The sequence below is a fragment of the Vreelandella nigrificans genome, from assembly GCF_002374315.1.
Classification (GTDB): Bacteria; Pseudomonadota; Gammaproteobacteria; order Pseudomonadales; family Halomonadaceae; genus Vreelandella; species Vreelandella nigrificans.
In genome coordinates this window covers 57,672-113,556 of sequence record NZ_NWUX01000015.1, presented here as the reverse complement: position 1 = coordinate 113,556, position 55,885 = coordinate 57,672, and the positions used below count along the sequence as shown (strand labels likewise).

The window sequence follows — 55,885 nt, the reverse complement described above, 5'->3', positions numbered from 1 at the left end:
GATATCCGTCGTTTACTGCTGTAAGCATTGTTGGAGCAAGCCACAAGCGGCGCCCTTTTAGGGCGCCGCTTGTGTTTATGGCAGGCATAAATTGCCAAAATAAGGGTGACCAAAGTACAAGGAGTCGTCACTTTGCTGTTTTCACTCAAAAAAACGCTAAAAAATCGTGTTCTCAGGCTTTTGGGGAGTTGTGTCGCCTGAACGGCACGGTTATTGTCAATTCATCGACTTAGCTTGTTGCTAGCATTCAGATACTTTCATTCAAAAACGATTATTCAAGGAGCAATGCCATGCGTTTAATCCTGTTGGGTGCCCCCGGCGCGGGGAAGGGGACTCAAGCTCAGTTTATTTGTGAGCAGTTTAAGATTCCCCAGATTTCCACCGGGGATATGCTGCGCGCGGCAATTAAGGATGGCACTGAGCTTGGCCTCAAAGTAAAAGAGATTATGAATAGTGGCGGATTAGTGTCGGATGAGATCATTATTGATCTGGTAAAAGAGCGGATTGGCCAGCCTGACTGCGCGAACGGCTTTCTATTCGATGGCTTTCCCCGCACCATTCCCCAAGCGGATGCAATGAAAGAGGGGGGCGTGAAACTTGATCACGTGCTGGAGATCGCCGTGCCTGACGAGGAGATTGTTAGCCGCTTGGCTGGTCGGCGTGTGCATCCAGCATCGGGCCGGGTGTATCACGTCGAGCACAACCCACCTAAAGAGCCTGGTATTGATGATGTGACGGGCGAAACGCTGATTCAGCGTGAGGACGATCAAGAGTCCACCGTGCGTAATCGACTGTCGGTGTACCACGACCAGACCGCCCCGTTAGTTGAGTACTATCAGCAGTGGGCCAAGGAGGATCCTCAAGCCGCTCCTGAATACCACCGAGTGGAAGGTGTGGGTAGTGTTGCCGACATTACCCGCCAAGTAAAAGAAGCGCTTAACTAAGCGGCTTCTTGCTCAGGAATAATCACTCGATGGCCCGCCTTGTGCGGGTCATCGCGGTTTGGGTGGTGCACGGGGTATAAGATGCATGGGTGCAAGATGCACAGGTATAATAAATGTCTATTTCTACTGGGTGCGAAACGGCTATGTCATCACTCCTTCTTGCGCTGGACGCTTCATCTAGCGCCTGCTCAGCAGCGCTGCTACGCCAACAGGGAACGCAGCGTGAGTGCCTAGCGCGCTTTGAATTAACGCCGCGGGCTCATACTCGTCGACTGATGCCCATGGTGGATGAAGTTTTAGCGGAAGCGCAGGTTTCTCCCCAACAGCTTGATGCGATAGCGTTTGGACGCGGCCCCGGATCGTTCACCGGCCTACGTATTGCCGCCGGGGCTGCTCAGGGCTTGGCATTTGGCTTGGGTTGCCCCCTTATCGGCGTTTCGACGCTGGAAGCGCTGGCATTACAGGCCCATCGCCGCTACCACTTTCGCCACCTTGTTACAGCACTTGATGCACGCATGGGTGAAATCTACGTAGCTACTTGGCACTGCTTAAACGATGGCGTAAGCCGACAGAGTGATGAGGCGGTATTGGCACCTGCTGGACTGCGTTTACCACCAGAAGAGCTCGATTGGGTAGGCGTTGGGTCAGGTTTTAGCCTTTGGGAACAGTTCAGTGCTGATGTCCAGGCAAGTATGTCCCAACACCTTGTCGACCTTGAGCCAAGAGCAGAAGAGATGGCTTGGCTGGCAATGCGCGATCTAGAAGCAGGGCTGGGGCAGGCAGCCCATGAGGCGCAGCCAGTTTATCTACGCAATGACGTGGCTTGGAAAAAGCCCGCATGAGCCAGATAGTGCCCCCTGATATGCTGCCGCCAGGTTTGACCCTTGGCTATGTGAATGGCCAGCTAGCACTTGTTGGCGATGAGCGTCAGTATGGCAAGCCGCTAAGTGTGGACTTTGCCGCGGGCAAAGCTGCCCATCGCCGCCAGTTTGGCGGTGGCCGGGGCCAGCTAGTTGCTAAAGCCTGTGGGTTGACCAAAGGGGTAACGCCTAGCGTCGTGGATGCTACCGCAGGGCTAGGGCGTGATGCCTTTGTACTGGCAAGCTTAGGCGCATCTGTGCTGCTTATTGAACGGGTGGCAGCCATTGCGGCACTGCTTCAAGATGGGCTCGTTAGAGCCGCGCAATCGGAAGACATCGCACATATTGCTGCGCGTATGGCGCTTTGCCACGGTGATGCTGCTGATCAGTTAGCAGTGCTAGTGGCGGGAGCGGCCTTCGACCCACAGGTCATCCACCTTGACCCAATGTTCCCTCATCGCGAAAAATCAGCGCTGGTGAAAAAAGAGATGCGCTTGTTTCGTGAGTTGGCCGGTGACGATAATGATGCTCCACGGCTGCTTGAAGCAGCGCTTGATGTGGCTACGCATCGCGTTGTTGTTAAAAGGCCTCGCAAGGCGCCGCCCATTGAAGGGCCTGCCCCACAGCATACCCTTGAGGGTAAAACGAGCCGCTATGACCTCTACGTCCATCGGTCATTGACCCGCTGAGCGTTATTAATTACCTCGAGGATTAACCCCTCGGGAATTAAGCACTCTGGAAATAAGGAACCTCTATGCAGCATGAGTGGCGAGAAGGGAATCGCGTTACCCTGTTGCCGGAAGCATCCCGTTTTCTACCTGCCATGTTTGATGCGGTACAACATGCTCAACACTATGTGCTGGTTGAACTCTATCTTATGGAGTCGGGCAGGCTCGCTGATAAAGTGTGTGAGGTGCTTATTGACGCTGCCAAGCGAGGGGTAAAGGTTTATCTATTGCTGGATGGCTATGGTGCCATGGGCTTGGGGCGCGAGGAGCGTTCCCGTTTGCAGCGAGCTGGCATTCAGTTACGTTTTTTCAACCCTATTGGCTTTCATTCACTGGCGCGTAACTTAAGTCGTGACCACCGTAAAATTGTCGTAGTAGACGGCGATGTTGCCTTTACCGGTGGTTTTGGTGCGGTAGATGATTTCTTGAGCGCTTGGTATGAAATTGCGGTGCGCATGGAAGGCCCGGTAGTGGCTGATTGGGAAAAGCTATTTCGTCGCCTATGGCGCTCACGCTTAACCCGCGCGGAAAAGGAGCATTCAACACAGCGTCACGATAATAAGGAAATGCTGGTTGACCAACGGTTTCCTAAGCGCTATCCAGACGGCGTGCCAGGGCGCGTAATGTCGGCTAGGGGGTATCGCTACCAGGCGATACGGCACTCGCTGTATGGGCGCGTCAGCCAGGCCAGCGAACGGCTGTGGCTCTGTACCCCTTATTTTGTACCTACCTTTTCGTTGCGCCGTAGGCTTGCCCGTGCTGCTCGCCGAGGGATTGATGTGCGCCTGTTGCTGCCAGGTAGCGAGCATGACCACCCAGGCGTTCGCTACGCCGGGCAGCGTTACTATCAAGGTCTGCTTAAAGCCGGGGTGCGTATCTATGAGTTTCAGCCAACGTTTATTCATGCCAAGTTTGTGTTGGTAGATAACTGGGTCAGCATTGGGTCATGCAACTTTGACCATTGGAACCTGCACTGGAACCTCGAAGCTAATCAGGAGATCGAGTCTAGTGTGGTGGCGGATGATATCCGGGCGCTATTTGAGCGTAATTTTGCTGTCAGCCAAGAGGTGGATGCCGCTGCATGGGCCGCGCGCCCCTGGGGGCAGCGCGCTAAGGAGTGGGTGTACGGCATGCTGAATGCCATTGTTACTCGCCTTAAATAGCTTACTTTTTAAATGGCTTACTATTTTGGAATAGCTTACTTTTTAGAATCGCTTCTTACTTGCGCTTTTTACCTTTAGCCGGGGTTTTCTTGCGTGGCTTTGGTTTAGGAGTTTCTGGCGGCACACGGTAGTGTAGGTAAAGGTCAAGTACCAGCTCGGGCAGTTGGGCGACTAGCATCTCCTGGTTAGCTTGATCTTTAGCCATTTCTGCCATGTCAGGCTCATCATCGAATAGCCCTGAGAGCAGCATGAAAGGTAGCAGAAGGGTGGCAGCGGCTTCTTCATCATCCTGGAACCAAGCGCTCTCATCACTGAAGACGCCCTCCATGAAGCCTGCGCACCAGTCGCCAATAGGGGTCTCTTCTGAGGGCAGCCCATCAAGTGTTAATTCAAAAGGTAGCTCTGGCAGGCCACCCTGTTCCAACACCGCCACAGCGTTATCTCTCAGCAGTGTCAATAAGTGGGTAATTTCGTCGCGCTCAGCGTCATCTTGATAAGCTGGCTCGCCTTGAAACAGCTCTGTGAGCCACTGAGTGGACGGCAACTCACTTGGCGCAACGGCCAAGGCGACTAAGAAACCATGGGCAGAAATGAGATCGAGCGCATCTTCACCCACCTGTTCAGAATCTAAAAAGTCATCTAGCCTGTCCAGTTGCTCATCCTCAAGCAGTGGCTGAGGCGGGGTATTGTCGGGCGAAGTTGCTGTGGGCATGTTATTGCGCTCTGCCATGATGAGCCTCGTATTAAAAAGTCATCTTTGAGGAACCGATGCTGATCGGTAACAATCGTTAGTAACACCATTAACGGCTAGTTTATCACTAATGAAGACTTCACCACTGCCTCCGTGGCCTCTAGAACAGCTGGCGGCTTTATCTGTCGCTGCCCTGCAGTGTGCCGCGCAAACACGCGTGACGGAAGCGCTTGAGCGGTGCCGAGAAGTGTACCCTGAGCTGCCGACACCAAAGGTGTGGTTTGACTTGAAAGGGGCTTCTGCGGGGCAAGCCCACTTGGGGCGCGGCGGTCTGCGGTTCAATCCAGTGCTATTAGAGGCGAATCGCAGTGCCTTTTTTGACGAAGTCATCCCCCATGAAATGGCGCATTGGCTAGTGTTTCATTTAAAGAATGGCCCGCGCTTGAAACCCCATGGGCGTGAATGGCAATCGGTAATGCGGGATCTATTTGGTTTACAGCCAAGCGTGACTCACCGTTTTGATATTCAACAGTCTCAGTCTCGACCTTATCATTATAAGTGCCATTGCCAATCTCACTATTTTACCGCTAGACGTCACTCTTTAGTGGTAAAGGGGCGCCGTTATCGCTGCCGTTATTGTGATCAGACCTTGGTCTACACTGCTTTGGTTAAACCTTAAAACAAAAATAAGATATTGTTTTTTATAAAAAAAATCTTAATACCAATGTCTAAGAGGAAGCCGGCTCGGGTAGGTTTATGCTAGGTAAATATTAAACAGGTCGGTGCACCTAATAATAATGCCGGCGCCATTTTCCAGAGAGAGCATTTTCACGGACAGAGGCAATTTCATGAGCGAACATAAAAACGTCTATCCAGTACGCGATAGCATCGCCGCCAGTGCGTGGGCAGATAAAGATAAATATAGCGCTATGTATCAACAGTCGCTGGAAGATCCAGACAGCTTTTGGGCTGAACAGGCCAAACGGCTCGACTGGATTAAAGCACCCACCAAGATAAAAAACACCTCTTTCGCACGTGATAATGTTGATATCCGCTGGTTTGAAGATGGCCAGCTTAATGTCAGTGCTAACTGCCTTGACCGCCATTTAGAAAAGCGTGGTGATCAAACGGCAATTATTTGGGAAGGCGATAATCCCGAAGATTCGAAGCATATTAGCTACCGTGAGCTATACGAGCGCACTAACCAGTTGGCGAACGGACTTAAATCGCTCGGTATTAAAAAAGGCGATACCGTTACACTATATATGCCGATGATCCCTGAGGCAGCGATGGCGATGCTGGCTTGTGCCCGCATCGGTGCCGTTCACTCTGTTGTATTTGGTGGTTTCTCGCCGGATGCCGTTGCTCAGAGGGTAATTGGTGCTGACTCCAAGTTGGTTATTACCGCCGATGAATCGGTACGTGGTGGTAAGCATGTGCCACTGAAAGAGAACGTTGATTCTGCACTGACGCGTAACGGCACTGATGTGTGCAAGAATGTGCTGGTAGTGAAGCGTACTGGCGGTGATATTGAGTGGCAGGAAGGTCGCGATATCTGGTTTGACGAATTAGTCGACAAGCAGTCAACCGAGTGCCCTGCAGAAGCCATGGGTGCTGAAGATCCACTGTTTATTCTGTATACCTCCGGTTCTACCGGTGCGCCGAAAGGTTTGAAGCATACAACCGGTGGCTACCTTACCTACGCGGCCATGACGCATCAATATATCTTTGACTACCAAGAAGGTGAGATCTATTGGTGCACGGCGGATGTTGGTTGGGTAACCGGGCATAGCTATATTGTCTATGGTCCGCTTGCCAATGGTGCCACTACGCTGATGTTTGAAGGGGTGCCAAGCTATCCGACCCATGGTCGTATGGGTGAAATTGTCGATAAACATCAGGTTAATATCCTTTACACTGCTCCTACTGCCGTACGTGCCTTGATGGCCCATGGCGATAATGTGATGGATTCTAGCAAGCGTGATTCGTTGCGTTTACTAGGCTCGGTAGGTGAGCCAATCAACCCGGAAGCCTGGGAGTGGTTCTATCGAGTTATTGGTAACGAGAACTGCCCCATCGTGGATACGTGGTGGCAAACCGAAACCGGTGGCATCATGATTGCGCCGTTGCCTGGTGCTACTGATCTCAAACCAGGCTCGGCCACCGTGCCCTTTTTTGGGGTGAAGCCAGCGCTGGTGGATAACGAAGGCCATGAAATGGAAGGTGCCACCGAAGGTAACCTGGTGATCCTTGAGTCCTGGCCAGGCCAAGCGCGCTCGATCTGGGGCGATCACGAACGTTTTGTGCAAACCTATTTCTCTACCTATGATGGGATGTACTTTACCGGTGATGGCTGCCGTCGTGATGAAGATGGCTACTACTGGATTACTGGCCGCGTAGATGATGTGCTCAATGTCTCCGGCCACCGTATGGGTACCGCTGAAATTGAGTCGTCTTTAGTGGCGCACCCGTCAGTGGCAGAAGCGGCGGTAGTGGGCTTCCCGCATGATATAAAAGGACAGGGTATCTACATTTATGTGACGCTGAGCGATGGTATCGACCCCACCGATGAACTGAAGAAAGAACTTACTCAGTGGGTACGTAAGGATATAGGTCCTATTGCCTCGCCAGATGTCATTCAGTGGGCACCAGGCCTGCCTAAGACACGTTCAGGTAAAATTATGCGCCGTATCTTGCGCAAGATTGCAGCCAATGAGTGTGACGGTTTAGGGGATACCAGTACCTTGGCAGACCCGTCTGTAGTTGATGAGTTGATTGAGCATCGCGCTAATCAGTAGTTCAGCACACCCCTTGCGGCTAGCCGCGGGGGGATATTTTTTAAATGGTGAGACGAAGCGTTTGCTATGCTGTATCAGTCGCATCGCGCTAATTTATTGGAGTGCCGGCCGTGGAGCCGGCACTGCCGTTTTTGCTCAACTGACAGTTAGATGACAAATTGTGCATGTGATGCTTGGGCATGATGAAGCCCATGGGGTACCATGCTTCAACCGTAAGAGCCTAGCGTCGCGGCGGCAGACAACCCCGCTGCTCGAGGAACCGGAGGAATATCCATGGCAGTAGCCCATAAGTTTATCGTCGCTGACGACCATCCGCTGTTTCGTGCAGCACTCACCCAGGCGTTGCGCCAGCTGGCCCCCCAGGCTGAGATTGTCGAAGCCGACACCATGGAGGCCACTAATGAAGTCGTTAACCGCCATCCTGATGCAGATTTAATTCTGCTGGATTTACACATGCCGGGTGCCCATGGCTTCTCAGGCTTGATCCAGTTGCGCGGACAGATGCCTGATATTCCGGTCGCTGTTGTATCGGGAAGTGATGAGCCCTACGTGGTGCGTCGTGCCATTGACTACGGCGCATCAGGATTTATCCCTAAATCTTCCTCTCTACAGCTGATTGCAGAGGCCGTGGGAGAAATTTTGCAGGGTGAAGTATGGCTACCTGAAGCACTCGCCAATGTGTTGGAGGAGACGAGCGAAGAAGAGTCGCGTTTTGCCGAAGCGATTGCTTCACTAACGCCTCAACAGTTTCGCGTACTCAATATGTTGACCGAAGGCTTGTTGAATAAACAAATCGCCTATGAACTGAGCGTATCTGAAGCGACAATTAAGGCCCACGTCACTGCTATTTTGCGCAAGCTGGGCGTGCATTCCCGCACCCAGGCGGTCATTGCTGCGCAAAAACTGGAAGTGGACCCTCCTAAAGTCGAGTCATAAGCTCGATAAGACAAGCCGCTCAGCGCCGCGTTTATAGCAATATAAGCGCGGCGCTGTCGTTTAAAGGCCCTTGTGCTTACCCAGCAGCACGGCTAGCTTGGAGTGTACGTGTTAATAGGGCGCGTAGCGCTGCGGGCTTCACCGGCTTCAAAAGCAATTGATAGCCCGCTCGTTTTATCTCTTCTGCTACGGCCTCGGTGCGGTCGGCGGTAATCACAATACCCGGCACCGCCGTTGTCAGCCGTTCACTAAGTGCCTCAAGCGCCATCAGGCCCGTCACTTCGTTATCTAGATGATAATCCGCTAATATCGCATCAGGGTCACCGTCCATATTACGCAGGATCGATTTGGCACCGCCAATGCTGGTTGCGGTGAATACTTCGCATCCCCAGCCACTGAGCATAGCGGTCATACCTTCAAGAATTAGCGTTTCGTTATCGATACATACAATCCGAGTGCCTGCTAGCTTATTGCCGCCACGGCGACCCTGAGGCTCTTGGTCGGTTGGAGTAATCTCACGTGCCGCTACAATAGGCACGCTAACGGCAAAAACTGTGCCTACTCCTACCCAAGAGCGTACTTTGATAGGGTGGTCAAGCACGCGACTCATACGGTCGGCAATGGAAAGCCCTAGGCCTAACCCTTTTTCGCTCTCTTTATGGCGTGAGACCTGATCCAGTCGACGAAACTCTTGGAAGATTTCTGTCAATTTAGACTCTGGAATGCCAGGGCCGCTGTCCCATACCTCTATCGAGAGATGGTCTCCGCGGCGGCGGCAGCCCATCAATACGCGACCTTCCTGGGTATAGCGAATGGCGTTAGAGAGGAAGTTTTGCACAATTCGACGCAGCATTTGTGGGTCAGAGTCGACCCACTGCTGGGTCGGAACGACATTGAGATCCAAGCCGCGATCATCCGCCATCACTTCAAACTCAGCACGCAGCGGGCGGAAAATATCTGCTAGGGCAAAGTGACTGCGTCGGGGGGTTAGGGCGCCGGCATCCAGCTTTGAAATGTCCAGTAGGGTGCCAAGCAGCTCTTCAGCGGCCTGTAAGGAGTTGTCGATATGTCCAATGGTGCGCTGAGTGTCGCTGGTAGTGACATTTTGCATCAAGGCCGAGGTAAACAAGCGTGCGGCATTCAGCGGCTGCAGTAGGTCGTGGCTGGCTGCGGCCAAAAAGCGTGTTTTTGAAGCGTTGGCATCTTCGGCTAGCTGTTTAGCCTGACGTAATGCTTGCTCGGCTTCAGCGCGTACACGGTTTTCCTGACGTAGTGCCGCATTCGCTTCAGACAGCGCTTGGGTGCGTTCGCGCACTCGCTCTTCAAGGGTTTCGTTGGTCTCTTTCAGCGCAATCTCAGCCTGTCGGCGTTCAGTAATATCCTGATAAAGCGCAAAAAAGCCAAGGATTGACTGGCTATCGCCAAAATGGGGCGTGTAGGTGACCAACATATAGCGCATTGCAGCGTTAACGCGCATCGAGACCTCAAAACTAACCCGCTCTCCTGCCAGTGCCCGCTTCATCCAAGGTAGGCGCTCTTCGGCCTGCTTAACGGGTAAAACATCTTCGTAGCGTCGTCCAATCACCGCATTACGGTCGATGCTAAATGCCTGTTCATAGGCGCGGTTGGTAAATAGGTAGCGGCACTCTTTGTCAAAGTAGGCGATGAGTGCTGGTACGTTATCGGTGTAAATACGGATATTGTTTTCAGAACGTATTAGCGCCTCTTCAATGCGCTTTTGTTGTGTGATGTCCTGATAGGTGTATACAAAGCCGCCACCAGGCATCGGGTTGCCCTGGACCTCAAGTACGCTACCATCCTGGCGATAGCGTACGTAGCGGTGGGGGTGACCGTCGCGAATATTATCCAGCAGTAGCTGAACGTGTTCTTCGGGGTCTCCTGGGCCGTACTCGCCGTTATGAGCGTTATAGCGGAAGATGCGATCCATTGGCGCGCCCACGCGAATCAAATGGTCAGGGAAGCGGAATAGCTCCAAATAGCGTTGGTTCCACACCACTAACCTGAGGTTCTGATCAACAACGCTGATACCTTGATTGATATTCTCAATAGTGGCCTGCAGCAGTGCGCGGTTAAACTCCAGCACTTGGGAGGCTTCGTCAACGATTGAGATGACATCGGAAATGCCAATTCCGCGCCCTTGCAGCGCTGAGTTCACCACGATGCGTGCCGAGGAGGCGCCTAGTACCGAGGCTAAAAAGCGCTCAGTAAACTGGATGACGTCAATAGATGCTCGAGTGCCGTTCTCCATGGGCTTGCCGGTTCGAAGAGCATAATCTTCAAAGGCGCGATCGACTTGGTTAGCGCCGAGAAAGCGCTCACAGAGCACCTTTAAGTCGCCCACTGTCGTAGCGCCTGTCCAGGGCCGGTTAACTGAGGTTTGGCGAGTTTCGACGCTATCGACAAACAGTGAGGCTTGAATACGCTCGACTACGCGCTGAGAGGTGATTTGCGAAACAAAAATGTAGCAGAATAAATTGATGCCTAGTGAGAGCATAACCCCATGGGTAAAAGTGTCGCCGAGGTTTAGGCCAAAGAGTGTCGTGGGCGATAGCCAGGCAAGCCCTAAGGGACCGCCTGTTAGCCATTCGTGGGGTAGCACGCCAGCGTTGATCATGGCTGGCATGAGCAGGCTGTAGGCCCAAATGGCAAAGCCTGCGTTCATCCCAACAATCACGCCTAAGCGGTTACCGCGTTTCCAGTACAGCCCACCAATCAGTGCCGGTGCAAACTGAGCAGCGGCTGCAAAAGAGAGCATGCCGATAGAGGCCAGTGAGGTGAACTCGCCTATTAGCTGATAAAAGCCGTATGCCATGGCCAGCACGGCCACAATGGTAAGGCGTCGTGCGCGTAGTACTAGGCGGCCATAGTCGCGGGCTTTGGTATCAAACCAGCGCAACCTGAACAGGGCGGGGATGACAATCTCATTGGAGATCATGATGGAAACAGCTACCGCAGCAACGATCACCATGCCCGTGGCGGCGGAAAATCCACCAATAAACGTCAGTAGTGTTAGCCACTCATGCCCTGATGCCATGGAAAGCGCAAGCACGTAAGTATCAGGCTCCACCCCACTATCTGAGAAAAGCAGCAGGCCAGCAGCGGCCAGTGGTATCACGAAAAACGCAATGGCGAGCAAATAGAGTGGAAACAGCCAGCGTGCTTTGGAGGCATCATCAGGGTGGATATTCTCCACAACCGCTACATGAAACTGCCGCGGTAAACAGAGAATTGCCAGCATAGCGAGTAGGGTTTGGGCCCAAAAGCTTTGACCAAAATCCTGGTTGGCTAGCTGACGCTGAAGCTCTAGCTGGCTTTCGGCATGGGCCATCAGCTCACTTAATCCACCAAACATGCCCCATGTTACAAATGCGCCTAGTACAAGAAATGCCGCGAGTTTTACCAACGACTCAAAAGCTACCGCATGAATAAGCCCCTCATGGTGTTCCGTCGCATCGGTATGGCGTGTGCCAAACAGAATAGCGAAAATCGCCATCACGATGGCCACGTAAAAAGCAGTATCGCCAAAGAGTGGCGTGTGGGTCATGTCCTGTGCGTCAGTCAGCACGCTAAAAGAGGTGGAAACGGCTTTAAGCTGCAACGCGATGTAGGGCAGGGTGCCAATGAGTGCGACTAAGCTGGCGAAAGCAGCCAGTGACTGGGTTTTACCGTAGCGAGAGGCAATAAAGTCGGCAATCGAAGTAACGTTTTGATGTTTGGCAACACGAATCATCTTGGCCAGCACTGGCCAAAACAGTAGAAATGTTAGAATTGGGCCGACAAAAATGCTGGCAAATGACCAGCCAGCCGTCGCCGCTTGGCCCACTGCACCGTAAAACGTCCAGGAGGTGCAATAAATGGCCAGCGCTAGACTGTAGATAATGGGTCGACGACGACTAGCGCCATGGGTGCGGGCACGACGGTCCCCGTACCACGCAATCCCAAACAGAATCGCAATATACAGTAGTGATACTGCGACCAGCAGCCCGCCATGAAACATAGTGTCTCCCCATGTTGAGTGCTTCGCCTAGCCTACGACGTAGATAAAGAGAGCTATTCTAGGCGAAGGAGGGGGTTACGTCTGCTGTTCAGCGGCGAGTTGGCAAACAGTTGTTAAAAGTGGTGAGGTTTCGCGCAGCCTGCGCAGCTGGTTTAGCTCCGCTGCACCGGTATCAGGGTGCAAGGGGACTAGCTCTCGGCTTGTGCAGTTCAGCACGTAAGGCTGTGTGGTCACAATATCGATATGGTGCCGCTCAAATTGATAGAGAATAAATTCAGCAATCACTGCGCCCTCGCTAGTCGTTGCACGCACATTATCGCTGTCGATGACACTAAACTTGGTTGTCATGGGAAAAGCGAATGTCCAGGGGCGCCAAACGGCACTAGAGGTGTCACTGGAAATAACGGTCGCGGTCTCAGGTAACTGTTCCTGCTTGTGTTCAAACCAAGAGTACTCCACCTGAACTTGGTAGCCTAGCATGCCCAAGCCGCCGCATACGGGCACAATCCATTTAGGAAGCCGCTTACGGCTAAGTGTTCTAAGTAGTAAGCCAATACCTGCGGCGGCAAGCCCTGCAAATATGGCGGCAACGAGATGCCAGATCATAAAATATCCCTTCTAAAAGCCATCGGGCTTCCCTGAGGAAGCCCGATGGTAAGCTATCATTCCACGTGTCTATTGGCAGTATGCATATAGAGGGAATGATTATGGCTTAGTGATCAACTGCTACACCAGCACCTTTCGGGTAGCGGACGCTTTCCACCAAGTCTTGAATCTCTTGGGGAGGCTCTTCCGTTACGCTAGAGACAGCAAACGCAACCGCGAAGTTGATCATCGCACCTACAGCACCGAAGGAGAGTGGCGAGATGCCCAAGATCCAGTTGTCAGGCGTGTTAGCCAGCATATTGGTGCCTGGAATAAACAGCCAACCCAGGTAGGTGAAGATGTACAGCAGTGTGGACACCAAGCCTGCCAGCATACCAGCGATGGCACCTTTACTATTCATGCGCTTAGAGAAGATACCCATCATCAGCGCTGGGAACAGCGAGGCACCTGCGATACCGAAGGCCAGTGCTACGGTTTGTGCTGCAAACCCTGGTGGGTTAAGCCCCAGGTAGGTTGCTAGTAGAATAGCGCCACCCATGGAAATACGCGCCGCGAGCATTTCTCCTTTCTCGGAGATCTTCGGATTGATCATGGTTTTGATCAAGTCATGGCTAATCGCTGACGAAATCGCAAGCAGTAGACCGGCTGCTGTTGATAGAGCCGCAGCGATACCGCCTGCTGCAATTAGGCCGATTACCCAGCCAGGAAGATTGGCAATTTCGGGGTTGGCGAGTACCAGGATGTCGTTGTTAACTTCAAGTTCGTTACCCTCCCAACCAAGATCTGAGAAATCAGCAGCATTGTTGTAGAACTGAATGCGGCCATCGTTGTTCAGATCATTATGGGTGATTAAGCCGGTGTCTTCCCAGGTGCGGAACCACTCAGGACGGTCCTCATAGAAAATCGGGTTGCTTAAGGCTTCTTCATAATTCTCGACTTGACCAGACATCTCCGGATAAATCGTAGTGATCAGATTAAGGCGAGCCATAGAGCCAACCGCCGGTGCAGTTAGGTATAGCAGCGCAATGAATACCAGTGCCCAACCAGCAGACCAGCGTGCGTCAGCAACTTTTGGTACGGTAAAGAAGCGGATAATAACGTGAGGCAGACCCGCAGTACCGACCATCAGAGACAGGGTGAACAGCACCATGTTGAGTTTGTTATCCACATCGGCTGTGTAGTCCTGGAACCCTAATGCGTTAACGACTTCATCTAGCTTGGCCAAAAGAGGGACGCCAGACTCCGTATGTGTACTAAACATGCCGAACATCGGAATCGGGTTGCCAGTTAGCTGCATCGCAATGAAAACTGCCGGAATGGTATAGGCAATAATCAGTACTACGTACTGTGCAACCTGGGTATAGGTGATGCCTTTCATACCACCAAAAACGGCATACAGGAATACGATTAGCGCCGCAATCCAGATACCCCAGGTGTTGCTGACTTCCAAGAAGCGAGAGAATGCAACACCAGCACCGGTCATTTGGCCGATAACGTACGTCACCGAGGCCACGATTAAGCAGACAATCGCCACAAAGCGGGCGGTGTTGCTGTAGAAGCGGTCACCAATGAAGTCAGGCACGGTGAACTTGCCGAACTTACGTAGGTAAGGGGCAAGCAACATTGCCAGAATAACGTAACCGCCTGTCCAGCCCATCAAGAAGCTAGAGTTTGCATAACCGCCAGAGGCCAGTAGACCCGCCATGGAAATAAACGATGCTGCTGACATCCAGTCGGCGGCTGTCGCCATGCCATTCGTAATTGGATGAACACCACCACCGGCGACGTAGAAGTCTTTTGTGGAGCCCGCACGCGCCCATATCGCAATGCCGATATAGAGCGCAAAGGAAGCGCCGACAAATAGTAAATTGATTGCAAATTGGCTCATGCTGGCTTACTCCCCAAGGCCAAATTTTTCATCAAGCTTGTTCATTCTCCAGGCATAGAAGAAGATCAGCACGATAAAGGTGAGGATGGAGCCCTGTTGGGCAAACCAGAAGCCCAGGTCAGTCCCTCCAACCAGTATGCCCGCCAGCAATGGGCGAAAAAGAATAGCGCATCCGTAAGATACAAACGCCCATACAGCTAGGCATCCGAATATCAAGCGAACGTTGGCTTTCCAGTATGCAGCAGCATTGGTTTTGTCGTCTGCCATTGTGTTGCTCTCCACTTGTGATTTTTAGGGTTGGAAAGTGAACTCAAAGTAGCGTGTGATTCATCAGGGCAACCTTACGTGGAACTTGCTCTGTGTTTCCTAGTATTCGAGCTTCAAAGCGACATGTTGGCCAGCCAGGCACATCAGCACGTTATTTTTGTAGCGTTAATCTTCTTTTAAGCGCTTACCAGAAGTCGCCATGTTGGGAAACGTTAAGCAAGCTTTTGGGGCCCCTGGTAACGCATTGAGTTAGTCAACGGGTTAGCCAGTTTGATTACCCCTCCAGATTCACTATTAATACTGGTCAATAAATCAAAAAAATAAATCCCAGACTTTGGTATCAGATTACTTTGACAAGATTATTGTAAACAGTTTTATACGCGGAAATGCTTATTTTTTCTAGTTTTTTTTATTTTTTTTGTCGATAATGAAAGAGTGATAGGACGATAGTCTATAGCTCGCTTAAAAGTAATGTTTGCTACGTTTAACAAAGGTCCTTTTAGTGTCTTGTTAGTAAGCGTAGGCAATACTTTGGTCGTTAATAAAACGTCGATTCGACGTTAGCTTTATAGCGAAAAGTATAATAAGTAGCATTGGTAAGTTTTATTCGGTCGGCTTGTATAGGCAGCCTATTTATATAGCCGTAAAGTGAGGTCGCGCATGGTAGAGGTTGAACTGTCCCAGCTGCCATTTACGCTGCTGGATGAAGAGGGGCGTGATCATGTGCGCCGCGGGGTAGACTTGGCTTACTTTGACCGAGATGAAATTATTTTAGAAACCGGTCAGGCCGGTGAGTGCGTATTCCTGATTCATAAAGGCGAAGTGGCAGAGCTTGATACTACTTTGCCAGCTTCTAGCGCACGCATTGGTCACTACACTGCAGGTGATTTGTTCGGTGCTATTAGTATCTTAAATGGGAAGAGCCGCTACCGCTTCCAGGCCGAGCAGGAGTGCTTGTGCTACATCATGCCTAAAGCACTGTTTATACAGCTATGCCGCCACTACCCTGAGTTCGAGAGTTTTTTCAAACAGTCACTTTCGCACAAAACACGTTTGCTGACAGAAAAACGCGCTGAAGGTGGCGTGACCATGGCTGGTTTTATGCTGGCTAAGGTGAGTGAGTGCATGCGTGAGCCGTTATTGATGGACGCATCGGCTGATATTGCCAGTGCGGTTAAGCAGCTTAATGACAGCCACGCTGATAGCTTGCTGGTCAACACCCAGGGAAAGTATGGCATGGTCACCAAAACGGACCTGCTAAATGGATTAGTGCTTGGTGACTGTAGCAACGCAACGCCCGTCGAGGCGGTTGCCCATTACTCGTTGGTTACCGTGACGCCTAATCAATACTTATTTGAAGCTTTGGTGTTAATGACACGTCATAAGGTTGCTCGGGTAGTGGTAATGGAGCAAGAACTGCTCAAAGGAGTTGTTGAGCTGACCGATGTGCTGAGCTATTTCTCCAGCCGTAGTTATGTGGTCAGTCTTCAAGTTGAGCAGGCGAATAGTCTTGAAGCATTGGCGGCTGCCAGCCAACGTACCCCAGAGTTGGTAAAAGCATTAATGGCCCAGGGGGTAAAACTGCGCTTTGCGATGGATCTTTTGGCTGCACTCAATGGGCGCATTATAAGTAAAGCCTGGTCATTTACCGTTGATGAAACTCATCATAGCGATAGCTGCATGATGGTGATGGGGAGCGAAGGCAGGGGGGAGCAAATTCTTAAAACAGACCAGGATAATGGCCTGATTTTAGCTGATGACAGCCAATGGCCTGATGTGGCCGAGCAAATGCAGGCCCTTACACAGACATTGATTCGATTGGGCTACCCGCCATGCCCCGGCAATATTATGGTGTCTAACCCGGAGTGGGTTGGAAGTGTCTCACAATGGAAGCGAAATATTGTGAAGTGGGTCAGTGCCCGTGATGGCGATAGCTTGATGAAGCTGGCTATTCTTCTGGATGCCCACGCGGTTGCAGGTAATCCAGCGTTACTGGAGAGCGTTAGGGAAGAGCTTTTCGAGCGCTGTTCCCGTGATGAGCTATTGCTCTCTTACTTTGCTAGAACAGCGCTACGTTTTTCGACACCGTTGACACTGTTTGGCTCGCTGAAAAAGCCCCAGCACGGCATCGATATTAAAAAAGGCGGCATTTTTCCGATTGTTCATGGTGTGCGCACCATGGCGCTTGAGAGACGGATCAAAGCGACGTCAACGCTTGATCGCTTGGACGCCTTAGCGGCTGATGGCCGATTAGACCGGCGCTTTGCTGATGATTTGGGAGAAGCGCTGGCGCTATTTACCGAACTGCGTTTGAAACAGCAGCTTCAAGAGCTAGATACAGCGATTGATAAGCGCACTAACCGGGTTGTTGTTCAGGAGTTGTCATCCCTTGAGCGGGATTTGCTACGTGAAGCTATGCACATTGTTAAAGACTTCAAACAACGCCTTTCACATCGTTATCATCTGGAGTATTCGTGAGCGGCATGCGACTGTTAGATCGGCACGTGGCGCTATTCAGCGGCTCGTTGCGCACCCTTCTACAGCGGGAAAGCGACCGCCGTCGGTGTGCCGGCTCTCCTTACGCTTGGTTATTCCAGCCCTATATGGGCGAAGAATTAGTGGCGCTGGCCTGTCATGCCTCAGATGATGCCCAGCCGGTAATTAGCGTAGCTGCGGTGGTGCTTGACCAGCATCATGTACAAACCAGCCGAGCCTGGGTTGCCACAATCGCCAACACCCAAAGCGCCAATGCTACAACACTGCGTCGACATCACTGCCTCTATGGTACGTCAGTCGCTTTGGCTCCCAGTGCAGAAAACCTTGGTACGCTGGCGGAGTTTATTGGTAACCGGCCTTTAATAGGGTGGCAATTAGACCGTTCACTCGACCGACTCAATGCACTGTTTAAAAAGGGGCTGGGTTTTGGCTTGCCTAACGCCCAGGTGGATGTTGCCAAGCTTCATCAGCGCCAGCTACGACGTTTGCACCCGCAGGTAGATATAGATAGCCGCATTGGCGATGCGCTCGACCGCTGGCAGCTGCCAACGCTGAGTGGCCATAGTGTGTTAGGTGAGTCCACGGCTAGCGCTCTGCTGTATCTCCGTTTGCAGCGGGAGGCTGAATAGCTTGCCTAGTAGCCGCTAATCTGCTGGGTTTATGTTGGGGGGAGCTAGCGAGTGTTGTTAGAATAGCGGTCGCTCTTTCTACCATCGGCAGTGCTTATACCATGCAATCTCCTGACTATTTGGACCCCTTGACGGCAGCTATCACGCCAGCGGCTAGCCTTAAGGCCGCGCCAGAAGCGCCTGACGCAAAACAGAAGCGTGAATTCAACAAGTTGCAAAAACGGCTACGCCGCGAGGTAGGTAACGCGATCATCGATTACCAAATGATTGGTGAGGGTGATCGAGTGATGGTATGCCTGTCTGGTGGTAAAGATAGCTACACAATGCTTGAGATTTTGCGCAACCTACAGCGTAACGCACCGGTTAATTTTTCGTTGGTCGCGGTTAATTTAGATCAAAAGCAGCCAGGTTTCCCCGAGCATGTACTACCTCGGTATTTGGATAAGCTGGGGGTGGAGTACCATATTCTGGAGCGTGATACTTACTCAGTGGTGAAGGAGAAGACCCCAGAAGGTAAGACGACCTGCGCACTCTGCTCGCGGCTGAGAAGAGGGTCGCTATACGGGTTTGCAGAGGAGATTGGCGCGACTAAGATTGCCTTGGGTCATCACCGGGAAGATATTCTGGAAACGCTGTTTCTCAATATGTTCTTTGGCGGATCATTAAAAGCTATGCCGCCTAAGCTACTGTCAGATGATGGTAAAAATGTTGTGATTCGCCCCCTTGCCTACTGCAAAGAGGCGGATATCGCTGAGTTCTCGCGGCTAATGGAATTTCCTATTATTCCCTGCAACTTGTGCGGCTCACAGCCTAATCTCCAGCGCCAGGTCGTTAAAGATATGCTGGCTGAGTGGGATAAGAAACACCCAGGGCGGTTGGAAAGCATGTTTAAAGCCGTCACTAATGTCGCCCCCTCCCAGCTAGCTGACCGACAGTTATTCGATTTTGAGAACCTGGAAGCCAAGCAAGCGGCTATGTTGGCCGGGCGTATTCAGGCGCTCAGCGTGGAGTAACGGCCTGCTCTTCCTCTTCGGCCAAGGTGATTAAGCGCGGCATATCGAGAATGTTAATTTCTCGGCCTGATACGGCAACGACTTCTTGTTGCTGGAAACGGCTAAGAATACGGCTGACAGTCTCTACGGCGAGGCCAAGGTAGTTCCCCAGATCGGCGCGGGACATGGAGAGCCGGAAGCTAAAGGGGGAGTATCCGCGGCGACGGAAGCGGTCTGATAGTGTGATCAAGAAGCTCGCTAGCCGCTGGTCGGCGGTTTTGCGTGATAATAGTCTCATCATGCGCCGGTCGTCCTTCAGCTCTTTGCTCATGCTCCGGTAGAGTTGTCCCCGTAGCTCGGGCAGCTCTTCGGAAAGGGTATCAAGGCGATCAAAGGGGATTTCACAGACGGTGGTGGTTTCTAGCGCAATAACGCTACCTGGGTAGTAACTTTCATCAATCCCATCCAGGCCCACCAACTCGCTAGGCAGATAGAAGTTAGTTAGCTGGTCATTGCCATTACCTTCGCTGGTCGTTTGCTTAAGACTGCCCGAGCGAACTGCGTACACGCTGGTAAAGAGGTCACCCTGACGAAAGAGGGGTTCACCCTTTTTCAGTGGGGCTCGACGGCGAATAATGGCATCGAACTGTCCCATGTCCTCGAGCTCAAGGGCCAGCGGCAGACACAACGAACTAAGACTGCAAGTTTGGCAGCGAGCTTCTTGCAGCAGTGAACGCCGTTGGCTAGCTTGTTGAGGCATGTCAGTCTCCCTTGGTCATTAGCCATCATAGGCGCTAGGCATTAGCACCTCAAGAAGGTTACATAATCTTTGAATAACGCTGTGCCGATTGGCTTGGCAAATGAGCATCGAATGCCATGGCGAGATGGCGAATAAGTAAGCGGCCCGTGGGGGTGGCAGTCAGGGAGAGGCCGTCACGTACTAGTAAACCATCCTGCTCTGCAGCGCGAAGCTGCTCAAGAACAGCAGAAAAATAGTCCGTGGCGTTAATTTCCCAACGCTGACCAATGGCCGCTAAATCAATTTGCATATCGCACATCAGACGTTCAATGACATCTCGGCGTATTAGGTCATCCTGATTTAAACGCAATCCTTTCACTGTTGCTAGCCTACCTTGATCTAAAGCAGCCTCAAAGTGTGCAAGAGAGGTTGGGTTTTGCGCATAAACATCATCTACACGCGAAATTGCTGAAACACCTAGCCCGATAAGATCGCACTGAGCATGGCTAGAGTAACCTTGGAAGTTACGCTGCAAGGAGCCATTGCGCTGGGCAATCGCTAAGCTGTCATCCGGGCGGGCAAAATGATCCATGCCAATATGGATATAGCCTGCGCTGGTCAGCATTTCAATAGTGGTATGCAGGATGGCAAGTTTCTCATCAGCGCTCGGCAGGTCCTGCTCGTTAATACGCCTTTGAGGCGCAAAGCGGCTTGGCATATGAGCATAGTTAAACACTGATAGGCGAGCGGGGTTAAGCTCTATTACCTGGCTTAGCGTATCAGCAAAGCTCTTTTCGGTTTGAAAAGGTAGCCCGTAAATCAAATCGAGATTTAGCGAGCGGAAACCGAGCCGGTGTGCCTCTTCCATTAAGGTTTCGGTGAGTACCCGGGGCTGAATCCGGTTAATGGCTTTTTGTACCTGAGGATTTAAATCCTGTACCCCAAGGCTAAGCCGGTTAAAGCCTAGCGACTGTAAGTGGCGTAGGGTGAAAACATCCGCTTCCCGTGGGTCAATTTCAATTGCGTAATCACGCTCTGGTGCCATGGATAGACCAAAGCGTGCGTCTAGCCTATCCACCAGGTCGCTCATTTGAGCCAATGATAGAAACGTTGGTGTTCCGCCGCCCCAGTGCAGTTGTTGCACTGGTCGCTGGGTGTCCAGGTGTCGAGCGGTTAGCACCATCTCTCGGTCTAAGCGGGAAAGATAAGGTTCCGCCAGCCCTGTGTTTTTGGTGGCAATTTTATTGCAGGCGCAGTAAAAACAGATTTTTCGACAAAACGGTACGTGCACGTAAAGCGATAGTGGTCGCTGGTGCTGATTGCTGCGCTCAAGTGCTTGAGTAAAGTCATCGGCGGTAAACTGATCATGAAAAGCGAGCGCAGTTGGGTAAGAAGTGTAGCGTGGACCGCTTGTATCGTATCGACGTATCAGCGCTTCATCCCAGGCGGTGGCCGAATGCGCTGCATGTGTAGGGTGTGGAATGGCAGCAGTGGCGCGTGCGGGCATGGAAGGCGCTCCCTGTTTTAAGAGACTAGGTTTTAAGAGACTTGGTTTTAAGAGACTAAGTTTGCAAAGCCAACGTTTAAAAGCCAGGCCGAATGTACGGTGTTAAACCGATAGGAGCAGGCTTAATACGAGACTGAATGCTAGAGCAAGCGCATATTGAAAGCGTTGAGCTGAATCAAGTTATTCGCGTGACAGAGAGAAGTCTAATGAGCGGTGTGGCCAATCAGAGACCATAATTGCCAAACAGCAAAGCCGATGATGGTAATGGCGGCGATACTGCGGGTAGCTGGGTGACGAATCAACTGGCTAAACTGTTGGGCAGCCAAGCCGGTAGCAAGCAGTGCTGGCAGGGTGCCTAGGCCGAAGGCACCCATTAGCATGGCGCCTTGATATGGATCGGCGATGGCCAGGCTCCAGGCTAGCATGGAGTAGACCAGGCCGCAGGGGAGCCAGCCCCACAATGCGCCAAGGGTAAAGGCCTGGGGGATATGCACAACGGGCATCAAACGTCGCCCCAGCGGCTCTATATAGCGCCATAGGTGGCGGCCAATAGCTTCGACCTTAAGCAGCCCTTTCCACCAGTTGGCGATATACAGTGCCATTAAAATCAGCATTAACGCAGCAAAGGTCTGTAGCAGGACGCGCGCGGTTGGTGAAAGTGAAATTAACGTACCCAGTGCTGCCACTAGAGCGCCTGCGACCATATAGCTAAGTATACGACCCAGGTTATAGCTGAGTAGTAGGCCACCCATGCGCGCTGGGTGTCGCATGCTAGGTGGCACGGCGAATGTCAGTGCGCTCATAATGCCACCACACATGCCAATACAGTGAGCCCCTCCCATCAAGCCAAATACAAAGGCTGCCATGACAGGCGGTAGATCTAGTCCTGTTGGGTTCACGGCGGTGGCTCTGACTTATGAGAATCCGCCTTTTTGCCGGCGGCTTTTTTACGCTCTGCGCGCTGCTCTTTGGTTAGGTCGTTCTCATCGTCATCAAACAAAACGCGGTGGGCAGGGCCTTCCAGGTCGTCAAACTGGTCATGCTTAACTGCCCAAAAAAATGCCCACACCGCTAAGCCAAGCAAAATAAGAGAAAGAGGGATAAGTAGGTATAGGATGGTCATGCGTTCACCGGAGGGGCAGTAGCTGCCAGTGTGGGAGTCTGGGTACGCCAGCGAGAAAGGCGTAGTGCATTACCTACCACTACCAGAGAACTAAGCGACATGCCAATAGCTGCAAGCCATGGTGGTACTAATCCCATGGCTGCCAGTGGCAGTGCTGAAAAGTTGTAGCATACCGACCACAGCATATTTTGACGCATGATTTTGCGGGTGGCCTGAGAAATATCAATGGCATCATAGATCCGCATCAAACGTGGGCTGAGTAGTACGGCATCTGCTCGCGTGCGGGCTAAATCGGTGGCGCCGTTCATGGCGATGGCAACATCAGCCCCGGCTAAAACAGGCACATCATTGATGCCGTCGCCAATCATCACCACACACTCGCCCTGAGCTTGTAGCTCGCGTAAGCGTTCAAGCTTGCCTTCAGGCGATTTCCCCGCATGCCAAGTAGTGATGTTGAGCTGTTGAGCCAGGCTCTCTACCGCCTCTTGCGTATCCCCGGAGAGCAGTTCAACCACTAAGCCACGAGCCTGTAGGGCTGCCACCGTCTGCGCTGCATCATCACGAATGCCGTCATGCAGCTTAAACCATGCACGTGGTTGGCTGTCTTCGCTAAGCAGTAACCACTGCCCTGTACTTGGCGGCACCATAGCGGTTGTAGTGGCAAAGTCAGGTTTACCTAAGCGCCATGTGGCACCATTTAGTGTGCCCTCTAAACCAGAGCCGGTGTAGCTTTGCACATGGCGGGCTTGTAGCGTTGCATCGCGAAATGGTCGAAATGCCCGGGCAATGGGGTGCTCTGAATGGGCTTCCAGGGCAGCAGCGATGGCTTGTGCGCGTTCGCTGCTTAGCTCAGGTAGGTGCCCAGGGATAGCCACGGTTTGTATCAGGTGCATTTCGCCCCGGGTCAGCGTACCTGTTTTATCGAAAATAACTCGGGTAACGTTAGACAGTGACTCCATGGCATCGGCGCGGGTAATGAGTACACCGCGCTGGCGCAGTTGCCCATGTCCTGCCGTCAATGCCGTGGGAGTCGCCAGGGCCAGCGCGCAGGGGCAGGTAACGACCAGTACCGATAGCATTATCCATAGCACCCTTGAAGGGTCGATGAACCACCAGGCCACGGTAACGCAGACCGTGACCAGCAGCAGGCGCAGTACAAACAAATGAGCCATGCGGGCTGCCATTTGGGCTAGTCTTGGGCGGCTAGCAAAAGCACGATCGGTTAAATCCACGATGCCCGCTACCCGTGCTTCACCCCCCGCATGAGTGACGGTGACGATCAGCGGATTTTCCATGTTTTGGCTGCCACCGGTTACGCTATCGCCAATACGCCGCGTAACCGGCAAGTACTCACCGGTCAACATCGACTCGTCTAAGCTGGATTCACCTTCCTCAATAATACCGTCGGCAGGCACGCCGTGACCGGGCTTAATCAGTATTCGATCGCCTGCCTGAAGCTCACTAGCAGGCAGAATGCGTTCGCTGCCGTCAGCTTCAAGGCGGGTAGCGGATACCGGTAAAACACCGCTTAAGGCGTTACCGCTATGGCCACTGCGTCGTCTGGCACGGCCTTCTACGTAGCGGCCAAACAGCAGGAAAAAAGTGAACATGGCTACCGAGTCGTAATATACCTCGCCAACATTAAAGAGCACGGCGTAGCTACTGGCTAAATAGGCACCGCCAATGGCGAGAGATACCGGTACATCCATGCCCAGCACGCCGGTTTTAAGATCACGCAGCGCATTGCGGAAAAAGGGCTGTGCTGAGAAAAGTACGACTGGCGTCGCCAGTGCAAATGAGAGCCAGTGGAAAAGTGCGTAAAAATCCGCGCTGATTTCCCCTGGGCCAGCGACATAAATAGGGATAGAGAACATCATCACTTGCATCATGCCCACTGCGGCCACGATCAAGCGACGGACGTTCATCCGCTCCTCGTGCTGCAGGCGTGCTTGAGCTTGATCAGGTTCGTAGGGCTGAGCATCGTAACCAATCGCCGCTAGTTCAGCGAACAGCTGCGACAGTTGGACAACCTTTGGGTCCCAACTCACGCGAAGGCGGTGGTGGGTTAAATTAACCGCGCTTGATACAACGCCTTCAAGGGCATTTAAGCGGTGTTCAATTAGCCAGGCGCAGGCAGCGCAGGTGATGCCTTCTACGGCTAGTGTGGCCCTGACAAACCCTTCATCACCATCAGCGTGTACGAACTGCGCCTGTAGGCCAGGATCATCAAACACTGACCATGTTTCAGCTTTGGCAGCTTGCCGCTCATCGGGGCGTTCGGGGAGTTCGGTGCGGTAGCGGTAGTAGCTTTCCAGGCCGCCGTCCACAATAGCGTGAGCCACCGCCTCGCAGCCAGGGCAGCAAAGCGGGTGGTGGGTCTCATCCAGGATGATCTGCCACGGCGCCCCGGCGGGCACCGGGTTGCCACAGTGATAACAGCTAGGAGTCGTACTAGAAGTAGTACTAGGAGTAGTAACAGTAGTGCTCATTCGCTTGCAGAACGCCCTCCGGGCAGTAGGGCAATGCTATTTTCGTCAGGAAAGCGAGCTTCGCCGATCAATCGCCAGTCGGCATTGGTCAGTTGTGGCTGAATCTGGATATACCAGCGATAGCGTAGGTTGTCCGGCCCTTGCGCAATATAGCGGCCATCCCGTACGTGCTCTAAGACAAACTCTTGGTCTCGATCATCCTGGGTTGGGAAGATAAGCATCATGTACAGCTTGTCTGGCCGGTCATCTCCTGACAGATCAATCACAATATCACTGGTCAGCGGGTCAATTCGCAGCTCGGCTGAAAGATTAAGCTCATTGGCACGCTCCTGTTTGGCAAGAATCATGTTAATGGCCTTGCCATGCTCATAGTAATCTTCCTGCACCACCATGCCGTCTGCTGTTTTGATCGATAGAACAGCAAAGGTGGAGCTAACCACGATTGAAGTGAACAGTAAGCCAAGTAAAAACCAAGGCCAAAACTGCTTATACCAGGGTGTCACGTCAGTGGCAGGCATTATGTATTTATCTCCTAATGTTGCCCAGGAAACGGGCTTCACGCTCAAGGCGTATACGTTCGTCTTGCTGGGACTGCAAAGTAAAAGTAATGGGGTGGCTTGGCTCGCTTAAGTCACTTGCTTCAACGAGCACGGTAACCACTTGAAAGCGCGAGGCGCCAGCCGGAACATTAACCATGACATCGTCCAGCGCCAAGCTGGGCAAGCCTGAAACACTCAGGCGGTAGGTGTGATCTTGATTATCTAAGTTGCGTATATTCAAGCTATACACATTACTGATACGCCCATCCCGAGTGGTCTGATAAAGCTGTGTGCGATCACGCTCCACGTCAAAGCCAAGCGGCATTCGGTCGTTAACCGCCCAGGCAAATGCAGCCATCATTACAAGAAGGGCGGCAAAATAGCCGAGCAGGCGAGGGCGTAAAATATGACTCTTTTTGCCTTCCAGTGCATTTTCGGTCGTGTAGCGAATTAGCCCCTGAGGGTAACCCATCTTATCCATTACGCTGTCACAAGCATCGATACATGCAGCGCAGGTAATGCACTCGTACTGTAGGCCGTCACGGATATCAATACCCGTTGGGCATACTTGAACGCACAGTTCGCAATCAATGCAGTCGCCCAAGCCCGCTGCTTGAACCTGTGCATGGCTGAGCGATTTTTTGCGGTGGCCACGAGGCTCGCCACGGGCTTCGTCATAAGAAACAATCAGCGTGTCGCGATCAAACATTACTGACTGAAAGCGTGCATAGGGGCACATGTAGATGCACACCTGTTCACGTAGCCAGCCGGCATTCAGGTAAGTAAAGACTAAAAAGAAACCTACCCAGAAGTAAGACCAGCCGTGGGCTTCTAATGTGGGTAGTTCGCTAACCAGTGTGCGAATGGGTGTGAAATAGCCGACAAAGGTAACGCCGGTGGCTAGGGCAATAAATAGCCATGCTAGATGCTTGGCTCCCTTACGCCACGCTTTGTTGGTAGTCATGGGCTGCTGGTCCAGCTTAATGCGCTGGTTTCTGGTGCCCTCAATACGGTGTTCAAGCCAAATAAACAGAAAGGTCCAGACGCTTTGCGGGCAGGTGTAGCCGCACCAAACACGTCCCGCAAATACGGTAATAAAAAACAGCCCAAAGGCGCAGATAATTAGCAGCCACGATAGTAGTACAAACTCTTGTGGGTAAAACGTGGCGGCAAAGATATGGAATTCTCGGCCCGGCAGGTCGAACCAAATCATGGGACGGTTGCCCAAGTTGATCCATGGTAGTAAGAAAAACATCAGCATAAGCGCCCAGTTAGCGCAGCGTCTGACCTTTTGAAACAGGCCCTTAATCTCGCGTACGTAAATGTGGCGCCGTTTGGCATACATTTCTTGGGTGTGGATTTCCCCGGGTGTGTGGTGCCCAACAGTTGGAGGCGTAATATCGTGGCTAGGTATTTTTTCCATGGCGATGATCGCAGCTCACAAGGCAGGAGTAGGCGGCAGTATGGGAATCAGCTGTCAGCCAGATAACACTCAATGTTGAGTAGTGTATCGGGTTGTGGATGAAGAAAGGGTGCGGTATGTAACCGCACCCCTATTAGCGTAGCCTGGAAATTGAAACGTCGGTTAGTCGTTAAACCGTAGGCTATAGACGTAAGCGGCTACCAGGTGAACACGCTCTTCACCAATGTAGGCTGCTTGTGCTGGCATATGACCATTACGACCGTTACGCAGTGTCTGGCGAACCGAGTCTGCAACACTTTGGCCTGGTGCTTGGTAGAGCCAAATATCGTTCGTCAGGTTTGGTGCACCCAATGCAATATTGCCGGTACCGCTAGGCCCGTGGCAGGCAGCACATACCGCTAGGTAGGTGCTCTCGCCGCTGGCCGCACGCTCAGCATCATGCTCTAAGCTAGATAAAGAGAGTACGTACTGGGTTAGGTTCTCAATATTATTTTCACCTAACTGCTGCCACGAAGGCATCAGGCCATTACGGCCCCGGTTTAGCGTAGTCAGAATATTTTCAGGCTCACCACCGTATAACCAGTCGTCGTTGGTCAGATTCGGGAAGCCGTAGCCGCCCTGGGCGTTGGAGCCGTGACATACGGCACAGTTATTCTGATAAATACGCTCTGCAACCTGCATGGCTTCTGGATCTCTTGCCAGTTCAGGAATAGGCACTTCCTGATACTGCGCAAAGATTGGTGTGAAGCGTTGCTGGGCCTCAGCCACTTCCTCTTCCCATTGGCTCTCTTGGGACCAGCCTAGAACGCCGGCATAGTTACCTAGTCCTGGATAAAACACTAAGTAACCCAAGGCGAAAACCACCGTCAGGATAAATAGCTGGAACCACCACTTGGGTAGTGGGTTGTCGTACTCTTCAATGCCGTCAGCAGCATGGCCAGTGGTTTCAACATTACCGTCAGCATCTGGGACTTTATCGGTGCGGCGGTTGGAGAGCAAAATCCAAACGCTTAGCGCGATAGTGCCTAGCGTGATGACAATAATCCAGGCACTCCAGAAGCTGGATAGGGAGTCACCCCATAAATTATTCATCTGTTTTTATCTCCCCTGTCGTGGCGGGAATCTACTTCGCGCTCAGGCGAAGCATGCTTATCACGGGCTGGTTGCTCATCACTATCGTCGGCGAAGGGCAGGTTGGCTGCTTCGTCAAAGTCTGGTTTGCGTCGCTTTGAATAGGACCAGGCAAAAATGCCTATAAAAGCAACAATCAAAATCAGCGTAATAAGACCGCGGAAGGTTCCCGTATCCATAGCTTAACGAGTGCCCTCAAGCACAGTTCCTAGTTGCTGTAAGTAAGCGACAAGAGCAGTGATTTCTTGTTGGCCGCGTACTTCAGCTGTGGCGTTGGCAATATCTTCATCGGTATAGGGCACGCCTAGCTGACGCAAAGTACGCATCTTTCTGGGTGTTGCATCACCGTCGAGGGTGCGTTCAAACAGCCAGGGGTAAGCGGGCATAATCGACTCAGGTACCACGTCACGGGGGTTATACATGTGCGCACGGTGCCAGTCATCACTGTAGCGGCCGCCAACGCGGGCTAGGTCCGGCCCAGTACGCTTTGAGCCCCAGAGGAAGTTGTGCTCATAAACTTCCTCACCAGCAACGTTATAGTGGCCGTAACGCTCGGTTTCTGCGCGGAATGGGCGGACCATTTGTGAGTGGCAGCCCACGCAGCCTTCACGGCGGTAAATATCGCGCCCTTCCAGCTCTAGTGCGCTTAAGGGGCGCAGCCCCTCAACAGGTTCAGTTGTGTCCTTTTGAAAGAACAGCGGAACCACTTCGGCCAAGCCGCCGAAACTGATCGCAACCAGAATCAACACGGCGAGCAGGCCAACGTTTTTTTCGACAATCTCGTGTTTCATTGGTCTCAACTTCCCCGGTTTAAGCGGCTTGTGGCGCTGGTTGGCTGATGGCTTCGCGACCTTTTACAGTCATGTAGACGTTAAACGCCATAATCAGCATGCCCACGATCCAGAAAAGACCGCCAATCAGGCGAACAAAGTAGCCTGGGCCACTTGCTTCAACCGATTCAATGAAGGTGTACATCAGGGTGCCATCGGCGTTGATTGCACGCCACATCAAGCCTTGCATGATGCCGTTCACCCACATTGCGGCGATATAGAGTACGGTGCCGATTGTCGCCAGCCAGAAGTGCACTGCAATCAGGCTAACTGAGTGCATTTCGGTGCGTCCAAACAGGCGTGGAATCAGGTGGTACATTGAACCAATGGTAATCATGGCAACCCAGCCCAGTGCGCCGGAGTGCACGTGACCAATGGTCCAGTCGGTGTAGTGAGAGAGCGCATTGACGGTCTTGATAGCCATCATCGGCCCTTCGAAAGTCGACATACCGTAGAAGGAGAGTGCGACCACCAAAAACCGCAGGGTAGGGTCGGTGCGCAGCTTATGCCAAGCGCCGGACAGGGTCATCATGCCGTTGATCATGCCGCCCCATGACGGTGCTAGCAGAATGATCGACATGATCATGCCCAGTGACTGGGCCCAGTTAGGCAGCGCGGTGTAATGGAGATGGTGCGGGCCTGCCCACATGTAAATCATGATTAACGCCCAGAAGTGGACGATGGAGAGGCGGTAAGAGTAGATGGGACGCTCAGCTTGCTTCGGCACGAAGTAATACATCATGCCCAAGAAACCTGCCGTGAGGAAAAAGCCTACCGCATTATGCCCATACCACCACTGCACCATAGCATCCACTGCACCGGCATAGATCGAAGTGGAGTACATGAGTGTCACGGGGATGGCAGCATTGTTTACAATGTGCAGCACCGCAACGGTAATAATAAACGCAGCAAAGAACCAGTTAGCCACATAGATATGCGATGTTGTGCGCTTTTTAATGGTCATCAAGAACACAATCGCGTAACTAATCCAGACGACGGCAATCAAAATATTGATTGGCCATTCGAGCTCTGCGTACTCTTTGGTCGTGGTGTAGCCTAACGGCAGCGTTACCACGGCGGATAGAATAACCGCCTGCCAGCCCCAAAAAGTAAATGCCGCGAGCTTGTCAGAAAAGAGGCGCGTCTGACAGGTACGCTGAACGACATAGTAGGATGTCGCAAACAGCGCCGAACCACCAAAGGCGAAGATTACGGCGTTTGTGTGTAACGGACGAAGACGCCCGAAGCTTGTCCAAGGTAAGCCAAGGTTCAGTTGCGGCCAAACCAGCTGCGCGGCAAGGATGACACCAACAGTCATACCTACAATGCCCCACACAACGGTCATAATCGCGAACTGCCGAACTACCTTGTAGTTGTAGGTCGGGTGTTCCAGTGCTGTGCTCATTTCATGTTCCCATCGAACGCGGTTAGGGGGTAACCCGTGGCATTTTGCACGGATGCGGCCACCCGCTTGATGATGCAGGTCAAGATCCAGGCGCGATTCTAGCGCAGCAACGCCTTAAGCTGAACAAGCCAATTGGTTTAACACGGAATTACTAGGAGAAATTGGTGTCATTCTATGCCGAGCTTGGGTTTGTCAATGTGACGGCAAGCGAGTTGCCTAATGCGATGGATAGCCGCTCGATACAGCGGTTTATAGTCGACGGCTATGGGCCTTTAGCCATATCAGGTGTTCCAGAATATGGCCGACTGCTGTTTATTCATGGTGCGGGAGCTGGGCAGGCTTCAATGTTCATGCGGCATTTTGTCGCGAGGGTGGCAAGCCAGGGAGTGCAGGTACTCACCATTGACTTGCCTTACATGCAGCAAATGAATGAACTGGGAAGGCGCCGCCCGCCCCCGCCGATTAAACATACGTTGGTACAGGCTTGCGCATGGTATGAGCTGCTGCTCCCTCTTGGCCCTACACCGTTATGGGTGGGAGGAAAGTCTATGGGAGGACGTATCGCTACTATGTTGGCAAGTTCTGAATTGGCAAGCTCTGAATTGGCAAGCCCTGAGGTTCAGCTAACAAGCACCGATATAGTCGCTAATAGCCCCGAGGGGGAGGCGCTGGTCGGTAGAATTGAATGCCCAGGCGTCATTGTCGCGGGCTACCCTTTTCACCCTCCTAAGCAGCCCAATAAACTGCGGCTGGCACACTTCCCGGGCATTACCGCCCCAATGTTGATTCTCCAGGGCGAACGAGACCCATTCGGTAGTGTTGATGATGTTGCTGGTTACTCACTACCCAGTAATGTACAGCTTAAGTGGCTCCAGGATGGTGATCACGACCTTAAGCCCCGACGCGCCTCCGGCTTAAAACATGCGGTTTTAATTGACGAAGCAGCCACTAGTGCGGCATCCTTCGTCCGCGCTCATCATAAAGAGTCGTGGCAAGCAGTGCCGTAACAACGAGCCGTAACAACAAGTAGTTGTCACAAGCTAGTTGTGACGAGTAGTAGCGGCAAGTAAATAACATGTAAGTTTGAATGAAAGATTTAAACGTAACATGTTGACAAGCAGCCAGACTTCTGTAGAATGCAGCGCCACGTGACCAGCGGGTGGTTAGCTCAGTTGGGAGAGCACCAGCCTTACAAGCTGGGGGTCACTGGTTCGAACCCAGTACCACCCACCATTTAATTGGTGCCTGGAAGCGTAAAGCAGTACTAGTGACTGCAAGTACTAAAGTTGGTAAGTACTAAAGTTGGTAAGCACTAAAGTTGGTAAGCACTAAAGTTGGTAAGCACTAATTGATGTAGTAGTGGACCGGTAGTTCAGTTGGTTAGAATGCCGGCCTGTCACGCCGGAGGTCGCGAGTTCGAGTCTCGTCCGGTCCGCCATCATCAATTTATGCAGTAAGGTTTGTGCAGTAAAAAGTTATCGCAATTCGGACCGGTAGTTCAGTCGGTTAGAATGCCGGCCTGTCACGCCGGAGGTCGCGAGTTCGAGTCTCGTCCGGTCCGCCATTTAAGCATACATCGGCACTTGCCGAACGAATTCAAAAAAAGCCCGGATCACTGATCTGGGCTTTTTTATTGCGTGTAACTCATTCCGAGTAGCATATATGTATAGCGTGCAGCGTAGAGGCTGCACGCGCTGCCATCAGGCGATAGCGTTAACGCCCGCTTTGGCAATCTGCACATCCTGCTCAGGCTTAACGCCTGAAATGCCTACGGCGCCCACCACGTGGCCGTCTACAGTGATCGGCACGCCCCCTGATAGTAAGCCCTGTAGCGGGGCGGAAATAAATGCAGTACGGCCGCCGTTAATCATCTCTTCGAAAATTTGTGTCTCTTTACGGCCTAGTGCAGCGCTGCGCGCTTTTTGCGTGGCGACATCAGCACTAAATGGTGCAGCGCCATCTAAGCGGCGTAGCGCCAGCAGATGGCCGCCGTCATCGGTGACTGCAATGGTTACTGGCCAGCCGTTGCTATCTGCCTCCTGTTGGGCGGCATCTAGTACTGTAACTACGTCGGCTTGGCCAAGAATCGCTTTAGTCTGCATGAAAAACTCCTTTTTTATTAAGGGAAAGGTGCCGTGCAGCCAGCATGACTGAAAGTGGCTGTCACGGCAAAGTGAGCTAGCGTTTATACCAGAGCCGCATCAACCACTTCCACCCAGTGACGAACTGGGGTGCGGCCAGCGCTGGAAAGGTGTGTTTGGCAACCAATATTAGCAGTTACGATGACTTCTGGGTTGCCCGCTTCTAAAGCATTCAGTTTGTTGTCGCGTAACTGCATGGAAAGTTCTGGTTGGGTGATTGAGTAAGTGCCCGCAGAGCCGCAGCAAAGATGGCTATCTTTGACTGGTGTGAGCGCAAAGCCTAGCTTGTTGAGTACCTCTTCAACCGCGCCGTTAAGCTTTTGCGCATGCTGCAGTGTGCACGGGCAGTGAAACGCCAGCCGCTGTTGCTCTTTAAGCTGCAGCTTCTCCAGTGATTCATCACGCAGTACTTCAACCAGGTCTTTGGCCAGGGCGCTAACTTTTTGAGCTTTAGCAGCATAGGCTGAGTCGCCCTTGAGCATATCTCCATACTCTTTAACAAATGCGCCGCAGCCGCTAGCGGTCTGTACAATGGCTTCTGCACCTTGTTCGATATGTGGCCACCAGGCATCGATGTTAGCGCGCATACGGGCGCGGCCATCATCTTGAGCATTGAGGTGGAAGTCAATTGCTCCACAGCAGCCAGCTTCGCTGATAGGGGTAACGCTAATGCCTAGGCGGTCGAGTAGTCGAGCAGTGGCTGCGTTGGTGTTGGGTGAGAGTCCCGGTTGAACGCAGCCTTCTAAGATCAGCACTTTGCGTGCATGACGCTGGCTATCTGGGCGCTGGCCCGCATCAACGGGGGGAGGCGGCATTTTGCTGCGTAATTTGCCAGGCACCAGGGGTTTAAACGTTTGCCCTAGCTTTAGCAGCGCTTTGAAGCGCTTTGGGTCCACCAGAATTTTGCGTAGCGCGTAGCGTTGGGCACGCTCTGCGGTTGAGCGTGGTACACGACGCTCTATTTCTGCGCGGCCTATATCTAAAAGCTTGTGATACTCCACGCCCGAGGGGCAAGTGGTTTCACAGTTGCGGCATGTGAGGCAACGATCTAAATGAAGACGTGTCTCTGCGGTGACCTGGTCGTCGTCATCGCGACTTTCCAGTAACTCTTTCATCAGATAGATACGACCACGGGGGCCGTCGCGCTCATCCCCCAGTAGTTGGTAGGTGGGGCAAGTGGCGTTGCAAAAGCCGCAGTGTACACAGGTGCGCAGAATGCGCTCAGCTTCCTGAATATGCGGTTTCTGAAGGTCGGCATCGGTAAAGTGCGTCTGCATGTCAGCTCTCCTGATTAAAATGCCGCATAAAGACGACCGGGGTTGAAAATGCCATGGGCATCTAGCTCAGTCTTCAGATTGCGATGATATTTTTCGACCACTGAGTTGAGAGGAGTAAACGGCGACTCCGCACCACCCTTGGTGTGAGGGGTATAGCAAGTAGCGTGACCGCCGGCAGCTTGGCAAGCAAGGCGTAGGCTATCTGCGTCCAGATGGGTTTTTACCCAGCGCTGGCTACCGCCCCAGTCGTAGAAAATATCGTCTTCGGCGATATCAAGTGCTAAGGGTGGTGTGTGAGGTGGGAGCGATAAGCGCCACAGTGCTTGCCCCTCGCCGAGGGTAAAAAAGCCGTGCTGATGATCGCGTAGCTGCTGCCAGAAATCGGCAGGGAGCGCCTCGCCGCCAAGCCGCTCTTTAGTAGCGTTGACGGAGCTGGCGCCACCCTCTAAACGGATAAATAGCTCACCGGCATGCCAGGCTGCTGCGGTAATCGGGAGAGGCTGGCGGCCTAGTTTCGAGAGTTCGCTAAGGGCATCTTCTAATCCCATCGCGAGGCGCAGGCTGTGACTGGCGGTAGGGGTAGGTAATACCTTAAATGAGATGTCCGCCAGTACGCCGAGGGTACCCTGGGCGCCGACCATTAAACGCGATAGATCGTAACCCGCCACGTTTTTCATTACTTCACCGCCAAAACGCAGTAGCTTGCCTTCTTGGGTGATTATCCGGGTGCCCAGCACAAAATCTCGTGCCGCCCCTGCCCAGGGGCGGCGTGGGCCAGAGAGGCCAGTGGCAACTGCTCCGCCAATAGTGCTGGCATCGCTAAAAATAGGTGGCTCAAAGGCGAGCATCTGATGATGCTCAGCAAGTGCTGCATTGAGCGCGCTTAAGCGTGTGCCCGCGCGTGCAGTCACAACAAGCTCTACTGGGTCGTATGACACTATCCCGCTATGAGCCGCTATGTTTAGTGCTTTACCTTCCACTGGGCGGCCATAAAAGGCGCGTGTATCGCCAGCTACAATGCGTAGCGGCGTTCGCTCTGCGTAGGCGCTGCGCACCTGTTCGCAAAGGTCAGCAGCGATGTCCTGGTCAGTCGCGTTAATCGCTAGTTCGGTCATGGTCATTCCTGATAATTATTGTTCCTAGTGATGGTGATAACTAGGTGCCGCTTTAGAAGCGCGGTAGTTCCGGGTGCGGTAGTTCGTTGTTATGAACATGCATAGCGCCAAACTCAGCGCAGCGTGCCAGGGTGGGAATGTTTTTCCCTGGGTTAAGTAAGCGCTGCGGGTCAAAGGCGGCTTTCAATGCATGGAAAACGCTAATTTCATCCGCTTGAAACTGGCTGCACATTTGATTGATTTTTTCCCGGCCAACGCCATGTTCGCCGGTGATCGAACCACCTGCGGCCACACAAAGCTCCAGGATCTTGCCGCCAACATCTTCAGCAAGCGCCAGTTGGCCTTCTTTGTTGGCATCAAACAGAATCAGAGGGTGCATGTTGCCGTCACCGGCATGGAAAACGTTGGCGACCAGTAGGCCGCTCTGTTCGGAAAGCGCGGCAATACCCTTAAGTACCCGCGGCAGCTCCCGGCGGGGAATAGTGCCATCCATGCAGTAGTAGTCTGGTGACATACGACCGACAGCGGGAAAGGCATTTTTGCGGCCCGCCCAGAATTTGGCGCGCTCGGCTTCGTCCCGAGCTTGCTGAATATCGGTAGCGCCGGCTTGCTCTAGTACTCGGCGTACGGTATCGCAATCATCGTCCACATCCGCCTCAACGCCATCCAGCTCGCAAAGCAGAATTGCTTCTGCCTCAACGGGGTAGCCTGCTTTGATGAAGTCCTCAGCGGCTTTGATGGCCAGCTTGTCCATCATTTCCAGGCCTCCGGGAATGATGCCTGCCGCGATAATATCGCCAACGGCTCGGCCAGCTTTTTCGATATCGTCGAAGCTGGCCATCAATACTTTTGCGGTTTCTGGCTTGGGCAGCAGCTTCACGGTGATCTCGGTCACTACGCCTAACATGCCTTCCGAGCCATTCATCAGCGCAAGCAGATCAAAGCCTGGCGCATCAAGGGCTTCAGAGCCCAGCGTCATGTGTTCGCCTTCAATGGTTAACACATCGACCCGCATTACGTTGTGGACTGTCAGGCCATATTTTAAACAGTGCACGCCGCCAGCATTTTCGGCGACGTTGCCCCCGATGGAGCAAGCAATTTGCGATGAAGGGTCTGGGGCGTAATACAGCCCATAAGGGGCGGCCGCTTCCGAAATAGCCAAATTGCGCACCCCGGGTTGTACACGGGCTAAGCGTGCATCAGGGTCTACTTTTAGAATTTGGTTAAAGCGCGACATGACTAGCAGCACGCCCTGCTCAAGCGGCAGGGCGCCACCTGAAAGGCCGGTACCTGCCCCACGTGTTACTACTGGTACGCTCAGCGCATGGCAGCGCTTTAGAAGCTCTCTCACTTGCTCCAGGGTTTCTGGGAGCGCTACCAGCATGGGTAATACTCGGTAGGCCGCTAGTCCATCGCATTCGAAGGGGCGTAAATCCTCCTCGCGATGAAGTAGCGTTAACGAAGGAATGGCGCTTTGCAGATCACTCATTACTTCAGCTTTATCACGGTGGACGAGTTCGCCATCAAGGCGTTCGTCAAAAAGGATATTCATAACGACATCCCTAACTTTTTTATCATGAAAAATAGTGGCCATGTAGGTCGTAGCATGGCTGTTTAACCTGGCGACCAATCTGAGCTTTTTTTGTGCGAGTGTCTAGGTTGTGGTGCAATGGTCTGACCAGTAATTAGTCGATAGCCAAGCTAGTGTCGAGCCTTTCATCACCATAGCGTCCTCCTTTTGGAAAAACGCTGCTATGTGGGCTGACCATGTTGTGTTGGCAGCACGCCAGAGAAAGGAGTGAATAATGGCATTTGCCAGTGATGATGTATCTATGGGGCGGCGTACCCCTGAGCATGTGGCGGCCAAACTTGAGGAGCTAATTTTAGATGGTGTTTTTCGGCCTGGGCAGCTATTGCCCTCGGAAAGACGTTTGTGTGAGCGTTTAGGCGTGTCTCGCGCATCGCTACGTGAAGGGTTAAGAATTCTGCGTAGCAAAGCCATTATTAATACACGCCAAGGGCATGGCTCAACAGTGGCATCGCTACTGCCTATGCATCAGCAAAGCCCCTTAATGCACCTGTTTAAAGACCACCCACGTACGCTATTTGATCTGTTAGAGGTGCGTGCATTACTGGAAGGTGAGTCCGCCTACTTGGCGGCTAGGCGTGGCACCGCTATGGACCGTGTGTTAATTACTCGCCGTTACCGAGAATTAGCCGAGTATGCGGCTCGACCTGAAGCGATCGATGTTGAACAACTGGCCCGACTTGACCACGCTTTTCATTTGGCAATTTCTCAAGCCTCCCACAACCCTGTATTGGTGCATACGTTACAAAGCTTGACCGATTTACTGTTAAGTTCAGTGTTTGCTTCAGTGAAGCACCTTTACCATCGCCCAGGCCCAAGGGAGATGATCAATCAGCAGCATGCTCGCCTACACGATATGGTGATCAGTGGCGATGCTGAGCAGGCAAGGCGTATCGCTTTAGAGCATCTAACCAGCATCAGTGAGCTACTGCGCGAGGTAGAGGCAGAGCATGACCGCTTAGAGCGCTCTGCAATGCGCTTAGAACAGTGGTAATAGAACAGTGGTAATAGAGCAGTGGTAAGAGAGTGGTGATAATAGAGTAGCAACAGACCCTTCACCGCTTTTGAGGGCAGTGGGGGTAACCAATAAAAGGAGCATGGCGTGGCTATTTATCAATTTGGCGAGCAGCAGCCTGATATTCACGATGATGTTTATATCGCGGAGACTGCTGATGTTATTGGGCACGTGACGCTCAAAGCGCGCTCAAGCGTGTGGTACCAGGCCGTACTACGTGGCGATAGCGATCACTTGGAAATAGGTGAAGAGAGTAATATTCAGGATGGGGCAGTCCTGCATGCTGACCCAGGCTATCCACTTAAAATCGGTAAAGGCGTTACGGTGGGGCATCAGGCGATGCTACACGGCTGCACGGTAGGTGATGGCTGTTTAATAGGCATTCAGGCGGTAGTGCTGAATGGTGCGGTCATTGGTGAAAATAGCCTGGTGGGGGCCGGGGCGTTTATCAAAGAGGGGGCGGTGTTTCCTGCCAATTCACTGATTGTCGGCTCGCCAGCCAAAGTAGTGCGCGAGCTATCAGCAGAGGCAGTAGAAGGACTAAAGCTGAATGCTCAAAGCTATGTTATACGCGGCCAGCAGCATGCTAAAGCGCTGAAACGTATCGGCTAGTAGCGTCAAAATATGACTTTCAAACGCTACACCCCAGGCTAGGCCTGGGGTGTAGGAGTGTCTATCTCAACTTCTGTTTATATCAAGGTCCATCTACATCAGTGGGTCGGTGACTCCTATTACGTAGAATGCTACTAGCGCAATGATGCCGGTGAATATCAGGTAGTAGATTGTCGGGATAATGGTTTTACGAATCGTTGTTCCTTCACGGCCTAACAGGCCAACAGTGGCCGATGCTGCTACGACGTTATGGATAGCAATCATATTACCTGCTGCCGCGCCTACCGCTTGAAGTGCCACCATCATCGCTGTAGAGAGACCCAGGGTTTGAGCAATATTAAATTGGAACTCTGCCAGCATCAGGTTAGAGACCGTGTTCGAACCTGCAATAAAGGCTCCCAACGCCCCTACCGCTGGCGCAAAGAAGGGATAGACTCCGCCCACGTTATTAGCAACCGCCTGAGCCATCATTACTGGCATGGAAACCAGGTCAGCACCGTTAACGCCTGAGTTGATCAGAATACGTACCATCGGCACGGTGAACACAAGCACGAAGCCCGCACCGAAGATGGTTTTAGTGGATTCTGATACCGCGGCACTCATCTGGCGAGGGTTCATGCTGTGTATGAAGTAGGTCACTATTACAACGGCCAGAATGATGCCGCCTGGCAGGTACAAGGGCTGTATGCCGCCGCTGACGCCAGCTTCGCCAAAGATGTTGGCCCAGTTCAGGCTTACCGAGGTTAGCGCGTTACGCAGTGGCTCAACAGTGCGTGAAGCGACGAGGAAGATTGCCAGCAGCACATACGGAATCCAGCCTTTCAAAGTAGACATGGGGGCCTTACCAGCCACGTCGTCTAGCTTAATCTGCAGGTTGCCAATCCATTCATCCGGCCAAGAGGAGGCCTCAGGAAAGTCCCACGTATCTTTCGGTAGCAGGAAGCCTTTACGCGCCGCAGGTACTACGATGGCCAAGCCAACCATAGCGCCAATCATTGAAGGGAATTCTGGGCCCAAGAAGACACCGACCAAGGTGTAGGGTACGACAAATGCGACACCGGTAAAGATGGCGAAGGGGGCAATAGAGAGGCCTTCTTTCCAGGAGCGGTTGGCGCCGAAAAAGCGCACCATGACCAGCACAAGAATCAGCGGCATTAGAATGCCCACGATACCGTGAGTAATTGCCACGCCATTCGTTATCATCTGGAAAAACACCTCCCAGCTGGAGCCTGTTGCCTCTAACTGAGCGGTAATACCAGCCCGATCAAGCCCACTTCCTACGCCTACCACAACCGGTGTGCCCACGGCGCCAAAGGAAACGGGGGTAGACTGAATCATCATACCCACAACCACGGCTGCCAGAGCCGGGAAGCCAAGTGCCACCATCAATGGAGCTGCTACCGCCGCTGGTGTGCCGAAGCCTGAAGCGCCTTCAATAAAACAGCCAAACAGCCAGGCAACAATCAGTGCTTGCACACGACGGTCGGGGCTGATGCCCGAAAAACCGTTACGAATGGCAGTAATGCCGCCAGAGTGTTTTAGCGTATTAAGTAGCAAAATAGCGCCAAAAATAATCCACAGCAGGCCTGCTGTCTGGATCAAACCCTGTACGGTTGATGCAGCTACACGGCTAAAGGACATATCCCAAGCGGTTAAGCCAATAATCGCAGCGGTGAAAAAGACAATCGGCATCGCTATTTTTGCAGGTATTTTGAAACCTATGAGCAAAATACCTGCGAGCAATAGCGGCAGAAATGCCAGGAGTGCAAGTGTCGTTTCGTTCATGGGAGGAATGGCCCCTTGTTATTAATTTGGTGTGCTCCGGAGTAGCCGGCCAGTCGCGCTGGTTTGATCAGTGTGAAAGATACGTTTAGGGCGAAGTAATGACTACATTGGAAAATTGGTCTTACCAGTAATGGAGCTGAAGCAAAGGCATATTCGACTGGTTTTTTAAGGTTAACATTATGTTTTTATTTGTTTTTGATGCTTCTTGATACAGAAGTCGTATTGGTGGGCTATTAGACTAATTGACAGTGCAGTTACCTGCTTGGGGTGGGGTACAGATTAGTAATCGCATGACTTGCGTCGTTGGTGACTTGCGCCCATTGTTATCGATGAAGATGTCCATTCACCATTACTGATGACAATAAGTACTAATTACAATCAGGAGGTCTGTACTGTGGCAATTACCCTCTATGACCTGTGCGGGCGCGATGAGCGTTTACGGTTTTCTCCCTATTGCTGGCGGGTTCGGATGGCGCTGGCGCATAAGGGCTTGCCCTTTGAGACCGTTGCTTGGCGGTTTCTTGAAAAAGACGCGCTGGCCTTTGCCAACTACGATAAAGTGCCAGTGCTCTGCGATGGTGAACAGACCGTCACCGACAGTTTCGAGATCATGCGATATCTGGATAAGACATACCCAGATGCCCCTGTGCTTGGTAAAGGCGCCAGCTATCAGCGAGCCCTACTGTTCAAATACATTGTTGAACGCAGCGTAAATCCGGCGCTATTTCGCATTATTGCCATGGACTTGCTGGCGGCAATACATCCAGGTGATCGCGATTATTTTCGTGAAACCCGCGAAGCACGGTTCGGCTGCACGTTAGAAGAGTTCCACCAGCCTGAGCAGGGTAAACAGGAGCTTAAGCAGGCGCTGGCACCCGTACGAGACCTGTTGCGCGACAGTGCGTTTCTAGATGGCGATGCCCCAGGCGGTGTGGACTACCTGCTGTTTGGCAGTCTGATGTGGGCTTATGTTGTCTCATTAGAAGTCTTGATTGAGTCAGGGGGCCCCGTGGATGTATGGTTCAAACGCATGCTTGGTTTACACGATGGGATGGCAGGTAAAGCGATTACTATCCGCGACCTATAGCGCTGGGATGGTTGGAATAGTAGTTGGATAGCTAAATAGTATATGGATAACTGGGTGAGGGGATAGTTGGTTGTCTAAATGGTTCTTGAGGTAAATGCTCGGTTGGCTTAATAGTTGCGTGCTAAAAATAATTAGATAGAGAGGGAGAGGTACTGAAATTAGGTACTGAAAAGATCAGGATATTAGGAATAAATGAATATTTTTATAAAACAGAGGCTTACTTATCTCGTTATGGGGTAAGTGGCGCTTTTAGAATGCAGGGGGCTGTTAAGCCACCTGCTTTACAATATTCATCAATGTTGGTCGAGGTAGGCTATTTAATCAGAAATTATTGATTAATTAGTGAGAGGAGTAGTCCGTGTAAATTTTTAAAATTGGCATTAAGTTTTTGTTTATTATAATAATATTTTATGTCTTTTAAGTTACGGTGTGTCTACAGGGAGTGGTTTCGTAGTCTTATGCTAAAAATCATGTTGCGCTGCACAAAAAGCACTGCTAGCTTTGAAGGTAGCAAAGGCCAAGACCTCACTACAACCGCCTCTTAGGCAAATTGAATTGCTAGCACTACCAGCTAGCACTCTCAGGGAGACTACCTAATGAATAAGACTGTCGAAAAAACTAACCAACAGATTGAATCCACATTCATAACGCCAATGCGTTCCTATACGCTGTCAGCGCTTGACTACTACGAGCTGCTATTCAGTGCTCAGTTGGATGCTGCGCGTGCTTACTCGGATATGACCATCGCCCAGGCTCGCACCTGGCTGGACGTTAAAGATGCAGATGGCTTCAAAAAAGCGATGGAAAGCCAGCAGAAAACCATGTCTGACCTGTTGGAGCGCATGAAAGGTGATTCAGAGAAAGTAACCTCAATCAGCCAAAGCTTTATGAAAGATAGCCAGAAGATGGCCGAAGAAAGCACCAAGAAAGCGCTGGAAACCGCTAAGCAGTAAATCACGTATTAAAGTTAGAATGCCGCGCCCTTATCAGGCGTGGCATTTTTCATTGTATTGCTTCAAGGGCTGTATGTAGGGTGTTTGCTGAAAAGTAGCTGTTTCAAGTGTTATGGCTGCTCGGCCCGCACGCTTAGCCGGAAGCGGGCAATCCGGATAATTTGTTCAATTGCGGCATCTCGTTCCTGCATTAAGTCGTTATGCAAGCGCGCTTCAAACGCCGCCAAAATAGCATGTCGATCCAGTCCCTTAACGGCGATAACAAACGGGAAGCCGAACTTCTCTTTATAAGCAGCGTTGAGCTGTTCAAAGCGAGAAAATTCTTCAGGTGTACACTGATCTAAACCGGCACCTGCCTGCTCCCGGCTAGAGTCCTGGGTAAGCTCGCCTGCCAGCGCCGCTTTACCGGCCAGGTCAGGGTGCGCTTGAATCACTGCAATTTGTTGCTCAGGCGTCGCCTGTTGCAGCATCCGCCCCATTAGGTCGGCAAGGGCATCAGGAGTGTTATGTACCTCACTCAACCCTTCGTTCCACGCGGCGTTTGCCACCCATGGTGAGTGTTCAAAAATATCGCCGTAATGGTGGATAAAGCGTTCAAGACTGCATGTGCTTGGCGCAGGCGCAAGAGTAGGTAATGGCGAGGTAGGCACGAAAACTCTCCAAGCGTTCTATGATGAAATGACTGTATAGAATAAATAGTAGCCATGGAAATAGTAGTCATGGAGATAGTAGCAACGTTACTCTTTGACCGATAGGTCAATCTAGGTAGATGGTCGTAACAACTAATTTTAATAGGAGTGGCTATGGGACGCTTAACCACCCACGTACTGGATACCGCACAAGGGCAGCCTGGCCAGGGGATTGTGATTGAGGTATTTCGTATTTCAGGCGACACCAGCGAGCACTTGGGTAGCGTGGTGACCAACCACGATGGCCGCTGCGATGCGCCTATTCTTGAAGGTGATGCATTTACGGCGGGTGAGTACGAGATAGTGTTCCATGCCGGTGATTACTTGCGTGCTCAGGGTATCGATGCTGATGAGCCGCGTTTTTTGGACGTGATACCGCTACGCTTTGGCGTCGCTGACGCCAGCCAGCACTATCATGTGCCGTTACTGCTTTCGCCCTATGGGTACTCAACTTATCGCGGCAGTTAAGAGGGCTCAGCATGCAAGCGTATACCATTGATTTTGTTAATTTGCTGCTGCGCTGGCTGCATGTGATTGCGGCTATTGCCTGGATCGGTGAGTCGATCTACTTTGTCATGCTGGACAACAGTCTGCGCACACCCAAGTCGTCAGAAGACCGCGAGAAGGGCGTGTTTGGCGAGATGTGGTCGGTACATGGTGGTGGTTTCTACCATAATCAGAAGTACGCCACAGCCCCTGCTAAGTTGCCCAACGAGCTGCACTGGTCGTTTTGGAAAGCCTATACCACCTGGCTTTCTGGCTTTGCGTTGTTTGTTATTTTGTACATGGTGAATCCCGGCTTCTACTTGGTAAATCCCAATAGCTCCTGGCAGTGGGCCGCTAATATGAGTGGCTGGCAGGCGAATTTGCTGGCGCTGGCCTTCTTATTGGGCGGCTGGGTGGTGTACAACGAACTGTGTAAACGTATTAGCCCCAATATGGAGCGCGATGGTCTACTCAGCGTAGCCGTTGCCGTCATGATGGTGGTGGTTGCCTATCTCAGCACGCAAATGTTCACCGGGCGTGCGGCCTTTTTGCTTACCGGCGCGGTGATGGCAACGGCAATGTCGGCGAACGTCTTCTTCTGGATTATCCCCGGCCAGCGCCGCATGGTGAAAGCCATGAAGGCGGGAGAAGCCCCCAACCCTTTGGATGGCAAGCGCGGCAAACAGCGCTCGGTGCATAACACTTACTTTACGCTACCCGTCGTCTTGTTGATGGTAAGTAATCACTACTCGTTTATCTACTCCCACGAGCGTGCATGGATAGCCATGGTGCTGTTTATCTTTGCTGGCGCTTTGATTCGGCAGTTCTTCGTATTGATGCATGCAGGCAAAACCCAGCCAGCGTATCCCGCTTTTGGGGTCGGGCTTATTTTATTGGCATTTGGGGTGACGGCACCCACTGCTACCTTGCCGAGCGGCGAGGGGGTGGCGGGACAGCCAGACCAGGCACAAATTACTCAATTAATGGAGCAGCATTGTGTGCAGTGCCATGCTCGCAACCCTGCGCATGCCGGGTTTTCAGCGCCGCCTGCAGGCTTTGCCTTGGATAATTGGGACGAAATTCTTGGCCATAAAGCACAAATTCAACGAGTCGTGGCCAGCCGCTATATGCCACTGGGTAACATGACAAATATGAGCGATGAAGAGCGCGATATCATTGCCGCTTGGGAGGAGTGATTAAAGCTGCCTGTGACTTATCCCTGACATTCTGGACGTTGGGGATATGGTCCCTCAATGCCAAGGCGGGCTCGACAGCCTCAACGCCCCAGCACTGGAAAATGTGTAATTTGTCTCTGTGCCTGTGCCTGTCATGGCTTCTCCCACTGTTAGGCATCGAGGCATGCCTCAATTGACTTTTTCATATAAGAGACAAGCACTTCGAACTCCTCCCGGTTCTCTTCCCATCTATCATCAATCCTCCCGAGATAGCCTTCGCGAGCATTCTGCAATAACACTGCGTGATCAGGAGACGCTTGCTTTTCCGCCCATTGCGCTGCTGTATCTTTTGGAGCGATATCACCAGTAGCAGCGGTCAGCCACATCCGTGATAAGGTCAAAATCACGTTACGTTCATCACCAGCTGTCTCTGCAAGAAGATTGGGCAATGAATCTCGAATTGCCATTCGAATATCCGCTAGCGGCACAGATCCGAAAACGCTAGCAGCATCACCGCCATATAGCGGCAAACTATCATCAATTACCTTTTTTAGGACAATTGTAAGATCAGGATCCCTGGCTGGTTCTGGGATGCTTCCGGCTTCGAATTCCTCTCGCAACCACTCGCCGTATACAAACTCAGCCCGAGGTGGAAACTGCCAGGGGACAACATCTGAAACGGTTACGACAGTCAGCTCTATCGGCCTGATGAACTGTTGATTTCCGATTGCTCCGGACACACTCATCAACCGAGCGACAAGTTCTTTCCTTTGCCAGGTGGTAAGCGGGTCATTAACTGCGACCAAAATATCCACGTCACTGTCGCGTTTTAAGCCACCCACAACTGCCGAGCCAAAAAGATAAATACCGACGATTGAATCACTAAGCAGGTCTTCAATGACCGACTTGGCTTGTTTCGCTTCATCAGGAATCGTTGGATTCAATCTCTTCTCCGGCATCTGCTGGATGACCTGATTATGTGATTTTAATCCACTACGAACAGCTTGGCCCCTTGCTCTGTCGAGGAGCGATGAAGCTCAGCGTTGTCTGCGACCTGATAGCTCGACCCTGGATGAAGCACAAAACAACGTCCGTCTTCTAGCTCAGTGTGGAGCTCACCTTCTAGGCAGAGCAGAATGTGCCCTTTGGCGCACCAATGATCGGCTAAGTAGCCAGGGCTATACTCAACCATGCGAACTCGGATGTCGCCAAAATGGCGGGTCTTCCAATACGCAACTCCCTGCTCCCCGGTGTGTTCAGTTTTCTCAACTTCAGACCAGTCAGTAACCCCAAAGGGTAAATCGGTAATGTTCAAACTGCCTATCCCTCTATCCTTAAGCACATAAAACGTGTCATAGCCGCAGCAAATTTGCAGCGCAGCGGAATATTTGTCCAGAAGATTAGATTTAGTGCCGAAGGATTACTTGCTCGCCACTAGCCTAGCTGCTAATCCCAGGAACATGACACCTAAGATACCATCTATATGACGACCTATTTTTAGCAAAAGCCCGCGTAAACCCTCGCTCGATTGAGGGCGGGGAGCGGTCACGCATTGAACACAGGCCTAAAAAAGTTCGTTCATAGCTGATGGTGCACTTTGTTTCTTCAGCATATTTGAAGGCGGCTATACAGGCTGCGTCTTGAAGTGACTTTTCCCGATATTGCTCGTACTCGGCTAGGCCTGGAAATGTGAACATCGCGAGCGCAACATGACTGGGTCAGCCCGGGCGATAAACAAGCGCCATCGGCTTCATACCAATGGCGCTTGTATGCTTTTCTAATCAGTTAGTTAGGGCTTTGTTACCTTAACTTGTCTGCTGTTCAGAAAGCGAGGGTGCTGTTTTAAACTGGTTCATCAAACCGTAGTAGAACAGCCCGCCCAGGGCTGCGCCAATCATCCATCCAAAGCCGTCAAGGCCGGTAAGCGCTGGTACTAACACGGTGGAGAGTGAGAATAGCGCTGCACCGCCAAAGGCGAGAAGGGCGCGGGTGTTCCAGCCGTTTACATAGTAGTAGGCGCTACTTGGTGCTGAAGAGAATAACTCTTGCATGTTTAAGTTCTGACGCTTAATCAGGTAGTAGTCGACCACGATAATGCCGTAGAAGGGTGCGACGATTGCCCCTAGCGCATTTACAAAGCCGGGAACACCGATCTGACTGATCACCGAAAGCCATAGTGCGCCAACAAAGAATGCAATGACAGCGGTAATCAGGCCACCCATCTTAAAGCTGATCTTGCTGGGGAACAGGTTAGCAAGGTCGTAGGCAGGGGGAATAAAGTTGGCAACCAGGTTGATACCCACCGTAGCGGCAAAGAAGGTGAGTGCGGCGACAATCGTTAGCGGTAGTGAATCCACCCGCTCAACGATATCAGCGGGGTTGGTCAGCGCCTCGCCAAACAGTACCAGAGTGCCTGCGGTAATAATCAGCGCGATAAAGGAGAAGAACGCCACGTTAAGTGGCAAGCCTAGTAGGTTGCCAAGCTTCATCTGACGCTCGGTTTTTACAAAGCGGGTAAAATCGCCAAAGTTGATCACCACCGCCGCAAAATACGCCACCATGGTGCCCACAATCGCCATAAAGGCCGCAATCGAGCTGCCGCTGGTTGCACCGTCGCCGCTAAAAATGGTGCCAATGGCGGGGATCAGCTCGCTTCCCGCTTGGAACCAGACAATGATCATCAACACTAGCATCACTACGTAGACCAGCGGGCCTGCCCAGTTAAGAAAGTGCTTGATGCGCTCAATGCCCTGCCAGAAAATCGCGATCTGGAATAGCCACACAATCACAAACGACACCCAAGCCACGCCAGAAAGACCTAGGAAAGTACTGCCATCGCCTGCGCCATAAAAGGCCGTAATCAGCAGAGTAACGGCGGTAGAAGCAAAGTAGGTCTGCACGCCGTACCAAAATATCCCCACAATGGCGCGCAGCATCGCGGGCAGGTTAGCCCCCCGTACCCCCATGCTAGCGCGCACCATCACCGGAAAGGGAATGCCGTATTTAACGCTGGGCTTACCGGTGAGGTTAACCAAAAACATCACAATCACACCCGCTAGAATAATCGCTGCCATGACCGCCCAGCCGTTCAGGCCGTAGGTTAAAAACAGCGAGGCTGCCAGGGTGTAGCCAAACAGGCTCTGAATATCGTTAGACCAGACATTAAAAATCTCAAAGGCGCCCCAGTTACGGTTCTGGGGTTTCAGCGGTGCAAGATCCTCGTTGTACAGGGTAGGGTCGATGTGCTGAATATCTAGCTCACTCACGACGTTGTTCTCTTTCATTGTGTCGGCTCGCAGGTTGGTTAATTAGGCTACTGGCTAAAGCGCTGGCAGGGAGCCCAGTGCTTCATCAGCAAGTAGTAGGTAATGCCTGCGGGGATAAGGCTGGCGTACCAGGAAATGGCCGAGAAAGAGAGCGCCGCCACTATGCCTACCACGGTAGCGATCAGCGCAGCGGCATTGACGCCTTTGTAGGGGCCTTCTGGGTCGTACAGCTTATTAATGTCCAAGGTGCGACGGCGAATAACGTAATAATCCACCACCAGAATGGCGAAGATTGGGCCTAAAAAGGCGGAGTAGGTCTGCACAAACAGCTGCAAGCCCGCAGCAGAGCCAGGCTGCACCAGCTTCCAGGGGAAGGTGGCGAAGGCCAGTAGCCCAACAATCACTGTGGCAACCGAGAATTTGATCTTAAATACGTCCATCAAGACATAGGTGGGGGGCACTACGTTGTTGAGTACGTTGGTGGTCACCTGGGCAAAGGCGATGAATAGCAGGGTGGTCATCAACAGTGGAGTATTGTCCACTGCGTTGGCGAACACCTGAATAGGATCGGCGGTGCCGGTGGCCTCAGAAACCATATAGCCAATCAAGCCCATAAACAGCGTGCAGGGCAGAATAGACATGGCATAAATGGTGGTTAGTAGGCTCTGGGGTGTGCCTTTTTTGTGCTCACGGGAGTAGTCGCTAACGTTCAGCATCATGGTGCTGTAGATGCCTAAAAACAGCATGGTGGCGCCCCAAAAGGGCATGCCCCAGGAGCCTTCCATGGTCAGCAGGTTAGCCGAAAGCTCATCGCCATAGCGCTGCACGGTGGCATAGAACATGTACATCAATGAGGCGAGGATAAAAGCGCTGCCGATATTCTCTAACCATTTGATGCCCTGGAAACCCATCACCGAAAGGCCAATTTGTAGGAACTGGAAGGTAATGAAGTAGAAGATAAGGTTGTCGAAGCCAAATAGGGTGGCCGACACCATATTGAGTGCCCCCGCCCCAATCCAGCTTTGAAAGCCATACCACACTACCGCAGGTACCGCGCGGACCAAGCCAGGTAATCGTGTACCGGTAAAGCCAAAAGCGCTGCGCGCCTGCACCATAAACGGGATACCGTACTTGTAGCCTGCTGCCCCATTGATAGCGAGTGCAATACCGATCACAAAGCAGCCGATGGCGATGGCCAAGGTGGCTTGCAATAGGTTCAAAGTACCGACGACGCTGGAACCCATGGCAAAGGTGCCGATGGATACACAGCCGCCGAACCAAGCCAGAAAATAGGAGCTACGCCCCATGATTCTGGTGTGTTGTGGGGCCAGGCTTTCAGCCCCTAATGCTTTCGACCCAGCATCGGGTCGTTCTTCTGACGCAAGAGCCGAGGGTGTAGCGCTCATGGTGTCGTCCTCGCAAGATTATCGGTTTTATTGGCAACCTGAGTATTTTGTATACCCAAGCAACGCTTGCGGCGTGGCGTGCTAATGGACGTACTTATTGGAAAAATCTATTTAATCTATTGTTATCGAATACTTTTTGAGTAGTCGTTGTTTTTGTGGGTTGTGTGGCTTTTACGACTTAAGTGGTAGCTCAAGATCAGATAGCCCGGAAAACTTACCTGTAAAGGCTTTTGGCCGTGGGTAGGCAAGGTCTCCATATTTGCTGGTATAAAGCCCTAGACTGACTAGCGACTCCGCCAGCTTGAGTGCCGCACTTACGCCTTCCACTACTGGAAGGCCCACCTCGCGGCTAATCTCCTGGGTCAAATTAGCCATGCCACCACAGCCTAAAACGATGGCACCAATGCCATCTTCATCCCGGGCGCGGCAGCACTCTTCAACAATGCGGACAAACGCCATTTCAGGGTGATGTTCAAGATCCAAGACAGGAATTTCGGCGGCGCGAATGCGACGGCAGTGGTGGCTAAAACCGTATTGCTGAAGCAAATGCTCGGCGATAATGCCGGTGCGCCCTAGGGTGGTAACGATTGAAAAGCGGGTGCTGATAAGCGTGGCTAAATGAAAGGCTGCTTCGGCAATGCCAATCACCGGTGCGCGGGTTAACTCACGGGCAGCCAATAGGCCAGGATCACCAAAGCAGGCCACTACATAAGCATCAATACCACCCTCGCGCTCGCCTTTTAGCACTTCTTCGGCAACCCCGACTGCGCTGATAACTTCATCGAAATGGCTTTCAATGGAGACGGGGCCCGCTTCGGGCTGTGAGGCACTGACCGTGGTGCCCAAGGTGGCCCGTTGCTGGGCTGCATGATAAATAGCAGCGGTCATGGACACCGTGGTATTGGGATTAATAATTCGTATATGCACAATAATCGGCCTGCATGTAAACAATGTATATGTCGTTGTATACGAAAATAGGTCGATTTCTGATGCTACGCAAGTGCTAAAGCAGGAAAGAATAACAAAAATAATAATCAAATAGTTTGACCATTTGTTCAGTTTTCAAAGGTTTAGTATGGGTGTGAGAAAGATAATTTTTAATTATCAAATGATTATCATGTGGCTAAGTTTTATTTGGTCATTGTTTTTGTTGCTTTGTATACAATTGTGTTGCTGGGTTATTTGGTGTGCAATCCCAATGCTGCCCTGCACCTAGAACCGGATGGAGAAGGTTTAGAGCTTGATGGATAAGGCTGCCTTTACGTCAATAGGTCATAGAGCGATGATTTGCCTTTTTGGCCCTGGATGACCGATAGTCAGAGCGGTGAGCATGTCCACCAGAGCGTTTTCTTGTGCTGCACACTTTTGGATTACATCGAAACCCTCGACTGCGTTTGGATTGCTAGGCGGGTATTGTCTGCCACTGAGCCGAGTACCAATTAGCCCCCCAGTACGAGCGCGTTGATCACACAGCTGAATAGGATGCTATGACGCCGCATATCGGACAGCGAATTACCGCCCAGTTTGACGAGTTAAGTGCCCAGGAGCAGCGCGTAGCGAGCTTTATTCTCGACCATTTTGACGATTTGGCAGTGTATAGCGCCGCCGATTTGGCCCGCCTAACCGGCGTTTCGAAATCGACAGTCAGTCGGTTATTTAAGCGGCTGGGGTTTGAGAGCTATCGTACGGTTAAAGATCACGCCCGCCAGCTGCGTAACCTGGGGGTGCCGTTAGTTATTGATGCTAATGCCATGGAGGAGGAGGCAGGGGCGCCGTTTCAGCGGCACCTTCAGCGGGAGCAGGATAACTTGCAGCGCTGTTTACATAACATCGCCCATCAGGATTTTTCATCCTTGGTGGGGTGCCTGGATAAGGCACGCCATGTGGTCGTAATCGGGTTTCGTAACAGCTATCCATTGGCGCTGCATTTCCGCCAGCAACTGATACAAGCACGCGCTCAGGTACGCGTGGTGCCCCAGCCAAACCAGTCGTTAGCTGAAGAGATTGTCGATCTCAGCGAGCAGGATGTGGTGGTGTTGTTTGGCTTTCGGCGGCGACCGACGGCATTTGCCTCGCTAATCAATACACTTGAGCGTTCGCCTGCTCAGGTGGCCCTAATTGCTGACCCCACGGCGGTAAATTTCGCGTCGCAGGTAAGCTGGTTTATGGAAACGCCACTGGAGAGTCTCTCTGCATTTGATAGCTACGCAGCGGCCAATAGTCTTATCTGTTTGCTGGCCAATGGTGTGTTGCACCAGCGCCTAGCGGAAGGCCGAGAGCGAATTAGTACGATTAGTGCTATTTACCATGAACTCAGTGAGCTGGAAGCTCCGACTATGAGTGTTGATTGGGACGCTCACTAGGCTGTCTCATTACGTGGTCACTGCTTGTCATTATTGGTGCATTGCGTTTTTGTGCGTGTCAGGAGTGCACCAATAACTTTCACACCCCCTCTCTTGCCGCTCTCTTTCCTATCAGACGACTGCTGCTTTTTAGTGCGTCTTGTTTGCTAATCCCTTGTTATAAAAAACGTTCGTTACTTCTGGTATCTCAATTGCTCTTCAGTGATTAGGTGAAACAAAAGTTTCTTATGATGTGTATGTGCAACAAAACTTTCGTTCGCTGTGCGTCCATTGCTACTGCTGTCACTGCCTGTCGCAGAGCATGACCTTAACAAACTGTCCCGAGAGCATTCCCCCTGCCAGGAGAGTCTTATGAAATCGTTATCACATCGCCTTAGTGGTTCGTTCAATAGCCGCTTCAAGTGTCTAAAGTCCAGCATTTTAGCCACGGGCCTATGTGCCGCTGTTGCTCTGGGGGCGTTAACAACCAGCCCAAATGTTCAGGCGGATGCGCTAGAAGCCATAGAGTCCCGGGGCACTATTCGCATTGCCGTGCCGCAGGATTTTCCGCCCTTCGGTTCGGTAGGTACCGACCTTCAGCCGCGTGGCTACGATATCGATATGGCTCAATACCTTGCTGATGAAATGGGCGTTGAGCTGCAACTGATCCCGGTTACCAGTGCTAACCGTATCCCCTATTTACAGACTGGCCAGGCGGATTTGGTGATCTCCAGCCTGGGTAAAAACCCGGAGCGTGAGGCGGCGATTGATTTTTCCGATGCCTATGCACCGTTTTTCTTGGGTGTATTCAGCGCTGATGTGGATGAAAGCGTGGATAGCCCTGAAGGGCTGGCGGGTAAAACCATCGGGGTAACCCGTGGTGCTGTGGAAGATATGGAGCTTTCCGAGATTGCACCGGACTCCACCAGGATCCAGCGCTTTGAAGATAACGCCACGACTATCTCCGCATTTCTTTCCGGCCAAGTTGATTACGTGGCCACGGGGAACGTGGTTGCTGCCGAGATCGCTGAGCGTAATAGCAGTCGGGCGCCCTCACTGGTATACCAGCTCAAAGATTCACCCTGCTATGTGGGCATGAACAAAAATGAACCTGCATTGATGGAAGAGGTGAATCGCTTGATTGCCCAGGGATTAGAGAATGGCACTTTAAATGAGCTGTCACAGCGTTGGTTCAGCGCCGATCTACCTGAAAATTTTGGTAGCTGAGGTTCATCATGGGGCCAACACTCGATTTTCTTACCCTGTTGCCCTACGCCAGCGAGCTGCTGCAAGGCCTTACCACCACGGTCATGTTGACTGTGGTGACGACCTTAACGGGGTTAACGCTAGCAGTGGCAGTGGCGTATTTGCGTGTCAACGGGCAGCCATGGGTGCGCTGGGGGTTGAGCGGTTACGTCGAAGTGACCCGCAACACTCCCTTTATTGTGCAGCTATTTTTTATCTTTTTCGGATTGCCTGGATTGGGCATCAAGATTGATGCCATTACCGCAGCATTTATCGCCATGACGCTTAACTTAGCCGCCTACAGTGCCGAGATCCTGCGCGCAGGTATCAGCGCTACGGCGAAAGGGCAGTTAGAAGCGGGCCGTGCACTGGGCATGACCACACTGCAAAGCTATCGCCACGTTGTATTGGTGCCTGCTTTTGCACGGGTTTACCCCGCGCTGATCAGTCAGTCGATAATTGTTATGTTGGGTTCGGCTGTGGTATCGCAGATTTCGGTATTTGACTTGACCTACGCTGCTAACTTTATTCAGTCACGTAACTTCCGCAGCTTTGAAGTTTACCTGCTGATCACGCTGGTGTACCTGCTCCTCGCCTTTGGCATGCGCCGCAGCTTTATGCTGGTGGGTAAGCGCGTGTTCGCCTATCAGCAAGGAGAACAACGATGATTGAGTTCACCTTCTGGGATATTTTACGCAACCTATTGCTGGCTACCCGCTGGACCATTGTGCTGTCGCTGATTGCCTTTGTGGGCGGTGCTACGGTGGGGCTGGTATTGACCTTTATGCGCCTCTCCAGCAGCCGCTGGCTGCAGCGTTTAACAGCACTTTATGTTGATCTTTTTCAGGGCACTCCGCTACTGATGCAGCTGTTTTTGATCTTCTTTGGTGCCGCTGCTCTGGGGCACCCGATCTCTGCCTGGTGGGCGGCCTCCATTGCGCTAACGCTGTTTACCAGTGCGTTTCTGTGTGACATCTGGCGTGGCTGCTTGGAAGCGGTGGCTAAAGGGCAGTGGCATGCGGCACGGGTGCTGGGTATGAACTACTTCCAATCCATGCGTCATGTGATTCTGCCCCAGGCGTTGCGGCTCTCTATTCCGCCTACGGTGGGCTTCTCAGTACAGGTCATTAAAGGGACGGCGCTGGCCTCCATCATTGGCTTTGTAGAGCTTACTAAAGCAGGCACCATGCTCAATAACGCGACCTTTGAACCCTTCACTATCTTTGCCCTTGTGGCACTTCTTTACTTTGCGCTGTGCTACCCACTTTCCTGCTACGCGCGCTATCTGGAGAAAAAGCTCTATGACGCTGGTTTACGTTGATAACGTTCATAAAGCCTTTGGCGATCTGGAAGTGCTTAAAGGCATTAACCTTTCGGTTGCGCAAGGCGAAGTGGTGGCGATTATTGGCCGCAGTGGCTCGGGTAAAAGCACCTTGCTGCGCTGCCTGAATCAGTTAGAAAAGCACGACAGTGGGAAAATCACCATCGCTGATAAACAGCTGGATGCGGCGTCGATGTCGCCCAAAGAGCTGAGTGAAAACGTGGGCATGGTATTCCAAAGCTTTAATTTGTTCCCTCATAAAACCGTGGGGGAAAACGTCTGCTTGGCGCCGTTAGTGGTGCGTGGTGAAGGGAAAACTGAGGTTGAGAAAATTGCCCGTGAGGTGCTTGAGAAAGTTGGCCTCTCGGATAAGTATGATTCTTATCCGGCGCAGCTTTCTGGTGGTCAGCAGCAGCGGGTAGCGATTGCCCGGGCATTGGCGATGCGCCCCAAAGTGTTGCTCTGCGATGAGGTAACCTCTGCACTTGACCCTGAACTGGTGGGGGAAGTGTTACGCGTGCTTGAAGCACTGGCGGCTGAAGGCATGACATTGATCCTGGTTACCCACGAGATGGGCTTTGCCCGCGACGTTGCCGACCGCGTGGTGTTTATGCACCAGGGGCGCATCCATGAAGAGGGCGCCCCTAGCGAGCTGTTCAGCAATCCCCAAACCCCGGAGCTGAAGCAGTTTATCTCTGCCGTACTCTAACGTAATGCCGCCTCGCTGCTAGCGAGGCGGAGCGGCGTAATGTCCCTACCCGGTCCACTGTGTTGCCTGGGCAAACACAAGAAAGCCCAAAGCAATCAGGATCCATACGCAAAAAAGTGGGAAGAAGAATTTGACCCACTTTTGCCACGGCACACCAGCAAGCGCCAGGGTTGCCATAAAGTAGCCTGAGGTCGGATAGAGGATATTGCCAATACCGTCACCAAGCTGAAAAGCTAACACCGCCGTTTGGCGGGTAACGCCGATAATATCGGAAAGGGGAGCCATTAGTGGCATGGTGACCAGCGCTTGGCCACTGCCGGAAGGAACAATGAAATTGAAGCCGAGCTGGGCGAAGAACATGCCAATAGCCGAAAGCAGGGTAGGCAGTCCACCGACAAGATTACCAAGCCCGAATACCAGCGTATCCATTATCTGGCCGTCTTCCAACATGACGGCGACACCCCTTGCTACGCCAGCAATCATGGCTCCTACTAATACGTCTCGGAATCCCTGGTTGAAGCCTGAGCAGATCTCATCAGTATCGAGGCCTGCGATAAGGCCAACCACGATCCCCATAATGATAAACAGGCCCGCCATCTCCATCATGAACCAGCCTTGTTGCAGCACGCCATAAACGAGCACCGCAAAGAAGGCGAAGGTGGCGATGGCCGCGAATTTCTGGCGCGAGGTGGCGATTAAAGCAGGGCTATTGTCAGCGTGTTGGTACAGCGTGCGTTTTTCAGATTCGTTGGTGTCACTGCTTAATAAACTAAGTGAGGGCGTTTGACGCACCATGCGAGCGTAGCGCATGACGAAGAAAATGGCTGCCGCCAGCATGGCAATAAACGCCATGATACGTATGCCATAACCGGAGTAGAGAGGTAGGTCTGAGAGTTGCTGCCCAAGACCCGTATTGATGGGGTTGAGCACGCCCGTTGTAAAGCCGACAGTGGTAGCGCAAAGCGCTACCGCCGCTGCCGTGACTGAATCAAAGCGTAAAGCAATCATCAGCGGCAGGATGACCGGTACGTAAACCAGCGCCAACTCTTGAGTCCCGATAACGGTTGCTACCAGGGCAAATACCGTCATCAATACAGGGATAGTGAGCAAGCTCTGGCGTGCAAAGCGCCGGGTGAGTTTATCAACGCCTATCTCAATAATTCCGGTGCGCCTCAGCACCATAAACATGCCGCCAATCATAAAGGTAAAAAAGACAACTTCACCGGCGCTCATCAGGCCATTGGGAATCGCCAGCATGAAATCAACGAGGCCAATCGGGGTTGCAGCGATCTGTTCATAAGACGTAGGGTCAATAGTGATGCGTCCGTTGGGGCCAGGAACCCGTTCGAACTGCCCTGCGGGTACAAAATGAGTTGCTATCGCTGCCAATCCAATAAATATGAACAGAACTACATAGATATCAGGAATTCGGCACCAGCTTTTTTTAGGCTTTTGGCTATCAGAGAGGGGC

Annotated in this window: 51 protein-coding genes and 3 tRNA genes (1 of these 54 running past the window's edge); 26 read left to right on the top strand and 28 right to left on the bottom strand. The window is 52.1% G+C overall.

The window, feature by feature from the left end:
* The 5 genes from CPA45_RS22995 to CPA45_RS15645 form a co-directional block, all read left to right on the top strand.
* A partial coding sequence (locus CPA45_RS22995; RefSeq protein WP_208858528.1) for a hypothetical protein occupies window positions 1–233 on the top strand: 233 nt, incomplete at its 5' end.
* Between the two features lie 57 nt (window positions 234–290).
* Window positions 291–944 (top strand): adenylate kinase, encoded by a 654-nt coding sequence (adk, locus tag CPA45_RS15660; protein WP_096653058.1) that lies wholly within the window; start codon window positions 291–293, stop codon window positions 942–944.
* 143 nt (window positions 945–1,087) lie between these two features.
* Entirely contained in the window at window positions 1,088–1,786 is a 699-nt protein-coding gene (gene tsaB / locus CPA45_RS15655; protein ID WP_096653076.1) for a tRNA (adenosine(37)-N6)-threonylcarbamoyltransferase complex dimerization subunit type 1 TsaB, read from the top strand.
* On the top strand, window positions 1,783–2,493 hold the full coding sequence (locus tag CPA45_RS15650; protein WP_096653056.1) for a class I SAM-dependent methyltransferase: 711 nt from the start codon (window positions 1,783–1,785) through the stop codon (window positions 2,491–2,493). Before tsaB ends, CPA45_RS15650 begins: the two co-directional genes overlap by 4 nt.
* 65 nt (window positions 2,494–2,558) lie before the next feature.
* Window positions 2,559–3,695 carry a phospholipase D-like domain-containing protein gene (locus CPA45_RS15645; RefSeq protein WP_096653054.1) on the top strand — a complete coding sequence of 379 codons (1,137 nt, stop codon included), beginning with the start codon at window positions 2,559–2,561 and terminating at the stop codon, window positions 3,693–3,695.
* Window positions 3,696–3,750: 55 nt separating this feature from the next.
* Here CPA45_RS15645 and CPA45_RS15640 read toward each other — a convergent pair whose 3' ends face one another.
* Window positions 3,751–4,425: a YecA/YgfB family protein gene (locus CPA45_RS15640; RefSeq protein WP_096653052.1), complete on the bottom strand. Its 675-nt coding sequence runs from the start codon at window positions 4,423–4,425 to the stop codon at window positions 3,751–3,753.
* A gap of 91 nt (window positions 4,426–4,516) precedes the next feature.
* Between CPA45_RS15640 and CPA45_RS15635 the strand changes: the two genes are divergently transcribed.
* The 3 genes from CPA45_RS15635 to CPA45_RS15625 all read left to right on the top strand — a co-directional run bounded on the left by CPA45_RS15635 (window position 4,517) and on the right by CPA45_RS15625 (window position 8,120).
* Window positions 4,517–5,065 carry a SprT family zinc-dependent metalloprotease gene (locus CPA45_RS15635; protein WP_096653050.1) on the top strand — a complete coding sequence of 183 codons (549 nt, stop codon included), beginning with the start codon at window positions 4,517–4,519 and terminating at the stop codon, window positions 5,063–5,065.
* A 169-nt stretch (window positions 5,066–5,234) separates the two neighbouring features.
* Window positions 5,235–7,184 (top strand): acetate--CoA ligase, encoded by a 1,950-nt coding sequence (gene acs, locus CPA45_RS15630; RefSeq protein WP_096653048.1) that lies wholly within the window; start codon window positions 5,235–5,237, stop codon window positions 7,182–7,184.
* A gap of 273 nt (window positions 7,185–7,457) precedes the next feature.
* The gene (locus tag CPA45_RS15625; RefSeq protein WP_078086325.1) at window positions 7,458–8,120 is read left to right on the top strand and encodes a response regulator; all 663 of its coding nucleotides are present in this window, start codon (window positions 7,458–7,460) and stop codon (window positions 8,118–8,120) included.
* Between the two features lie 76 nt (window positions 8,121–8,196).
* On the opposite strand, the gene CPA45_RS15620 is transcribed toward CPA45_RS15625, so the two are convergent.
* The 4 genes from CPA45_RS15620 to CPA45_RS15605 form a co-directional block, all read right to left on the bottom strand.
* Entirely contained in the window at window positions 8,197–12,138 is a 3,942-nt protein-coding gene (locus CPA45_RS15620) for a hybrid sensor histidine kinase/response regulator (RefSeq protein WP_096653046.1), read from the bottom strand.
* A 75-nt stretch (window positions 12,139–12,213) separates the two neighbouring features.
* Window positions 12,214–12,744: a hypothetical protein gene (locus CPA45_RS15615; protein WP_096653044.1), complete on the bottom strand. Its 531-nt coding sequence runs from the start codon at window positions 12,742–12,744 to the stop codon at window positions 12,214–12,216.
* 106 nt (window positions 12,745–12,850) lie between these two features.
* A complete protein-coding gene (locus CPA45_RS15610) occupies window positions 12,851–14,632 on the bottom strand; it encodes a sodium:solute symporter family protein (protein ID WP_096653042.1) in 1,782 nt (593 codons plus the stop codon).
* Window positions 14,633–14,638: 6 nt separating this feature from the next.
* Window positions 14,639–14,899: a DUF4212 domain-containing protein gene (locus CPA45_RS15605; protein ID WP_096653040.1), complete on the bottom strand. Its 261-nt coding sequence runs from the start codon at window positions 14,897–14,899 to the stop codon at window positions 14,639–14,641.
* Window positions 14,900–15,559: 660 nt separating this feature from the next.
* On the opposite strand from CPA45_RS15605, the gene CPA45_RS15600 reads away from it, so the two are divergent.
* From CPA45_RS15600 to ttcA, 3 genes are all read left to right on the top strand, one after another.
* A complete protein-coding gene (locus CPA45_RS15600) occupies window positions 15,560–17,377 on the top strand; it encodes a putative nucleotidyltransferase substrate binding domain-containing protein (RefSeq protein ID WP_096653038.1) in 1,818 nt (605 codons plus the stop codon).
* Window positions 17,378–17,382: 5 nt separating this feature from the next.
* Entirely contained in the window at window positions 17,383–18,024 is a 642-nt protein-coding gene (locus CPA45_RS15595) for a 3'-5' exonuclease family protein (RefSeq protein WP_096653074.1), read from the top strand.
* A 101-nt stretch (window positions 18,025–18,125) separates the two neighbouring features.
* Window positions 18,126–19,037 carry a tRNA 2-thiocytidine(32) synthetase TtcA gene (gene ttcA, locus CPA45_RS15590; RefSeq protein WP_096653036.1) on the top strand — a complete coding sequence of 304 codons (912 nt, stop codon included), beginning with the start codon at window positions 18,126–18,128 and terminating at the stop codon, window positions 19,035–19,037.
* On the opposite strand, the gene fnr is transcribed toward ttcA, so the two are convergent.
* The 11 genes from fnr to ccoN form a co-directional block, all read right to left on the bottom strand.
* Window positions 19,024–19,776: a fumarate/nitrate reduction transcriptional regulator Fnr gene (fnr, locus tag CPA45_RS15585; RefSeq protein WP_096653034.1), complete on the bottom strand. Its 753-nt coding sequence runs from the start codon at window positions 19,774–19,776 to the stop codon at window positions 19,024–19,026. The two genes, ttcA and fnr, sit on opposite strands and share 14 nt — an antisense overlap.
* 58 nt (window positions 19,777–19,834) lie before the next feature.
* Window positions 19,835–21,262, bottom strand: coding sequence for an oxygen-independent coproporphyrinogen III oxidase (gene hemN, locus CPA45_RS15580; protein WP_096653032.1), 1,428 nt, complete (start codon window positions 21,260–21,262; stop codon window positions 19,835–19,837).
* A gap of 203 nt (window positions 21,263–21,465) precedes the next feature.
* Complete coding sequence (locus tag CPA45_RS15575; RefSeq protein WP_096653030.1) at window positions 21,466–22,161, bottom strand: sulfite exporter TauE/SafE family protein; 696 nt, start codon at window positions 22,159–22,161, stop codon at window positions 21,466–21,468.
* The gene (ccoS, locus tag CPA45_RS15570) at window positions 22,158–22,385 is read right to left on the bottom strand and encodes a cbb3-type cytochrome oxidase assembly protein CcoS (RefSeq protein ID WP_096653028.1); all 228 of its coding nucleotides are present in this window, start codon (window positions 22,383–22,385) and stop codon (window positions 22,158–22,160) included. The genes CPA45_RS15575 and ccoS overlap by 4 nt, the downstream gene beginning before the upstream one ends.
* Window positions 22,382–24,874 (bottom strand): heavy metal translocating P-type ATPase, encoded by a 2,493-nt coding sequence (locus CPA45_RS15565; protein WP_096653026.1) that lies wholly within the window; start codon window positions 24,872–24,874, stop codon window positions 22,382–22,384. The genes ccoS and CPA45_RS15565 overlap by 4 nt, the downstream gene beginning before the upstream one ends.
* Entirely contained in the window at window positions 24,871–25,392 is a 522-nt protein-coding gene (locus CPA45_RS15560) for a FixH family protein (protein WP_096653024.1), read from the bottom strand. The genes CPA45_RS15565 and CPA45_RS15560 overlap by 4 nt, the downstream gene beginning before the upstream one ends.
* Before the next feature lie 7 nt (window positions 25,393–25,399).
* Complete coding sequence (ccoG, locus tag CPA45_RS15555) at window positions 25,400–26,836, bottom strand: cytochrome c oxidase accessory protein CcoG (RefSeq protein WP_096653022.1); 1,437 nt, start codon at window positions 26,834–26,836, stop codon at window positions 25,400–25,402.
* Window positions 26,837–26,998: 162 nt separating this feature from the next.
* A complete protein-coding gene (gene ccoP / locus CPA45_RS15550) occupies window positions 26,999–27,928 on the bottom strand; it encodes a cytochrome-c oxidase, cbb3-type subunit III (protein WP_096653020.1) in 930 nt (309 codons plus the stop codon).
* Window positions 27,925–28,146, bottom strand: coding sequence for a cbb3-type cytochrome oxidase subunit 3 (locus tag CPA45_RS15545; RefSeq protein ID WP_078086340.1), 222 nt, complete (start codon window positions 28,144–28,146; stop codon window positions 27,925–27,927). Before CPA45_RS15545 ends, ccoP begins: the two co-directional genes overlap by 4 nt.
* Window positions 28,147–28,149: 3 nt before the next feature.
* The gene (ccoO, locus tag CPA45_RS15540) at window positions 28,150–28,758 is read right to left on the bottom strand and encodes a cytochrome-c oxidase, cbb3-type subunit II (RefSeq protein ID WP_096653018.1); all 609 of its coding nucleotides are present in this window, start codon (window positions 28,756–28,758) and stop codon (window positions 28,150–28,152) included.
* A gap of 19 nt (window positions 28,759–28,777) precedes the next feature.
* Window positions 28,778–30,202 (bottom strand): cytochrome-c oxidase, cbb3-type subunit I, encoded by a 1,425-nt coding sequence (gene ccoN, locus CPA45_RS15535; RefSeq protein ID WP_096653016.1) that lies wholly within the window; start codon window positions 30,200–30,202, stop codon window positions 28,778–28,780.
* 164 nt (window positions 30,203–30,366) lie between these two features.
* On the opposite strand from ccoN, the gene CPA45_RS15530 reads away from it, so the two are divergent.
* The 4 genes from CPA45_RS15530 (at window position 30,367) to CPA45_RS15515 (ending at window position 31,766) form a co-directional block, all read left to right on the top strand.
* Window positions 30,367–31,209, top strand: a complete 843-nt coding sequence (locus tag CPA45_RS15530; RefSeq protein WP_244287625.1) for an alpha/beta fold hydrolase — start codon at window positions 30,367–30,369, stop codon at window positions 31,207–31,209.
* A gap of 150 nt (window positions 31,210–31,359) precedes the next feature.
* Window positions 31,360–31,435, top strand: a tRNA-Val gene (locus CPA45_RS15525).
* Between the two features lie 128 nt (window positions 31,436–31,563).
* Window positions 31,564–31,640: transfer RNA gene (locus tag CPA45_RS15520), tRNA-Asp, on the top strand.
* A 49-nt stretch (window positions 31,641–31,689) separates the two neighbouring features.
* Window positions 31,690–31,766: transfer RNA gene (locus tag CPA45_RS15515), tRNA-Asp, on the top strand.
* A 136-nt stretch (window positions 31,767–31,902) separates the two neighbouring features.
* Here CPA45_RS15515 and CPA45_RS15510 read toward each other — a convergent pair.
* From CPA45_RS15510 to glcD, 4 genes are all read right to left on the bottom strand, one after another.
* Window positions 31,903–32,304, bottom strand: coding sequence for a GlcG/HbpS family heme-binding protein (locus CPA45_RS15510; protein WP_096653014.1), 402 nt, complete (start codon window positions 32,302–32,304; stop codon window positions 31,903–31,905).
* Window positions 32,305–32,387: 83 nt separating this feature from the next.
* A complete protein-coding gene (gene glcF / locus CPA45_RS15505; protein WP_096653012.1) occupies window positions 32,388–33,620 on the bottom strand; it encodes a glycolate oxidase subunit GlcF in 1,233 nt (410 codons plus the stop codon).
* A gap of 14 nt (window positions 33,621–33,634) precedes the next feature.
* Window positions 33,635–34,735 (bottom strand): glycolate oxidase subunit GlcE, encoded by a 1,101-nt coding sequence (gene glcE, locus CPA45_RS15500; RefSeq protein ID WP_096653010.1) that lies wholly within the window; start codon window positions 34,733–34,735, stop codon window positions 33,635–33,637.
* Window positions 34,736–34,787: 52 nt separating this feature from the next.
* A complete protein-coding gene (glcD, locus tag CPA45_RS15495; protein WP_096653008.1) occupies window positions 34,788–36,287 on the bottom strand; it encodes a glycolate oxidase subunit GlcD in 1,500 nt (499 codons plus the stop codon).
* A gap of 253 nt (window positions 36,288–36,540) precedes the next feature.
* Here glcD and glcC point away from each other — a divergent pair, with 253 nt between their 5' ends.
* Together glcC and CPA45_RS15485 are read left to right on the top strand one after the other, a co-directional pair.
* Window positions 36,541–37,317: a transcriptional regulator GlcC gene (gene glcC / locus CPA45_RS15490; protein ID WP_096653006.1), complete on the top strand. Its 777-nt coding sequence runs from the start codon at window positions 36,541–36,543 to the stop codon at window positions 37,315–37,317.
* Window positions 37,318–37,425: 108 nt separating this feature from the next.
* Window positions 37,426–37,950 (top strand): gamma carbonic anhydrase family protein, encoded by a 525-nt coding sequence (locus CPA45_RS15485; RefSeq protein WP_096653004.1) that lies wholly within the window; start codon window positions 37,426–37,428, stop codon window positions 37,948–37,950.
* 93 nt (window positions 37,951–38,043) lie between these two features.
* On the opposite strand, the gene CPA45_RS15480 is transcribed toward CPA45_RS15485, so the two are convergent.
* The gene (locus CPA45_RS15480; RefSeq protein ID WP_096653002.1) at window positions 38,044–39,735 is read right to left on the bottom strand and encodes an L-lactate permease; all 1,692 of its coding nucleotides are present in this window, start codon (window positions 39,733–39,735) and stop codon (window positions 38,044–38,046) included.
* Window positions 39,736–40,129: 394 nt separating this feature from the next.
* Between CPA45_RS15480 and CPA45_RS15475 the strand changes: the two genes are divergently transcribed.
* Complete coding sequence (locus tag CPA45_RS15475; RefSeq protein ID WP_096653000.1) at window positions 40,130–40,822, top strand: glutathione S-transferase family protein; 693 nt, start codon at window positions 40,130–40,132, stop codon at window positions 40,820–40,822.
* Window positions 40,823–41,418: 596 nt separating this feature from the next.
* A complete protein-coding gene (locus CPA45_RS15470; RefSeq protein WP_096652998.1) occupies window positions 41,419–41,775 on the top strand; it encodes a phasin family protein in 357 nt (118 codons plus the stop codon).
* A gap of 110 nt (window positions 41,776–41,885) precedes the next feature.
* On the opposite strand, the gene uraD is transcribed toward CPA45_RS15470, so the two are convergent.
* On the bottom strand, window positions 41,886–42,425 hold the full coding sequence (gene uraD, locus CPA45_RS15465; protein WP_096652996.1) for a 2-oxo-4-hydroxy-4-carboxy-5-ureidoimidazoline decarboxylase: 540 nt from the start codon (window positions 42,423–42,425) through the stop codon (window positions 41,886–41,888).
* A 153-nt stretch (window positions 42,426–42,578) separates the two neighbouring features.
* Here uraD and uraH point away from each other — a divergent pair, with 153 nt between their 5' ends.
* Together uraH and CPA45_RS15455 are read left to right on the top strand one after the other, a co-directional pair.
* Window positions 42,579–42,932 carry a hydroxyisourate hydrolase gene (uraH, locus tag CPA45_RS15460; protein WP_096652993.1) on the top strand — a complete coding sequence of 118 codons (354 nt, stop codon included), beginning with the start codon at window positions 42,579–42,581 and terminating at the stop codon, window positions 42,930–42,932.
* A gap of 11 nt (window positions 42,933–42,943) precedes the next feature.
* Window positions 42,944–44,146 carry a urate hydroxylase PuuD gene (locus tag CPA45_RS15455; RefSeq protein WP_096652991.1) on the top strand — a complete coding sequence of 401 codons (1,203 nt, stop codon included), beginning with the start codon at window positions 42,944–42,946 and terminating at the stop codon, window positions 44,144–44,146.
* Window positions 44,147–44,295: 149 nt separating this feature from the next.
* Here the strand turns inward: CPA45_RS15455 and CPA45_RS15450 are convergent, their stop codons facing one another.
* From CPA45_RS15450 to CPA45_RS15425, 5 genes are all read right to left on the bottom strand, one after another.
* Entirely contained in the window at window positions 44,296–45,069 is a 774-nt protein-coding gene (locus CPA45_RS15450) for an aminoglycoside adenylyltransferase family protein (protein WP_244287624.1), read from the bottom strand.
* 41 nt (window positions 45,070–45,110) lie between these two features.
* Window positions 45,111–45,440 carry a DHCW motif cupin fold protein gene (locus CPA45_RS15445; protein WP_096652987.1) on the bottom strand — a complete coding sequence of 110 codons (330 nt, stop codon included), beginning with the start codon at window positions 45,438–45,440 and terminating at the stop codon, window positions 45,111–45,113.
* A gap of 490 nt (window positions 45,441–45,930) precedes the next feature.
* The gene (locus tag CPA45_RS15435; RefSeq protein WP_096652985.1) at window positions 45,931–47,409 is read right to left on the bottom strand and encodes an NCS1 family nucleobase:cation symporter-1; all 1,479 of its coding nucleotides are present in this window, start codon (window positions 47,407–47,409) and stop codon (window positions 45,931–45,933) included.
* 29 nt (window positions 47,410–47,438) lie between these two features.
* Entirely contained in the window at window positions 47,439–48,797 is a 1,359-nt protein-coding gene (locus tag CPA45_RS15430) for an NCS1 family transporter (RefSeq protein ID WP_096652983.1), read from the bottom strand.
* A gap of 171 nt (window positions 48,798–48,968) precedes the next feature.
* The gene (locus tag CPA45_RS15425) at window positions 48,969–49,724 is read right to left on the bottom strand and encodes an aspartate/glutamate racemase family protein (protein ID WP_096652981.1); all 756 of its coding nucleotides are present in this window, start codon (window positions 49,722–49,724) and stop codon (window positions 48,969–48,971) included.
* A gap of 560 nt (window positions 49,725–50,284) precedes the next feature.
* Here CPA45_RS15425 and CPA45_RS15420 point away from each other — a divergent pair.
* The 5 genes from CPA45_RS15420 to CPA45_RS15400 all read left to right on the top strand — a co-directional run bounded on the left by CPA45_RS15420 (window position 50,285) and on the right by CPA45_RS15400 (window position 54,414).
* On the top strand, window positions 50,285–51,160 hold the full coding sequence (locus tag CPA45_RS15420; protein ID WP_096652979.1) for a MurR/RpiR family transcriptional regulator: 876 nt from the start codon (window positions 50,285–50,287) through the stop codon (window positions 51,158–51,160).
* Window positions 51,161–51,511: 351 nt separating this feature from the next.
* Window positions 51,512–52,366: a transporter substrate-binding domain-containing protein gene (locus tag CPA45_RS15415; RefSeq protein ID WP_096652977.1), complete on the top strand. Its 855-nt coding sequence runs from the start codon at window positions 51,512–51,514 to the stop codon at window positions 52,364–52,366.
* Between the two features lie 8 nt (window positions 52,367–52,374).
* Complete coding sequence (locus CPA45_RS15410; RefSeq protein ID WP_096652975.1) at window positions 52,375–53,052, top strand: amino acid ABC transporter permease; 678 nt, start codon at window positions 52,375–52,377, stop codon at window positions 53,050–53,052.
* Window positions 53,049–53,705 carry an amino acid ABC transporter permease gene (locus tag CPA45_RS15405; RefSeq protein ID WP_096652973.1) on the top strand — a complete coding sequence of 219 codons (657 nt, stop codon included), beginning with the start codon at window positions 53,049–53,051 and terminating at the stop codon, window positions 53,703–53,705. Before CPA45_RS15410 ends, CPA45_RS15405 begins: the two co-directional genes overlap by 4 nt.
* Window positions 53,686–54,414 carry an amino acid ABC transporter ATP-binding protein gene (locus CPA45_RS15400; protein WP_096652971.1) on the top strand — a complete coding sequence of 243 codons (729 nt, stop codon included), beginning with the start codon at window positions 53,686–53,688 and terminating at the stop codon, window positions 54,412–54,414. The genes CPA45_RS15405 and CPA45_RS15400 overlap by 20 nt, the downstream gene beginning before the upstream one ends.
* A gap of 45 nt (window positions 54,415–54,459) precedes the next feature.
* Here the strand turns inward: CPA45_RS15400 and CPA45_RS15395 are convergent, their stop codons facing one another.
* Window positions 54,460–55,885, bottom strand: the 3' portion of a protein-coding gene (locus CPA45_RS15395; protein ID WP_096652969.1) for a YfcC family protein. 23 nt of this gene lie beyond the right edge of the window; the window shows 1,426 of its 1,449 coding nt (coding positions 24–1,449); its start codon lies off the right edge, out of view; its stop codon occupies window positions 54,460–54,462.

Excerpts from the sequence above, each read along its gene's own strand:
- CPA45_RS15545 (WP_078086340.1), bottom strand. The coding sequence starts at position 28,146 with ATGGATACGGGAACCTTCCGCGGTCTTATTACGCTGATTTTGATTGTT.
- CPA45_RS15605 (WP_096653040.1), bottom strand. The coding sequence starts at position 14,899 with ATGGCAGACGACAAAACCAATGCTGCTGCATACTGGAAAGCCAACGTT.
- fnr (WP_096653034.1), bottom strand. The coding sequence starts at position 19,776 with ATGCCTCAACAAGCTAGCCAACGGCGTTCACTGCTGCAAGAAGCTCGC.
- ccoO (WP_096653018.1), bottom strand. The coding sequence starts at position 28,758 with ATGAAACACGAGATTGTCGAAAAAAACGTTGGCCTGCTCGCCGTGTTG.
- CPA45_RS15645 (WP_096653054.1), top strand. The coding sequence starts at position 2,559 with ATGCAGCATGAGTGGCGAGAAGGGAATCGCGTTACCCTGTTGCCGGAA.
- CPA45_RS15410 (WP_096652975.1), top strand. The coding sequence starts at position 52,375 with ATGGGGCCAACACTCGATTTTCTTACCCTGTTGCCCTACGCCAGCGAG.
- ttcA (WP_096653036.1), top strand. The coding sequence starts at position 18,126 with ATGCAATCTCCTGACTATTTGGACCCCTTGACGGCAGCTATCACGCCA.
- glcE (WP_096653010.1), bottom strand. The coding sequence starts at position 34,735 with ATGACCGAACTAGCGATTAACGCGACTGACCAGGACATCGCTGCTGAC.
- CPA45_RS15625 (WP_078086325.1), top strand. The coding sequence starts at position 7,458 with ATGGCAGTAGCCCATAAGTTTATCGTCGCTGACGACCATCCGCTGTTT.
- ccoG (WP_096653022.1), bottom strand. The coding sequence starts at position 26,836 with ATGGAAAAAATACCTAGCCACGATATTACGCCTCCAACTGTTGGGCAC.
- CPA45_RS15560 (WP_096653024.1), bottom strand. The coding sequence starts at position 25,392 with ATGCCTGCCACTGACGTGACACCCTGGTATAAGCAGTTTTGGCCTTGG.
- adk (WP_096653058.1), top strand. The coding sequence starts at position 291 with ATGCGTTTAATCCTGTTGGGTGCCCCCGGCGCGGGGAAGGGGACTCAA.
- CPA45_RS15615 (WP_096653044.1), bottom strand. The coding sequence starts at position 12,744 with ATGATCTGGCATCTCGTTGCCGCCATATTTGCAGGGCTTGCCGCCGCA.
- CPA45_RS15510 (WP_096653014.1), bottom strand. The coding sequence starts at position 32,304 with ATGCAGACTAAAGCGATTCTTGGCCAAGCCGACGTAGTTACAGTACTA.
- CPA45_RS15565 (WP_096653026.1), bottom strand. The coding sequence starts at position 24,874 with ATGAGCACTACTGTTACTACTCCTAGTACTACTTCTAGTACGACTCCT.
- CPA45_RS15620 (WP_096653046.1), bottom strand. The coding sequence starts at position 12,138 with ATGTTTCATGGCGGGCTGCTGGTCGCAGTATCACTACTGTATATTGCG.
- ccoP (WP_096653020.1), bottom strand. The coding sequence starts at position 27,928 with ATGAATAATTTATGGGGTGACTCCCTATCCAGCTTCTGGAGTGCCTGG.
- glcF (WP_096653012.1), bottom strand. The coding sequence starts at position 33,620 with ATGCAGACGCACTTTACCGATGCCGACCTTCAGAAACCGCATATTCAG.
- CPA45_RS15610 (WP_096653042.1), bottom strand. The coding sequence starts at position 14,632 with ATGAGCCAATTTGCAATCAATTTACTATTTGTCGGCGCTTCCTTTGCG.
- acs (WP_096653048.1), top strand. The coding sequence starts at position 5,235 with ATGAGCGAACATAAAAACGTCTATCCAGTACGCGATAGCATCGCCGCC.
- CPA45_RS15400 (WP_096652971.1), top strand. The coding sequence starts at position 53,686 with ATGACGCTGGTTTACGTTGATAACGTTCATAAAGCCTTTGGCGATCTG.
- CPA45_RS15480 (WP_096653002.1), bottom strand. The coding sequence starts at position 39,735 with ATGAACGAAACGACACTTGCACTCCTGGCATTTCTGCCGCTATTGCTC.
- CPA45_RS15435 (WP_096652985.1), bottom strand. The coding sequence starts at position 47,409 with ATGAAAGAGAACAACGTCGTGAGTGAGCTAGATATTCAGCACATCGAC.
- CPA45_RS15635 (WP_096653050.1), top strand. The coding sequence starts at position 4,517 with ATGAAGACTTCACCACTGCCTCCGTGGCCTCTAGAACAGCTGGCGGCT.
- ccoS (WP_096653028.1), bottom strand. The coding sequence starts at position 22,385 with ATGACCATCCTATACCTACTTATCCCTCTTTCTCTTATTTTGCTTGGC.
- CPA45_RS15430 (WP_096652983.1), bottom strand. The coding sequence starts at position 48,797 with ATGAGCGCTACACCCTCGGCTCTTGCGTCAGAAGAACGACCCGATGCT.
- CPA45_RS15420 (WP_096652979.1), top strand. The coding sequence starts at position 50,285 with ATGACGCCGCATATCGGACAGCGAATTACCGCCCAGTTTGACGAGTTA.
- CPA45_RS15600 (WP_096653038.1), top strand. The coding sequence starts at position 15,560 with ATGGTAGAGGTTGAACTGTCCCAGCTGCCATTTACGCTGCTGGATGAA.
- hemN (WP_096653032.1), bottom strand. The coding sequence starts at position 21,262 with ATGCCCGCACGCGCCACTGCTGCCATTCCACACCCTACACATGCAGCG.
- CPA45_RS15640 (WP_096653052.1), bottom strand. The coding sequence starts at position 4,425 with ATGGCAGAGCGCAATAACATGCCCACAGCAACTTCGCCCGACAATACC.
- uraH (WP_096652993.1), top strand. The coding sequence starts at position 42,579 with ATGGGACGCTTAACCACCCACGTACTGGATACCGCACAAGGGCAGCCT.
- glcD (WP_096653008.1), bottom strand. The coding sequence starts at position 36,287 with ATGAATATCCTTTTTGACGAACGCCTTGATGGCGAACTCGTCCACCGT.
- ccoN (WP_096653016.1), bottom strand. The coding sequence starts at position 30,202 with ATGAGCACAGCACTGGAACACCCGACCTACAACTACAAGGTAGTTCGG.
- tsaB (WP_096653076.1), top strand. The coding sequence starts at position 1,088 with ATGTCATCACTCCTTCTTGCGCTGGACGCTTCATCTAGCGCCTGCTCA.
- CPA45_RS15470 (WP_096652998.1), top strand. The coding sequence starts at position 41,419 with ATGAATAAGACTGTCGAAAAAACTAACCAACAGATTGAATCCACATTC.
- CPA45_RS15405 (WP_096652973.1), top strand. The coding sequence starts at position 53,049 with ATGATTGAGTTCACCTTCTGGGATATTTTACGCAACCTATTGCTGGCT.
- CPA45_RS15455 (WP_096652991.1), top strand. The coding sequence starts at position 42,944 with ATGCAAGCGTATACCATTGATTTTGTTAATTTGCTGCTGCGCTGGCTG.
- CPA45_RS15415 (WP_096652977.1), top strand. The coding sequence starts at position 51,512 with ATGAAATCGTTATCACATCGCCTTAGTGGTTCGTTCAATAGCCGCTTC.
- CPA45_RS15595 (WP_096653074.1), top strand. The coding sequence starts at position 17,383 with ATGCGACTGTTAGATCGGCACGTGGCGCTATTCAGCGGCTCGTTGCGC.
- CPA45_RS15650 (WP_096653056.1), top strand. The coding sequence starts at position 1,783 with ATGAGCCAGATAGTGCCCCCTGATATGCTGCCGCCAGGTTTGACCCTT.
- glcC (WP_096653006.1), top strand. The coding sequence starts at position 36,541 with ATGGCATTTGCCAGTGATGATGTATCTATGGGGCGGCGTACCCCTGAG.